At 64.8% G+C, this 55,548-nt stretch carries 55 protein-coding genes, 1 tRNA gene and 1 pseudogene (2 of these 57 running past the window's edge); 33 read left to right on the top strand and 24 right to left on the bottom strand.

Annotation, left to right across the window (positions count from 1 at the left end; genetic code table 11):
• The 8 genes from pheT to IE116_RS04735 form a co-directional block, all read left to right on the top strand.
• Window positions 1-359 carry the 3' end of a phenylalanine--tRNA ligase subunit beta gene (gene pheT / locus IE116_RS04770; RefSeq protein WP_189610242.1) on the top strand. It extends 2,053 nt beyond the left edge of the window, so only the last 359 of its 2,412 coding nucleotides appear in the window; the start codon falls outside the window, past its left edge; the stop codon is at window positions 357-359.
• A gap of 43 nt (window positions 360-402) precedes the next feature.
• Entirely contained in the window at window positions 403-774 is a 372-nt protein-coding gene (locus IE116_RS04765) for an integration host factor subunit alpha (protein WP_268249230.1), read from the top strand.
• An 8-nt stretch (window positions 775-782) separates the two neighbouring features.
• Window positions 783-1,172 (top strand): MerR family transcriptional regulator, encoded by a 390-nt coding sequence (locus tag IE116_RS04760; RefSeq protein ID WP_189610240.1) that lies wholly within the window; start codon window positions 783-785, stop codon window positions 1,170-1,172.
• A gap of 30 nt (window positions 1,173-1,202) precedes the next feature.
• Window positions 1,203-1,279: transfer RNA gene (locus IE116_RS04755), tRNA-Pro, on the top strand.
• A gap of 281 nt (window positions 1,280-1,560) precedes the next feature.
• On the top strand, window positions 1,561-1,758 hold the full coding sequence (locus IE116_RS04750) for a hypothetical protein (protein WP_189610237.1): 198 nt from the start codon (window positions 1,561-1,563) through the stop codon (window positions 1,756-1,758).
• A 217-nt stretch (window positions 1,759-1,975) separates the two neighbouring features.
• The gene (locus IE116_RS04745; RefSeq protein WP_189610235.1) at window positions 1,976-2,224 is read left to right on the top strand and encodes an RcnB family protein; all 249 of its coding nucleotides are present in this window, start codon (window positions 1,976-1,978) and stop codon (window positions 2,222-2,224) included.
• 322 nt (window positions 2,225-2,546) lie between these two features.
• Window positions 2,547-2,810 (top strand): hypothetical protein, encoded by a 264-nt coding sequence (locus IE116_RS04740; RefSeq protein WP_189610233.1) that lies wholly within the window; start codon window positions 2,547-2,549, stop codon window positions 2,808-2,810.
• A 313-nt stretch (window positions 2,811-3,123) separates the two neighbouring features.
• On the top strand, window positions 3,124-3,531 hold the full coding sequence (locus tag IE116_RS04735; RefSeq protein WP_189610231.1) for an RcnB family protein: 408 nt from the start codon (window positions 3,124-3,126) through the stop codon (window positions 3,529-3,531).
• Between the two features lie 330 nt (window positions 3,532-3,861).
• On the opposite strand, the gene prpR is transcribed toward IE116_RS04735, so the two are convergent.
• Window positions 3,862-5,505: a propionate catabolism operon regulatory protein PrpR gene (gene prpR, locus IE116_RS04730; protein WP_189610230.1), complete on the bottom strand. Its 1,644-nt coding sequence runs from the start codon at window positions 5,503-5,505 to the stop codon at window positions 3,862-3,864.
• A 336-nt stretch (window positions 5,506-5,841) separates the two neighbouring features.
• Between prpR and prpB the strand changes: the two genes are divergently transcribed.
• The 4 genes from prpB (at window position 5,842) to IE116_RS04710 (ending at window position 12,312) form a co-directional block, all read left to right on the top strand.
• Window positions 5,842-6,744 carry a methylisocitrate lyase gene (gene prpB, locus IE116_RS04725; protein ID WP_189610228.1) on the top strand — a complete coding sequence of 301 codons (903 nt, stop codon included), beginning with the start codon at window positions 5,842-5,844 and terminating at the stop codon, window positions 6,742-6,744.
• A gap of 44 nt (window positions 6,745-6,788) precedes the next feature.
• Window positions 6,789-7,940 (top strand): bifunctional 2-methylcitrate synthase/citrate synthase, encoded by a 1,152-nt coding sequence (gene prpC, locus IE116_RS04720; protein WP_189610226.1) that lies wholly within the window; start codon window positions 6,789-6,791, stop codon window positions 7,938-7,940.
• 70 nt (window positions 7,941-8,010) lie between these two features.
• Window positions 8,011-9,462, top strand: a complete 1,452-nt coding sequence (locus IE116_RS04715) for a bifunctional 2-methylcitrate dehydratase/aconitate hydratase (RefSeq protein ID WP_189610224.1) — start codon at window positions 8,011-8,013, stop codon at window positions 9,460-9,462.
• Window positions 9,463-9,891: 429 nt separating this feature from the next.
• Window positions 9,892-12,312: a catalase gene (locus IE116_RS04710; RefSeq protein ID WP_229828001.1), complete on the top strand. Its 2,421-nt coding sequence runs from the start codon at window positions 9,892-9,894 to the stop codon at window positions 12,310-12,312.
• Window positions 12,313-12,464: 152 nt separating this feature from the next.
• Here the strand turns inward: IE116_RS04710 and IE116_RS04705 are convergent, their stop codons facing one another.
• Both IE116_RS04705 and IE116_RS04700 read right to left on the bottom strand, forming a co-directional pair.
• Window positions 12,465-12,911 (bottom strand): C40 family peptidase, encoded by a 447-nt coding sequence (locus tag IE116_RS04705; protein ID WP_373303034.1) that lies wholly within the window; start codon window positions 12,909-12,911, stop codon window positions 12,465-12,467.
• Window positions 12,912-13,220: 309 nt separating this feature from the next.
• Window positions 13,221-14,108: a LysR substrate-binding domain-containing protein gene (locus IE116_RS04700; RefSeq protein ID WP_189610220.1), complete on the bottom strand. Its 888-nt coding sequence runs from the start codon at window positions 14,106-14,108 to the stop codon at window positions 13,221-13,223.
• A 177-nt stretch (window positions 14,109-14,285) separates the two neighbouring features.
• Here IE116_RS04700 and IE116_RS04695 point away from each other — a divergent pair, with 177 nt between their 5' ends.
• The 5 genes and pseudogenes from IE116_RS04695 to IE116_RS04675 all read left to right on the top strand — a co-directional run.
• The gene (locus IE116_RS04695) at window positions 14,286-15,332 is read left to right on the top strand and encodes a Bug family tripartite tricarboxylate transporter substrate binding protein (protein WP_189610218.1); all 1,047 of its coding nucleotides are present in this window, start codon (window positions 14,286-14,288) and stop codon (window positions 15,330-15,332) included.
• Between the two features lie 89 nt (window positions 15,333-15,421).
• The gene (locus tag IE116_RS04690) at window positions 15,422-16,183 is read left to right on the top strand and encodes an SDR family NAD(P)-dependent oxidoreductase (protein ID WP_189610216.1); all 762 of its coding nucleotides are present in this window, start codon (window positions 15,422-15,424) and stop codon (window positions 16,181-16,183) included.
• Between the two features lie 119 nt (window positions 16,184-16,302).
• A complete protein-coding gene (locus IE116_RS04685) occupies window positions 16,303-17,967 on the top strand; it encodes a (2,3-dihydroxybenzoyl)adenylate synthase (RefSeq protein ID WP_189610214.1) in 1,665 nt (554 codons plus the stop codon).
• A gap of 22 nt (window positions 17,968-17,989) precedes the next feature.
• A complete protein-coding gene (locus IE116_RS04680) occupies window positions 17,990-18,832 on the top strand; it encodes an amidohydrolase family protein (protein WP_189610211.1) in 843 nt (280 codons plus the stop codon).
• Window positions 18,833-18,939: 107 nt separating this feature from the next.
• Window positions 18,940-19,338: pseudogene (locus IE116_RS04675) on the top strand (enoyl-CoA hydratase-related protein); the annotation flags it as partial.
• 25 nt (window positions 19,339-19,363) lie between these two features.
• Here the strand turns inward: IE116_RS04675 and IE116_RS04670 are convergent.
• Window positions 19,364-20,827 (bottom strand): amidohydrolase family protein, encoded by a 1,464-nt coding sequence (locus IE116_RS04670; RefSeq protein ID WP_189614443.1) that lies wholly within the window; start codon window positions 20,825-20,827, stop codon window positions 19,364-19,366.
• Between the two features lie 22 nt (window positions 20,828-20,849).
• On the bottom strand, window positions 20,850-21,869 hold the full coding sequence (locus IE116_RS04665) for an ABC transporter substrate-binding protein (RefSeq protein ID WP_189610208.1): 1,020 nt from the start codon (window positions 21,867-21,869) through the stop codon (window positions 20,850-20,852).
• Between IE116_RS04665 and IE116_RS04660 the strand changes: the two genes are divergently transcribed.
• A complete protein-coding gene (locus tag IE116_RS04660) occupies window positions 21,868-22,020 on the top strand; it encodes a hypothetical protein (protein WP_189610206.1) in 153 nt (50 codons plus the stop codon). The two genes, IE116_RS04665 and IE116_RS04660, sit on opposite strands and share 2 nt — an antisense overlap.
• 226 nt (window positions 22,021-22,246) lie before the next feature.
• Here IE116_RS04660 and IE116_RS04655 read toward each other — a convergent pair whose 3' ends face one another.
• Window positions 22,247-23,158: a hypothetical protein gene (locus IE116_RS04655; RefSeq protein ID WP_189610204.1), complete on the bottom strand. Its 912-nt coding sequence runs from the start codon at window positions 23,156-23,158 to the stop codon at window positions 22,247-22,249.
• 507 nt (window positions 23,159-23,665) lie between these two features.
• On the opposite strand from IE116_RS04655, the gene IE116_RS04650 reads away from it, so the two are divergent.
• Window positions 23,666-24,610: a LysR substrate-binding domain-containing protein gene (locus tag IE116_RS04650; RefSeq protein WP_189610202.1), complete on the top strand. Its 945-nt coding sequence runs from the start codon at window positions 23,666-23,668 to the stop codon at window positions 24,608-24,610.
• A 36-nt stretch (window positions 24,611-24,646) separates the two neighbouring features.
• Here the strand turns inward: IE116_RS04650 and IE116_RS04645 are convergent, their stop codons facing one another.
• Entirely contained in the window at window positions 24,647-25,333 is a 687-nt protein-coding gene (locus IE116_RS04645) for an SDR family oxidoreductase (RefSeq protein ID WP_189610200.1), read from the bottom strand.
• A gap of 215 nt (window positions 25,334-25,548) precedes the next feature.
• Between IE116_RS04645 and IE116_RS04640 the strand changes: the two genes are divergently transcribed.
• Entirely contained in the window at window positions 25,549-26,151 is a 603-nt protein-coding gene (locus tag IE116_RS04640) for a PadR family transcriptional regulator (protein WP_189610198.1), read from the top strand.
• Window positions 26,148-27,032: a siderophore-interacting protein gene (locus IE116_RS04635; protein ID WP_189610196.1), complete on the top strand. Its 885-nt coding sequence runs from the start codon at window positions 26,148-26,150 to the stop codon at window positions 27,030-27,032. The genes IE116_RS04640 and IE116_RS04635 overlap by 4 nt, the downstream gene beginning before the upstream one ends.
• Window positions 27,033-27,051: 19 nt before the next feature.
• Here IE116_RS04635 and IE116_RS04630 read toward each other — a convergent pair whose 3' ends face one another.
• Entirely contained in the window at window positions 27,052-27,387 is a 336-nt protein-coding gene (locus IE116_RS04630) for a thioredoxin family protein (protein ID WP_189610194.1), read from the bottom strand.
• A 108-nt stretch (window positions 27,388-27,495) separates the two neighbouring features.
• On the opposite strand from IE116_RS04630, the gene IE116_RS04625 reads away from it, so the two are divergent.
• Entirely contained in the window at window positions 27,496-28,167 is a 672-nt protein-coding gene (locus IE116_RS04625) for a DNA-3-methyladenine glycosylase I (RefSeq protein WP_189610193.1), read from the top strand.
• Here the strand turns inward: IE116_RS04625 and IE116_RS04620 are convergent.
• Both IE116_RS04620 and IE116_RS04615 read right to left on the bottom strand, forming a co-directional pair.
• Window positions 28,124-28,441 (bottom strand): chaperone modulator CbpM, encoded by a 318-nt coding sequence (locus IE116_RS04620; RefSeq protein WP_189610191.1) that lies wholly within the window; start codon window positions 28,439-28,441, stop codon window positions 28,124-28,126. The genes IE116_RS04625 and IE116_RS04620 overlap by 44 nt on opposite strands.
• A 33-nt stretch (window positions 28,442-28,474) precedes the next feature.
• A complete protein-coding gene (locus IE116_RS04615; RefSeq protein WP_189610189.1) occupies window positions 28,475-29,407 on the bottom strand; it encodes a DnaJ C-terminal domain-containing protein in 933 nt (310 codons plus the stop codon).
• A 257-nt stretch (window positions 29,408-29,664) separates the two neighbouring features.
• On the opposite strand from IE116_RS04615, the gene IE116_RS04610 reads away from it, so the two are divergent.
• Window positions 29,665-30,867 (top strand): AI-2E family transporter, encoded by a 1,203-nt coding sequence (locus tag IE116_RS04610; protein ID WP_189610187.1) that lies wholly within the window; start codon window positions 29,665-29,667, stop codon window positions 30,865-30,867.
• Between the two features lie 19 nt (window positions 30,868-30,886).
• On the opposite strand, the gene IE116_RS04605 is transcribed toward IE116_RS04610, so the two are convergent.
• The 5 genes from IE116_RS04605 to IE116_RS04590 form a co-directional block, all read right to left on the bottom strand.
• A complete protein-coding gene (locus tag IE116_RS04605) occupies window positions 30,887-31,765 on the bottom strand; it encodes a pirin family protein (RefSeq protein ID WP_189610185.1) in 879 nt (292 codons plus the stop codon).
• Window positions 31,766-31,845: 80 nt separating this feature from the next.
• Window positions 31,846-32,847, bottom strand: a complete 1,002-nt coding sequence (locus IE116_RS04600; protein WP_189610183.1) for a methyl-accepting chemotaxis protein — start codon at window positions 32,845-32,847, stop codon at window positions 31,846-31,848.
• Between the two features lie 206 nt (window positions 32,848-33,053).
• Window positions 33,054-33,185 (bottom strand): hypothetical protein, encoded by a 132-nt coding sequence (locus IE116_RS26045; RefSeq protein ID WP_268249228.1) that lies wholly within the window; start codon window positions 33,183-33,185, stop codon window positions 33,054-33,056.
• The gene (locus tag IE116_RS04595; protein WP_189610181.1) at window positions 33,182-34,012 is read right to left on the bottom strand and encodes an aldo/keto reductase; all 831 of its coding nucleotides are present in this window, start codon (window positions 34,010-34,012) and stop codon (window positions 33,182-33,184) included. The genes IE116_RS26045 and IE116_RS04595 overlap by 4 nt, the downstream gene beginning before the upstream one ends.
• Before the next feature lie 135 nt (window positions 34,013-34,147).
• A complete protein-coding gene (locus tag IE116_RS04590) occupies window positions 34,148-36,322 on the bottom strand; it encodes an Ig-like domain-containing domain (RefSeq protein ID WP_189610179.1) in 2,175 nt (724 codons plus the stop codon).
• 425 nt (window positions 36,323-36,747) lie between these two features.
• Here IE116_RS04590 and IE116_RS04585 point away from each other — a divergent pair, with 425 nt between their 5' ends.
• Window positions 36,748-38,556 (top strand): tannase/feruloyl esterase family alpha/beta hydrolase, encoded by a 1,809-nt coding sequence (locus IE116_RS04585; RefSeq protein ID WP_189610177.1) that lies wholly within the window; start codon window positions 36,748-36,750, stop codon window positions 38,554-38,556.
• A 14-nt stretch (window positions 38,557-38,570) separates the two neighbouring features.
• On the opposite strand, the gene IE116_RS04580 is transcribed toward IE116_RS04585, so the two are convergent.
• From IE116_RS04580 to IE116_RS04570, 3 genes are all read right to left on the bottom strand, one after another.
• Entirely contained in the window at window positions 38,571-40,739 is a 2,169-nt protein-coding gene (locus IE116_RS04580) for a TonB-dependent receptor (protein ID WP_189610175.1), read from the bottom strand.
• Between the two features lie 127 nt (window positions 40,740-40,866).
• Window positions 40,867-41,280 carry a hypothetical protein gene (locus IE116_RS04575; protein WP_189610166.1) on the bottom strand — a complete coding sequence of 138 codons (414 nt, stop codon included), beginning with the start codon at window positions 41,278-41,280 and terminating at the stop codon, window positions 40,867-40,869.
• A 202-nt stretch (window positions 41,281-41,482) separates the two neighbouring features.
• The gene (locus IE116_RS04570) at window positions 41,483-42,370 is read right to left on the bottom strand and encodes a transcriptional regulator GcvA (protein ID WP_189610164.1); all 888 of its coding nucleotides are present in this window, start codon (window positions 42,368-42,370) and stop codon (window positions 41,483-41,485) included.
• 102 nt (window positions 42,371-42,472) lie between these two features.
• Between IE116_RS04570 and IE116_RS04565 the strand changes: the two genes are divergently transcribed.
• Both IE116_RS04565 and IE116_RS04560 read left to right on the top strand, forming a co-directional pair.
• Window positions 42,473-43,054: a chromate transporter gene (locus IE116_RS04565; protein ID WP_189610162.1), complete on the top strand. Its 582-nt coding sequence runs from the start codon at window positions 42,473-42,475 to the stop codon at window positions 43,052-43,054.
• A complete protein-coding gene (locus tag IE116_RS04560) occupies window positions 43,051-43,581 on the top strand; it encodes a chromate transporter (protein ID WP_189610160.1) in 531 nt (176 codons plus the stop codon). The genes IE116_RS04565 and IE116_RS04560 overlap by 4 nt, the downstream gene beginning before the upstream one ends.
• 60 nt (window positions 43,582-43,641) lie before the next feature.
• Here the strand turns inward: IE116_RS04560 and IE116_RS04555 are convergent, their stop codons facing one another.
• The 5 genes from IE116_RS04555 to IE116_RS04535 form a co-directional block, all read right to left on the bottom strand.
• Window positions 43,642-44,946: a PQQ-dependent sugar dehydrogenase gene (locus IE116_RS04555; RefSeq protein ID WP_189610158.1), complete on the bottom strand. Its 1,305-nt coding sequence runs from the start codon at window positions 44,944-44,946 to the stop codon at window positions 43,642-43,644.
• Between the two features lie 213 nt (window positions 44,947-45,159).
• Window positions 45,160-45,942, bottom strand: a complete 783-nt coding sequence (locus tag IE116_RS04550) for an amino acid ABC transporter ATP-binding protein (RefSeq protein WP_189610156.1) — start codon at window positions 45,940-45,942, stop codon at window positions 45,160-45,162.
• Window positions 45,929-46,582, bottom strand: a complete 654-nt coding sequence (locus IE116_RS04545) for an amino acid ABC transporter permease (RefSeq protein WP_189610154.1) — start codon at window positions 46,580-46,582, stop codon at window positions 45,929-45,931. Before IE116_RS04545 ends, IE116_RS04550 begins: the two co-directional genes overlap by 14 nt.
• A gap of 9 nt (window positions 46,583-46,591) precedes the next feature.
• Window positions 46,592-47,254, bottom strand: a complete 663-nt coding sequence (locus tag IE116_RS04540) for an amino acid ABC transporter permease (protein ID WP_189610153.1) — start codon at window positions 47,252-47,254, stop codon at window positions 46,592-46,594.
• Window positions 47,255-47,341: 87 nt separating this feature from the next.
• Entirely contained in the window at window positions 47,342-48,127 is a 786-nt protein-coding gene (locus IE116_RS04535) for a transporter substrate-binding domain-containing protein (RefSeq protein WP_189610152.1), read from the bottom strand.
• 182 nt (window positions 48,128-48,309) lie between these two features.
• Here IE116_RS04535 and IE116_RS04530 point away from each other — a divergent pair, with 182 nt between their 5' ends.
• The 6 genes from IE116_RS04530 (at window position 48,310) to rlmD (ending at window position 54,200) form a co-directional block, all read left to right on the top strand.
• Window positions 48,310-48,936: a class I SAM-dependent methyltransferase gene (locus tag IE116_RS04530; protein WP_189610150.1), complete on the top strand. Its 627-nt coding sequence runs from the start codon at window positions 48,310-48,312 to the stop codon at window positions 48,934-48,936.
• Window positions 48,937-49,188: 252 nt separating this feature from the next.
• Window positions 49,189-49,968, top strand: coding sequence for a 5'/3'-nucleotidase SurE (gene surE, locus IE116_RS04525; RefSeq protein WP_189610148.1), 780 nt, complete (start codon window positions 49,189-49,191; stop codon window positions 49,966-49,968).
• Window positions 49,947-50,966 (top strand): protein-L-isoaspartate(D-aspartate) O-methyltransferase, encoded by a 1,020-nt coding sequence (locus IE116_RS04520; RefSeq protein WP_444544098.1) that lies wholly within the window; start codon window positions 49,947-49,949, stop codon window positions 50,964-50,966. The genes surE and IE116_RS04520 overlap by 22 nt, the downstream gene beginning before the upstream one ends.
• Before the next feature lie 19 nt (window positions 50,967-50,985).
• Complete coding sequence (locus IE116_RS04515; protein WP_229828000.1) at window positions 50,986-51,981, top strand: peptidoglycan DD-metalloendopeptidase family protein; 996 nt, start codon at window positions 50,986-50,988, stop codon at window positions 51,979-51,981.
• A gap of 3 nt (window positions 51,982-51,984) precedes the next feature.
• Entirely contained in the window at window positions 51,985-52,773 is a 789-nt protein-coding gene (locus IE116_RS04510) for a 3'-5' exonuclease (RefSeq protein ID WP_189610146.1), read from the top strand.
• Between the two features lie 41 nt (window positions 52,774-52,814).
• On the top strand, window positions 52,815-54,200 hold the full coding sequence (gene rlmD / locus IE116_RS04505; protein WP_189610144.1) for a 23S rRNA (uracil(1939)-C(5))-methyltransferase RlmD: 1,386 nt from the start codon (window positions 52,815-52,817) through the stop codon (window positions 54,198-54,200).
• A gap of 90 nt (window positions 54,201-54,290) precedes the next feature.
• On the opposite strand, the gene IE116_RS04500 is transcribed toward rlmD, so the two are convergent.
• On the bottom strand, window positions 54,291-54,992 hold the full coding sequence (locus IE116_RS04500) for a Bax inhibitor-1/YccA family protein (RefSeq protein WP_189610136.1): 702 nt from the start codon (window positions 54,990-54,992) through the stop codon (window positions 54,291-54,293).
• Between the two features lie 240 nt (window positions 54,993-55,232).
• Here IE116_RS04500 and ndk point away from each other — a divergent pair, with 240 nt between their 5' ends.
• A protein-coding gene (ndk, locus tag IE116_RS04495) for a nucleoside-diphosphate kinase (RefSeq protein ID WP_189614440.1) crosses the window boundary here: on the top strand, window positions 55,233-55,548 show its 5' portion. Its footprint extends 110 nt past the window's final position; 316 of the gene's 426 nt are visible here — the first part of the coding sequence; it begins with the start codon at window positions 55,233-55,235; the stop codon falls past the right edge of the window.

The raw sequence follows: 55,548 nt of genomic DNA, 5'->3' as shown, positions 1-55,548 counted from the left end.
TCGAACTGGATGCCGATGCCGTGGCGGCGCGTCCGCTGCCGGAACTGGTCGAGATCTCGCGCCAGCCGGTGGTCACGCGAGACCTGGCGCTGTGGGTGGACGAGTCGGTTCTGGCGCAGGAACTGCTCGACACGATCGCCGCAACCTGCGCTGCAGAGCCGGAATTGGCGGTCGTGAAAGATGCACGCATTTTCGATGTTTGGCGAGATAAGTCCTTGTCAACAAAGGAAAAAAGCCTTGCCTTCCGATTCCGGCTGCAGGATACTTCCGTGACCCTGGATGACGCGCGCGTCGAAGGATGTCTCACACGTATTCGCGACGCATTGGGTGCCGCGCATGGTGCGAGACTTCGGGTGTAACCTGAGTTCCGAATCTTTACCTATGCATTCTCTTGCTTCCGATGTGTTTGATCCCAACGAAGACTTCGACGCGCCTGCGGGCGCTGTCGCTGTCGCCGACGATTCCCGCACACTGACCAAAGCCGAACTCGCCGACCTGTTGTTCGAGCGGGTCGGCCTCAACAAACGTGAAGCCAAAGACATGGTGGAAACGTTCTTTGAGGAAATTCGCGACGCCCTCGAGCGTGGCGACATGGTCAAGCTGTCGGGCTTCGGCAACTTCCAGGTTCGGAACAAACCGCAGCGCCCCGGACGCAATCCCAAAACGGGCGAAGCCATTCCTATCGCGGCACGCCGCGTCGTCACGTTCCACGCCAGCCAGAAGCTGAAAAGCATGGTTGAGCAAGTCGCTCTGCGCGAGCAGAGCCAGTCCTGAGAGGTACTATGGCGCGCATTGAAACGCCGGTCGTTCTCCCTCCCATCCCCGCCAAGCGATACTTCACCATCGGTGAAGTCAGCGACCTCTGCGGCGTCAAGCCGCACGTGCTGCGCTACTGGGAGCAGGAGTTCACGCAACTCAAACCCATCAAACGTCGCGGCAACCGCCGCTACTACCAGCACCATGAAGTGCTGCTGATCCGCCGCATTCGCGAGCTGCTGTATGAAGAAGGCTTTACGATCAGCGGCGCCCGCAATCGCCTTGATGACTCCCGCGCCAATGAGCGTGAAGACGAGCCCGTCGAGGTCACGTACGCGATCACTGAAGGTGATCTGCTTGCGATCCGCGCCGAACTGGCCGATATTTCACAAATGCTGGGCAGCGCGTTGAAGTAATCAGAAATCCTGCTATAATCTTTTTCTGTTCGGAGCGTAGCGCAGCCTGGTAGCGCACTTGCATGGGGTGCAAGGGGTCGCGAGTTCGAATCCCGCCGTTCCGACCATTTAATTTGCAGTATGTAGTAATGAAAGCCCGCTGGTTTATTCCGGCGGGCTTTTTGTTTTGTGTTTGTCTGGATTCATTATGGCAACGCGCCTGCGTTTTGATTCTGGATCGCAGCGCTTGGCGGTTCAATGTAAACGGGCGATTGACCATAAACGGGCGATTGACCATAAATGGGCGATTCAACATACCCGATTCAAATTAAACACAGCGCACGCTGGCTTGATTACGAATGCAGCAATCTCTTGGTATTCTCACGCCTGGAGGAAGGGGGTCATCATCATGGAAAACCGGCAACTCAACGCGCTGCGCACCTGGGCAAGTTCGTCGCATCAATACTTTGAGGCCTTCAGCAAGGCACGCGAAGCGGGCTTTGACGCGGCGTCGTGCATGGCCTATCGCGACGCAGCCAGACAGGTGGAGTCGGCCAAGCAGGAACTGGACGCCATTGTGGCCTTGCTGGAGCAGCACGCGTCTTGATTCGGCGGGCGCGCGACCGAGCGCATTGGCCCGCGCGGTCAGTGAATATTGGTCCGCTCGTGGGCTCACTTTCACAACAAGCGAGTCGCCTGCCGTCAGTTTGGCGACAGCGATGTATGTGTTATCGCGCACCTGTTAGCGCGGCGTTTCAAGCTGACGGTTTTCGGCTCTGCGGTAATGAAACCACCACCAACCCCCCGCGCGCAGGGGTGGCGATATGCGTGGGAATGAAGTGCAGCGTCCCCAGGATCAGGGACCGCGGGGCAACCGTCCGCCGCCACCGCGCTGGAACAAGCGCGACCAGCTGCCGGTGGACTATCGCAGCAAGCAGTACGTGATCGACGACTGGAAGAGCTTCAAGCTATCGGCGCCGCCCCGTGAGCATCGCTGGGTAGGTGTGGGAGCAGACTTCTATCTGGTCAACGCATCGAACGGCCGTATCCAGGACATGATGGGCGGCCGCTGAACGACCGCGTCAGGGAACGCTCAGCAGCATACCGCCGGTGCAAGCCGGCGGTTTTTTATGCCGCTGCGGCGTCTTCTGGCGCGCAACGCGCAACAACACCCTGCAACACGTAACGAACTTGTCATGGTTCATCTTTGCCGATAAGAGACGGCTGCGGGTGCGAGGCCCTGCAAGCGCGCGCTTGCCGCCGTTGAATGGGCGCATGCAGACAAGCACATTGGTCATCGTTGGATACGAGCGGTGACTTGTGCCGGGCAAGGGCCGGCCGAATAATCATTGCTCGATTCAACGAATTCTATTTTTTTCGCACAAGGAGCACGAGATGAGCGCAGATGCAACGGCAGGAAAGGCCAAGGACGCAGTATCGGCAGGTGCAGATTCCGTCGAAGGTGCGATCAACGACGCAGCCAGCAAGGCTACGGAAGTGACCCGCAAGGCGAAAGAGACCGCATCGGAACTGATCGACGAACATCGTGATGCCGTGGCTGAAGCACTGCAGAGCGCAACGGAGACCATCCGCGCACGCCCGATCACGTCGGTCGCCGTGGTGGCGGCAGTTGCCTACCTGTGGGGCAAGCTGTCGTAATCGACAGGCTCAACGAAGTGCCCTGTTGGCGCATGGCTTAAGGTCGTCAGGCCAGCCAGCCCTCCGGGACTTCGTGAACAAGAAAGCCGCGCCGGCGCAAGCCGACCGCGGCTTTTTTGCGTCTCGCGTTTTCTGCTGAATTTCTCCACAGGTGTAATCCCAGGGTTTCATCCTGGCGATTTCGAGGCGTCCGGTTACATACGGTGCGCCGCGCCGCCATGGCTGGGGTGTAATCGGGGTGCTCGACCGTGGGACGTGAGGGGTGCAGCTAGCACTTCCGTGATCCGGCGGTCCTTTCCCTAGGAGGGGTCTCATGAAACACCGCATCATTAGCAGCTTGCTGGCCAGCACCTTGCTGGTGGCTTCGGTCGGCGTGTCGGCGCAAGGGCGCGGGAATGGTCCGGATCATCGCGGCGGTCCGCCGCAGGGCCACGGGCAGAAACATGACCGGGGCCCGCAAGGTCATCCGGGTGCGCGCGGCGGCCCCGACCGGGACTGGAACGGCAGGCATTCGGACTATCGCGGTCCCGCCCCACGTCACTGGAACCGGGGAGAGCGCCTGCCGTATGACTATCGGACGCGTCAGTACTACGTCAACGACTGGCGTGCGCACCGCCTGCCGCCGCCACAGCGCGGCCAGCAATGGGTGGCCGTTGGCGCCGATTACTTCCTGATCGGCCTGGCGACCGGTGTGATCGCCGCGACGATTTTCGGACGCTAACAAACGGATCAACGGCGGATCGGCGCATGCGGCCAACGGACTGCCGCATGCATCGGTAGCGGTCGACAAGACGTGCCAAGAGCGCGGCGTTGAAAGACGCCGCGCTTTTTTTCGTCCATGAAGACGGGCACCGACAGTCCGCGTGACTTCCTGGAGCGCGCGGCTGACACGCCGCGCTGCCATGCGGGAAACATTCGAAACGCTGGCGCGCGAGGCGGATGCCTTCATCACGTTGGGGGCGACGGGTGCTGCGCCAAAAGGCATTCAGAGGCATCGCCAACTACGTGCGGACGCGGTAAACGCCGCCGCCCTGGCATTTGCGCAACACCATCATGTCGCAGCACGCAGCCGCCGCCACAACGTGGTGCTGCTGATTCCCAGCACCCGGCAGGCCGCGGCGCGGTCGCCGTTGCAGTCGGCAAGCACCCGATGGATATGTGCGACCTGACTGTGGCGGGAGACCTGCGCAAGCGCGGCGCTGCCGACGCCGTTGCCGCAGGGGTAGGTTGCCGGGGGCGTGCTGGTTGCAAGCGCCACGGAAGCTGACCCGAAAATCTCTGGAATCGCCTGACGCAACGCTTCCTGGCCCGAGCCGTCTCGCGCAGCGGCAGGGCCATCGCCTGCACCCAGCACCGCGACGCGCTCCAGCACATTCTCCAGTTCCCGCACATTGCCCGGCCAGGAGTAGGTCATCAAGGCGGCGTGGACCCACTCCGGCAGCCGCTGCGCCGGCACGTTCAGCCGGCCCAGGATGCGCTCGTACAGGACATCCGCGATGACAGGAACGTCTTGCATCCGATCACGCAGCGGCGCCACATCGATCCGCAGTATGTTGAGCCGAAACAGCAGGTCCTCGCGGAACAGGCCCTCGGCCACCCTCGCCGGCAGATCCCGATGGGTCGCGGCCACGACACGGACGTTGACCGGCACCGGATCCAGCCCGCCTATCGGCAGGACCTGGCGTTCCTGCAGCACGCGCAGCAGCCGGACCTGCAGGGCAGGGGACATGTCGCCGATTTCATCCAGGAACAGGGTGCCGTTGTGGGCGGCTTCGATCAGGCCGACCTTGCCACCGCGGCTCGCGCCGCTGAAGGCGCCTTCCTGGTAGCCGAACAGCTCGCTTTCCAGCAGCGGTTCCGGAAACGCCGCGCAGTTGACGGCAACGAAGGGAAAAGCGTGCCGGGGACTGGCGTGATGCATCCCCTGAGCGATCACTTCCTTGCCGGTGCCGCTGTCGCCGCGGATCAACACGGTCGAATCGACCTGCGCATAGCGCCGGGCCAGCGTGCGCACGGCAGCGATGGACGGCGAGTCGCCCAGCAGATCGTCGAGCGTGTAGCGGGTCGCGGTGCCGCGCGGCCGGTTCCGTGACCGCAGGTTGCGGTCGACGCGCTGGATGGCTTGCGCAGCGTCGATCGCGTCGATCATGGCAGCGCGCACCGAGTTTCCCGAGTACAGAAAAACGCCGGTCATGCCGGCCTTGTCGGCCAGGTCAGTCACCAGGCCAGGGCCGACTACCACTTCCGTCCCCGCCGTCTTCAAGGACAGGACCAGCGTGGAGGCGTCATAGCCGGTCAGGTAGGTGTGCAGCGGAATGTCCAGGTCGAAGGCGCGGCAGAAGTCGGCCAGTTCGGCATAGACCGAGGCATGCGTGACCAGGGCAATACGCGGGGACACCCGGCGCGCGGTTGCGAGCGCGCTCAGGACATCGAACCCGGTGACCCTGACCAGAATGACCGGCACGGACACGTGCTGTCGCAGGTAGGCGCCATTGGCGCCGCCCGAAACTACTGCATCGACCCGCCGCTCGCGCGCCGCGGCTTCGACGGCGACAGCCGCCGCCTCAAAGCCTTTTTCGATGATGCGGATGTCTGCGCGGTCGGCAAAGCCCGGCACGATCTCGGCAAAGGCGCCGGAAAGGCGGCTGATGCCGGCAGCCCAGATGATGGGGCGGGGCGAGGTGATGGCGACCATGTGAGCTGGATGGCGTTGGACGGGGGGATGAGGGAAATGGCAAGGACGGCATGCGGGAATAGCAACCGCCCGTCGCGCGGCGGACGCCGACGGCGTCAGGACTGCAAGCCGGTAGAGCCCGCTGCCCTCCAATGATATCCCAGCAATGAAATCCGGATTTCAACTATGCAATGCAAATTTCCGGCGCGGCACGAGTGGCAACCCAGCAAGTCCTTTCATCCGCAGCATCAACCCCCGCACCGACGTCGCAACTTGCACACCGCCTTCGATTGGCACACCCTTTGCATGGAGATACCCGACCGCCGGCTTACCGGCCCCCATTTAACAAGGACGATCATGAGCCTGACTCCCTCCGCCGGCGCGCGTTTCCGCCAGGCCCTCAAAGACGAAGCCCCCCTGCAGGTGGTGGGCACCATCAACGCCAACCATGCCCTGCTGGCCACGCGCGCGGGCTTCAAGGCCATCTACCTGTCGGGTGGCGGCGTGGCCGCGGGATCGCTGGGGATGCCCGACCTGGGCATCAACACGCTGGATGACGTGCTGATCGACATCCGCCGCATTACCGACGTGTGCGACACGCCGCTGATGGTGGACATCGACACCGGCTTCGGACCCTCGGCATTCAATATTGGCCGCACGATCAAGTCCTTGATCAAGGCGGGCGCGGCGGCCTGCCACATTGAAGACCAGGCCGGTGCAAAGCGCTGCGGCCATCGACCCGGCAAGGAGATCGTATCCAGGCAGGAAATGGTGGACCGCGTGAAAGCCGCCGTGGACGCCAAGACCGATCCGGACTTTTTCCTGATCGCGCGCACCGACGCGATCGCGGTGGAAGGCATCGACGCCGCCATCGAACGGTCGCTGGCCTGCGTCGAGGCCGGGGCCGATGCCATCTTTGCGGAAGCGGCCTATGATCTCGACAGCTATCGCAAGTTCGTCGATGCGGTGAAGGTGCCCGTGCTGGCCAACATCACCGAGTTCGGGCAGACGCCGCTGTTCAGCGTGGACGAGCTGCGCAGCGCGGGCGTGGGCATGGTGCTGTATCCCTTGTCGGCCTTCCGCGCCATGAACAAGGCGGCCGAAAACGTCTTTACCGCAATCCGCCGCGACGGCCATCAAAAGGGCGTGCTCGACACCATGCAGACCCGCATGGAACTGTACGAAAGCATCGGCTACTTCGACTTCGAACGTAAGCTCGATGCGCTGTATGCGCAGAACAAGGACAAGGCGCCCCGCTGAGCGCCGCTCCCGCTGGACCCCCAACCGAACCAGGAGACCTGTCGATGAGTGCTGAAAAGATCCCTCTCAAACCGAAGAAGTCGGTGGCGCTGTCCGGCGTGGCCGCAGGCAACACGGCGCTGTGCTCCGTGGGGCAGACCGGCAACGACCTGCACTACCGGGGCTACGACATTCTGGATATTGCCGAGCAGTGCGAATTCGAAGAGATCGCCCATCTGCTGGTGCACGGCAAGCTGCCGACGCGTGCCGAGTTGACTGCCTACAAGGCGCGGCTCAAGGCTCTGCGCGGACTGCCGGCGCCATTGATGGCAGCACTGGAACAGATCCCGGCGGCCGCGCATCCGATGGACGTGATGCGTACCGGCGTGTCCGTGCTGGGCACCGTGCTGCCCGAAAAAGACGATCACAATATTCCGGGTGCGCGCGACATTGCCGACCGCCTGATGGCGTCGTTGGGCAGCATGCTGCTGTACTGGTATCACTACAGCCATAACGGCAAACGTATCGACGTCGAAACCGATGACGATTCGATTGGCGGGCATTTCCTGCACCTGCTGCATGGCGAAGCGCCCAGCGAGGCCTGGGTGCATGCGATGCATGTTTCCCTGAACCTGTATGCCGAACACGAATTCAATGCGTCGACCTTTGCGGCGCGCGTGGTGGCCGGCACGGGGTCGGACATGCACTCGGCGATCTGCGGGGGCATCGGCGCGCTGCGCGGACCCAAGCACGGGGGCGCCAACGAAGTCGCCTTCGAGGTGCAGAAGCGATACGCCAATCCGGACGAGGCCGAAGCCGATATCCGCCGCCGGGTCGACGCCAAGGAAGTCGTGATCGGCTTTGGCCATCCGGTCTACACGGTGAGCGATCCCCGCAACCAGGTCATCAAGGAAGTGGCGCGCAACCTGTCGAACGCCAGCGGTTCGACCCGCATGTTCGATATTGCCGAACGGCTGGAAACGGTCATGTGGGACGTCAAGAAGATGTTCCCGAACCTGGACTGGTTCAGCGCCGTCAGCTACCACATGATGGGCGTGCCGACCGCCATGTTCACGCCCCTGTTCGTGATTGCGCGGACCGCAGGGTGGAGCGCCCATGTGATCGAACAGCGCATCGACAACAAGATCATCCGGCCCAGCGCGAACTACACCGGTCCCGAGAACCTGGCGTTCGTGCCCATCGACGCGCGGACCTGACGCGCGCTGTAAAAGCTGCCGCGTCCTGCCCACGACCTTTCATTCGATCTCTTTCCATTCATCGAGCACCATGAGCCAACACATCTCCAACGTTCGCCCCGAACCCGATCAGGTCCTGACCGACATCGTCGACTATGTCCTGAACTACCGCATCGACAGCGAGCAGGCCTACGACACGGCGCGCAACTGCCTGATTGACACGCTGGGCTGCGGACTGGAAGCGCTGGAATACCCGGCCTGCACCAAATTGCTCGGACCCGTCGTGCCAGGCACGATGGTTCCAAACGGCGCGAAGGTGCCCGGCACGCAGTTCCAGCTCGATCCCATCCAGGCCGCGTTCAACATCGGCACGATGATCCGCTGGCTCGACTTCAACGATACCTGGCTGGCGGCGGAATGGGGCCATCCGTCGGACAACCTGGGCGGCATCCTGGCCACCGCCGACTGGCTCTCGCGCAACGCCATTGCCGACGGCAAGGCGCCGCTGACCATGAAGGACGTGCTGACCGCGATGATCAAGGCCCACGAGATCCAGGGCTGCATCGCACTGGAGAACTCGTTCAACAAGGTCGGCCTGGATCACGTGGTGCTGGTCAAGGTCGCGTCCACCGCGGTGGTGGCGCAGATGCTCGGCCTGACGCGCGACGAAATCATCAATGCGGTGTCGCTGGCATGGGTGGACGGCCAATCGCTGCGCACCTACCGCCACTCGCCCAATACCGGCTCGCGCAAGAGCTGGGCGGCGGGCGATGCCACCAGCCGCGCGGTACGCCTGGCCCTGATCGCCAAGACTGGCGAGATGGGTTACCCCTCGGTGCTGACCGCGCCCACCTGGGGTTTCTATGACGTGCTGTTCAAGGGCAAGCCGTTTGCCTTCCAGCGCGCGTACGGCAGCTATGTGATGGAAAACGTGCTGTTCAAGATTTCCTTTCCGGCCGAATTCCATTCTCAAACGGCAGTCGAGGCGGCCGTGACCCTGCATGGTCAGCTGATGGCGACAGGCCGCACCGCGGCCGACATCCGCAAGGTCACGATCCGCACGCATGAAGCGTGCATCCGCATCATCGACAAGACCGGTCCGTTGAACAACCCTGCGGATCGCGACCATTGCATCCAGTACATGGTGGCCGTGCCCCTGCTGTTCGGCAGTCTGACCGCCGAACACTATGAAGACAAGGTCGCGGCGGATCCGCGGATCGATGAGCTGCGCAGCAAGATCGTGTGCGTGGAAGACCCGCGCTTTACCGCCGACTATCACGATCCCGAAAAGCGTTCGATCGCCAATGCGTTGACCGTGGAGTTCCACGACGGCACGTCGCTGGCCGAAATCGAAGTCGAGTACCCGATCGGCCATGGTCGCCGCCGTCACGACGGCATCCCGCTGCTGGTCGAGAAGTTCAAGACCAATCTGGCGCGCCGATTTCCGCCCAAGCAGCAGCACGCGATTCTGGACGTCTCGCTGGATCAGGCCAGGCTTGAAGCGATGCCTGTGCATGAGTATGTGAATTTGTACGTGATCTGAGGATCCTGCGCGACAGTGGCGCGCGTGGCCATGCCGCGCGACGCCGCGGCAAACGGCGATGTGGTGCCTTCCAGCAAGGCCGCATCGCCGTTTTGCCTTGCTCATCCGTGGTATCGGTTGCGCATAGATCCTTACATGCTGTAGCGCGGTTATGGCAGAGCAGGAGCGTAGGATGAGCTGCATCACAGGCGCGTCGCTTGTGACCCTCGCCAAAGCCGCTGTGCTTTGAGAACTGGACGCCCAATGACTGGGTGTGTCGACATCTGTCGCGGCAACGACCGCAGACAGGGATGGTCGATGCCGTCCAGTGCGGCAAATTCCGGTTTCGCCGCAAACCGCCCCTGGGGCGTACACGTGCCGATGCGAGGTCCTTCCGCAAGGAGGGCACCACGGGTTCGTTTGCGCACCACTGACCCGTGAGGAACACCCGTGGCCACTACCAAAAAACCTGTAGCACCCGCTCCCAAGTCCGATCCAAACAAAGCCGCTGCCAAGGCATCGGCCCGCACGACATCGACGGGTCCGTCGCACGGATCGACCGCGCCTGGCGACCTGCCGGCCGAGCACATGCAGCTCGTGAACGAGCTGTCGGCATCGATGCGCTACAACGTCAACAAAGCCGCGGAACATGGCCGTGACAACGCCGTGTCGCCGCCGCAGGGCATGACCAGCGAACCGGCATCGCCGATCGTTACCGGCAGCACCCTGAGCGAGACCAATGCGTCCGCGAAGGTTGGCAGCGGCGTGCCACCGATTGGCACCAATGCCACGATCCAGTCGCTGGACCGCGTTCGCGCCGATGCCACCGGCCAGGTGCTTACGACCAACCAGGGCGTGCAGATCGGTGACAACCAGAATTCGCTGAAGGCCGGTCTGCGCGGCCCGACGCTCATGGAAGATTTCATCCTCCGTGAAAAGATCACCCACTTTGACCATGAACGCATTCCTGAACGCATCGTGCACGCACGCGGTTCGGCTGCGCACGGCTACTTCGAAGCGTACAAGCCGCTGACCGAATACACGCGCGCCGCCCCGTTCAAGGAAGCCGGCAAGATCACGCCTGTGTTCGTGCGCTTTTCGACCGTGGCGGGCGAACGTGGGTCGACCGACACCGCCCGCGACGTGCGCGGCTTTGCGGTCAAGTTCTATACCGACGAAGGCAACTGGGACCTGGTGGGCAACAACATCCCGGTCTTCTTCATTCAAGACGCAATGAAGTTCCCGGACCTGGTGCATGCGGTCAAGCCCGAACCCAACAATGCGATCCCCCAGGCTGCGTCGGCACACGACACGTTCTGGGACTTTGCCTCGCTGATGCCCGAATCGACCCACATGCTGATGTGGGCCATGTCGGACCGCGCGCTGCCACGCAGCTACCGGATGATGCAGGGCTTTGGCGTGCACTCGTTCCGCCTGGTGAACGAAGCCGGTCAATCGGTCTTCTGCAAATTTCACTGGAAGCCGCTGCTCGGCACCCATTCGCTGGTGTGGGACGAAGCCGTCAAGATTTCGGGCGCCGATCCTGACTTCCACCGCCGCGACCTGTGGGAAGCGATCGAAGCCGGTGAATACCCCGAATGGGAACTGGGCCTGCAGATCTTTACCGAAGAACAGGCCGAGTCGTTCAGCTTCGACATCCTGGACTCGACCAAGCTGATTCCGGAAGAGCTGGTGCCGGTGATGCCGGTCGGCCGCATGGTGCTGAACCGCAACCCCGACAACTTCTTTGCTGAAACCGAGCAGGTCGCCTTCTGTACCGCTCACGTGGTGCCGGGCATCGACTTCAGTAACGACCCGCTGCTGGCCGGCCGGAACCACTCGTATGTCGACACGCAGATTTCCCGTCTGGGTGGCGCCAACTTCCACGAGATCCCGATCAACACGCCGATCGCACCGGTGGCCAACAACCAGCGTGACGGTCATCATCGCCAGACGATCAACCGTGGCCGCGTGGCTTACGAGCCGAACTCGCTGGGCGGGGGTTGCCCCTTCCAGGCCGGCATGAAGGGCTTCGTGTCCTTCCCCGAGCCTATCCATGAAGACAAGGTGCGCGGCAAGCCCGAGAAGTTTGCCGATCACTATACGCAGGCCACGCTGTTCTTCAACAGCCAGACCGCGGCCGAAAAGCAGCACATCATTGGCGGCTTCCGTTTCGAGCTGAGCAAGCTCACCGTGCCGGCCATTCGTGAACGGATGCTGTCGTCCTTGATGAACGTGTCGATGGAACTGGCGACCGAAGTGGCCGATGGTCTGGGCATGGAACTGCCCGAAGCGATGCCCAAGGCGCTGGAAATCGACGTCACGCCAGAAATCACGGTGTCGCCAGCGCTGTCGCTGACCGCGTTGCCGGGTGAAGGCGGCGTGCGCACGCGCAAGATTGCGATCCTGGTCGCCAATGGCGTGGAAGCCACCTCGGTCCAGGCCCTGCAAAGCGCCCTGGTCGACGCGGGCGCCGTGCCGCTGCTCGTGGCGCCGCGTCTGGGCAAGGTCACCGCGGCAGATGGCACCATCCTGGAAGCGCAGGCTTCGATGGAAAACACCCCGCCCGTGCTGTTCGACGCCATGGTCCTGCCGGATGGTGAAGACGCCGTCGCGCTGCTGGCCCGTATCGGCTACACCGACGAGTTCATCAAGAACCAGTACCGTCACTGCAAGACGATCCTGGTCCTGGGCGCGAGTGCCAAGCTGACGGAAAAGATGGGCATCAACCCGACGTTGCCGACTGGCGAGACCGATCCTGGTCTGCTGTTTGCCGATGCCTCGGGTATTGAGGCCGCGGCGCAGCAGTTCATTGACGCCGTGTCGCAGCACCGCCATCCGGCGCGCGACATGGATCCGCCGCTGATCTGAGCGGGCAGGTGAGGTAAGGGAGTGGTCCTTGCCCTGGTCTGACTGACCGGGGCGGGGCAGAAAAAAGAAAGGCCGGAACGTAGCGATACGTTCCGGCCTTTTTCATGCGCTGGCGGTGGCGCGAATCCGAATGCGAATGCGAAAGCCCCGAATCAGGGCAGGGTGCCCGAGATCAGGCGGCGGGCGCCGGTAAAGCGGCGCTTCCAGTAGGAATTGTGCATGTCGTCGACGCGGACTTCGGACCCGCGCGAAGGGGCATGCAGGAACTGGTTGCCGCCCAGGTAGATGCCAACATGTGAACCGGGATCACGGCGGGTGTTGAAGAACACCAGGTCGCCAGGCTTCATCTGGCTGCTGGCAACGGCCGTGCCGGTCTTGCGCTGCTGCTTGGCGATGCGGGGCAGGTCCATGCCCAGCGTCTGCTGGAAAACGAAACGGACGAGGCCGCTGCAGTCAAAGCCATCTTCAGGATTGTCGCCGCCCCACACGTACGGGGTGCCGATCCACGATTCGGCGGTCTGGACGACGCGCTCGCGGATCGAAAGGCGGGGCTCGGGATCTGCCTGGCGCTCGGTCACTGCATACGCAGGAGCGGCCATCAGGGCGGTCAGCAGGGCAATTGTTGCAGGAAGGCGAAACCGGACGGCGCGGAACAGGGCGCCGGAAAAAACGCGAACAACCATTGTGGAGGGTACCGTCAGAAGGGACAAAAACTCGCGGCTTACGAGGCGGTGACCAGACATGGCGCTGCAATCAGCGACAAGCCCGAGCGAATTCTAACAAAGTACCCGTGAAAAAATGTTACGGATCGCCGAAGTTACAGTTTTTTGGCGGGGGATGCCTGCGAATTGCTAGGAATTTGACGCAGAGGGTTTAAGAAGAACCCTTACAAATAGGCGGGATCGGGCTCATCCAGAATGTCGACGAAGCAGGTCGCAGAACCCCTCCGCAGCAGGGGTGAGCGGTAGATCCGGCCGCCTGATACACCCAATCGCGGGCGCTGGCAATACCTCTTGGATCTGGATTACCTGCAGCATTTCCTGTGCTAACGGAAAGTCGTTCCATTGCACGGGCAGGATGGCCAACAAGTCGCCATAGGCCACGGCCACCATGACCGACATGGCGGAATCCGCCTGCAGCATCACCCGCGGTGCGCCCATGCCGTAGCGGCTAAACAGCGCTTCCAGGTCTTCGGTGGCGTTGTAGTCGACGGATGTGGTTGCCCAGTCGGCCCCGGCCAGGTCGCGGATCGACGTCGCCGTCGACAGCGGGTGCCCTTTGCGGCCGACAATGGTGCGGGTGTTGTCGAACCACCGTTCTTCCAGCAAGCCCGGCGCCGGTGCGACACGTGGAGATGCGCCAACGTAGAAGTCGATGCTGCCATCGCGCAGGCCGGCCTCCATGGCGGGGTACAGGCCTTCGATGACCTTGAGCGTGACATTCGGGAATTGCCGCCGGAAGGCGGGCAGGGCCTGGGGCAACATGCCGACGTGCGGCATGATCGACAGGCCCACGACCACCGTGCCCTGCATGTCGCCACTGGTCTGTTCGATTTCTTCACGCGCCCGCCGCAATTCGTTCACCACCGCCTTGGCGCGTTGGTAGAACAACTGGCCTCGCGGTGTCAGGACCATGCCGCGGGCGTCGCGCTCGAACAAGGTGGTGCCCAGTTCATGTTCCAGTGCACGCACGCTGCGCGTGAGCGCGGGCTGGGCCAGGCCCAGGTAGCGCGCGGCCGCCCGCAGGCTGCCTTTGTCGGCGATCGCGACCATGTCGCGCAACTGGTTGAGCTTCATGATCGGACCATCCTGTGACGTGTGCTGGCAGCGCAGAGGGGGCGCACCGACCGTGTGCCGGGGGGATGCCAAAAGCGTATCGCTCTGACGATTTTGCCATCTATTTGCGATCGGGACCGCGTGACATAGTCCGCTCCAGACCGCGATCACGCGGCGCAGATCACCAGGAGACACGCCATGCCCCGCCTTGCCGGACTGTCCCGCTTTTGTTCCACGCTGCCTTGCCTGCCACGATCGACAGGCATGGCGAGCCTCTTGGCCGCGACGGCCATCGCTTTGAGCCCGACAGCGGTCGGGGCCCAGTCGGCCATGCCCGCGCCAGCGGCGCAGGCATGGCCAGCCAAGCCGGTGCGGCTGATCGTCCCCTTCCCGGTGGGCGCCGCCCCGGATGTGATCGCGCGGCTGGTGGGCGACAAACTGTCGATGGCCTGGGGCCAGGCTGTCGTGGTCGAAAACCGCGCGGGCGCCGGCGGCATTCCGGGCATGTCCACGCTGGTGCGTTCGCCTGCCGATGGCTACACGCTCGGCTTCGTCCCGGCCGCGGTGGCGACCCTGACGCCGCTGCTGTATCGGCAGCCGCAGTTCAGCATGGGCGACGTCGCGCCGGTCGCCATGGTCGGCACCAGCCCGATGATGGTCGTGGTGCCGTCGACGTCCAGCGTCCATACCTTGGGCGATCTGGTGGCGGCAGGCAAGGCGCAGCCCGGCAAGGTCAACTTTGCCGCCGCGCAGACGCATTCGGTGCCCCATCTGACCGGGGAGGTGCTGAGCCGGGCAACCGGCATGGGCCTGTTCGTCGTGCCGTATAGCGGATCGCCCGCGGCCATCACGGCGCTGCTCGGCGGGGATGCGGCCGTCACCATCGACGGGTTGCCCGCCCTGATGCAACACGTCAAGGCAGGCAAGTTCCGTCCGCTGGCGGTGACCTCGAGAGAGCGCCTGCCCGGCTTCGAGACCATCCCCACCGTGGCCGAAACCGTGCCCAACTTCGAGTCGATCGGCTGGTTCGGCATCTTTGCGCCGGCCGGGGTGCCCGCCGCGATCGTGGAACAGGTCAACCGCGACGTGAACCGGGTCGTGCAGTCGCCCGACATGGTCGCGCGGTTCGCCGAACTGGGCGTGTATCCGCAGGCCGGGTCCCCTGCGGACCTGGCGGCGTACCTGCGGGACCAGCAGGCGGTGTGGCGCAAGGTCGTGGCCGACCTGGGGCTTTCCGCGCAATAGCGCCTTTATCCACTTCCATTGCTTCGATCGCTTATGCGGTGCACGCGCCGTGGGCGTTCATTCGTCTTCACTCAGCAGAAAGGGCAGTCATGACAGACAGGAAAAAAGCGCTCGTCACGGGCGGCGCAACCGGAATCGGACGCAGCGCCGTCCTGGCGCTGGCACGCGCCGGCTACGACGTCGCGATCAACTATGCGTCGAGCGAGGCCGCTGCGCGCGCCACCGCCGAGGAGGCACGCGGCCTGGGCGCCGACACCATGCTGGTGCAATGCGACGTCAGCAACGAGGCCGCCGTGCGTGCCATGGTGGCGCAGGTAGGCGAACGGTTCGGCCATCTGGATGCGCTGATCAACAACGCCGGGACCACCGCCACCTGGAAGGTCAAGGATCTGGAAAGCCTGGACCTGGACGAATGGGACCGGACCTTCGCCGTCAATGTGCGCGGCTTGTTCCAGGTCACCCGGGCAGCGGTGCCGCTGCTGCGGCGGGGAACGGCGCCTGCCATCGTCAACACGGCGAGCATCGTCGGGCTGCGGCCCGGTCCGCAACCCTTGCCCTACGCCGCCAGCAAGGCGGCCGTGGTGAACCTGACCAAGACGCTGGCCTGGAACCTTGGACCCGACATTCGCGTGAACGCCGTGGCGCCCGGCTGGATGGAGGGCGACTGGATGGAACGCATGCTGGGTGACAAGTACGACGACCTGATGGGCAAGCGCGCCCGCGCCACGCCCCTGCGCCGCTGCGTGACGGCCGACGACGTCGCCGAGACGATGCTGAGCCTGCTGGAAGGGAACCGTTTCGTGACCGGGGAAATCGTCGTGATCGATGGCGGGTTCACCGCATCGACGTGACAGGTCCTGGCCGATCACAGCCGTTTGGACCGCACCGCCGAACGGGCCCGCCCATCGCCGATACCTGAACTTGCCCTGGGCGCAGTTTTCGCCTGATCACTTTCCACGGAGGCATTGCCATGCTGCCAGGATTCGTTCCCTTTGCCGACGCCGACGCCGCGCGCTACCGCGCCAAGGGCTATTGGCGCGACAAGTCGCTTGCCGAAGAATTTGCCACCGTCTTCGCCACCTTTGCAGACCGCATTGCACTGGTGGACGGTGATCGTCAGTACACCTACGCAGCGCTGGACCGCGCGTCGACCAATCTGGCGCTGAACCTGCTGGACCTGGGTCTGCAACCGCAGGACCGGGTCGTGCCAACGCTGCCCAATGTGGCCGAGTTCGTGATCCTCTACTTTGCATTGCAAAAGATCGGCGCGATACCGATCGCCGCGCTGGTCACGCATCGGTATGCCGAGATCAGCCAGTTCGTGCAGTTGTCCGGTGCAACGACGTGCGTGTATCCCGAAACGCAAGGCAGCTTTGCGTTTGCGCCCGTCATTGCGCGCGTGCAGGCCGAGCAGCCCACGCTGCGCTTTCGGATCGTGCTGGGCGCCGCCCGGGAAGGGGAAGTGGCCTTGCAGGAGCTGATCACGCGGCCCGCCACGCGACCGGCGGCCATGCTCGGTGCGCTGCATATCGACCCGGCCGATCCTTGCATCTTTCAACTATCGGGTGGCACGACCGGCATCCCCAAGTTGATCCCGCGCACGGGCAACGATTACGCCTACAACTCGCGCGCGGCGTCGGTGGTGGCGCAGGTGGAACGCGATTCGGTATTGCTGCTGGTGCTGCCCATTGCCCACAATCTGCCGCTGGCCTGCCCGGGCATCCAGGGCTTTCTGTTTGCGGGCGGCAAGGTGGTCGTGCACGGCAATACGAAGCCCGAAGAGATGTTCGCGCTGATCCAGCAGCACAAGGTCACGCACCTGAAGGTGGTGCCGGCACTGCTGATCCGGCTGATCAACGATCCTGCGATCGGGCGCTACGACCTGACGTCCTTGCGGCAGATCCAGAGCGGCGGGCAGCGCATGCAGCCCGAGGTGCGCCTGCGCACGCGCGAGCTGATCCCGAGCGCGTTCGTGCAGGAGAACTTTGGCATGTCCGAAGGCGTGCTGATGTTCGTGCGCTTTGACGATCCCGACGACGTGAAGCTGGAAACCTGCGGCCGCCCGGTCTGCGAGGACGACGAGATCCTGCTGCTGGATGATGAAGGACGCGAAGTGCCCCAGGGCGAAGTGGGCGAGCTGACTTGCCGCGGACCCTACACGCTGCGCGGCTACTACGGCGTGCCCGAGTACAACGCGCGGCAGTTCACGCCCGATGGCTTCTACCGGTCGGGCGACCTGATGCGGCAGCATCCTTCCGGCAATTACGTGGTGGAAGGCCGCAAGAAAGACCTGATCAACCGGGGCGGCGAAAAGATCAGCGCCGAAGAAATCGAGAACCTGATCCTGATGCATCCGTCGGTGCAGAACGTGGCGTGCGTGCCCATGCCTGATCCGGATCTGGGGGAACGCATGTGTGCGTTCGTGATCCTGAAGCGGGGCCGCGAACTGACCCTGAAGACCCTGGTGGACTTTCTGCTCACCAAGGAAATCGCCAAGTTCAAGCTGCCCGAACGGCTCGAGATCGTTGCCGACTTTCCCGTGTCCACCTTTGGCAAGGTGTCGAAAAAGGCGCTGGGCGAGCAGATCGCCGCGACGCTGGCGCAACCCGCCGCTACCTCCCAAGCCGCTTCCTGAATCCCTGACATCGAGACCCGCCATGAGAATCATCGACCTGCATTGCTATCCCGGCACCCCGACCTGGATCGACGCCCAGGGCCCTTACGTGGAGGCCTTGGCCACCTACTGGAAACGGCACTGGGTCGGCAAGACCGAAGAAGCCGTGATCGAAGAGTTCACCACCGCCGGGGTGGAAGCCTGCCTGGTCGCGCTGGATCTGGAGACCACCGTCGCCACGCCGCCATGCACCAACGACTACGTGCATGGCATGTGGAAGCGGCATCCGAAGCGGGTGATCCAGTGCTGGGGCACGCTGGATCCGTTCAAGGGCGAACTGGCGATCCGCGAAGCGCGGCACGCGATGCGCGAGCTGGGCTTTATCGGCTTTCACTTTCATCCGATCATGCAGCACTTTGCGGTCAACGACCGGCGCTTTTATCCGCTGTTCGAAGAACTGGCCCACCTGGGCGCCGCCGTGATGGTCGATGTGGGCACGACCGGCATGGGCGCCGGCATGCCGGGCGGCATGGGCGCGCGCATCCGCCATGCCCATCCGGAGGCGATCGACGAACTCGCAGCGGATTTTCCAACGTTGAAGATCGTGATGGCGCACCCCGGGTGGCCCTGGGTGGACGAGACGACGGCCGTGGCGCTGCACAAGGGCAATGTGTACTGGGAGATGTCGGGCTGGGCGCCCAAGCATTTTCCGGGCAACCTGAAGGTCGATATCCGCGGCCGTCTGCAGGACAAGATCATGTTTGGCAGCGACTACCCCAGCCTGCCGTACGAACGCATCCTGCGGGAATGGCAGGAGCTTGGGTACAAACAGGAGGTCATGGAAAAGATCTTCCATGGCAATGCAGAGCGCGTGCTGGGGCTGTAAGGCAAAGGCGGGCAAAGCATGGACCAGGACAAGGACGCGGGGGCCGCCAGCGGGCCGGGCCACAAGGCCGATGACGCGGACGTGCTGCGCCTTGCGCGCCCCGCGCCCGGGGTGGCGCTGCTTCGCCACTGCTGGGCTTGATGCCCGGCGGTGGCGCCACGCAGCGGCTGACCCGCGCCGTGGGCAAGTTCCGCAGCATGCGCCTGTTGTTGACGGGATCCACCATTCACGCGGACGAGGCGTATGCCATGGGCCTGGTCAGCGACCTGGTGGCCGACACGGAAGTCGAGGCCACCGCACTGGCATTGGCAGGCCGCATTGCGGACCTGCCGATCCATGCCGTGCGCGCGATCAAGGAGGCCGTGCTGCATGGCATGCAGGTGGGCCTGGACGCCGGACTGGCGCATGAACGCAAGGCCTTCCAGTTGCTGTTCGCAACGGACGACAAGACCGAAGGCATCCGGGCGCGCCTGGAAAAACGCCCGCCGAACTTCAGCGGGCGTTGAGGCTGCGGCACGCCGCGACGTGCCTTCACAGCGGCGTGGCGTGCTCCCGCATCCACGCCACGGCTTCCCGTGCCTCATGCCGCAGGGCATCGACATCCAGCCCCGCCAGCACACCGTCCTCGACGATCTGCTTGCCGCCCACCAGCAGCGCCTTGACGTGCCCGCCGCCGGACGCGACCGGGGCAATGCCCAGGTCATGCAGCCCGAAGTGGCGCGGCGCATCGACCGCGTGCAGCGCCAGGTCGGCAACGCGGCCCACCTCGATGCGGCCCAGGTCGGTCAGGCCCAGGACGTCGGCGCCGCCGGCAGTGGCCCACCGCACCACGTCTTCCACCGTGGTGCGGTTGCGGCCGGCTTCGCCTTCACCGCCGTGCTTGCGCGCGCGGGTCGATTCCCCTTCCTTGGCCCGCTGCATCAACCATGCGGTGTGCACTTCGGAATACATGTCGGCCGCTTCGTTGGATGCGGCGCCGTCGACGCCAATTGAAACCTTCGCGCCAGCTGCTTCCAGCGCTTCGACCGGTGCAATGCCGCTGCCCAGGCGCGCATTGCATTGCGCACAGTGGGCGACGCCGGTGCCGGTGGCGCCGAGCAGGGCGATTTCTTCGGCGTCGAGCTTGACCAGGTGGGCGAACGATACGTCGCTGCCCACCCAGCCGTTGTCGGCGCAGTACTGCACCGCGGACCGGCCTGCGATCCGGTGCGCGTCGTCCTGGTAGGACACCGTCTCGGACAGGTGGGTATGCATGCGCAGCCCCAGCCCGCGGGCGAACGCGGCGCTTTCCCGCAACTGCCCCGCATCGACTCCGTGCAGCGGATTGGTCGGCGCAAGCACCACCTTGCGCCGCGCATCGGGCGCGGGGTCGTGGTACCTGGCCGCCAACCGTTCCACGTCGGCCAGGTAGTTTTCGAACCGTTCCGGCCGCAAGGACGCGGGCAGGCTGTCTTCGACCTGCCGCACACGCGTCTGGCCGCCGCGGCACAGCACGAAGCGCAGGCCCAGCCGGTCAGCTTCTTCAAACAGGATCTCTGATGTGTCGAAGCCCAGACCCGGGGCATACAGATAGTTGTGATCCGCAACCGTTGCGCACCCCGACAGCGCCAGCTCGACGAGGCCGATCCGCGCCGCCGTCCGAAAGCGCGATTCGTCAAAAGCCGGGCGATAGCGGAACGGGATGGCCGTCAGCCAGGGCATCAGCGTGACATTGATGCCCAGCGGATCGCCCTTGAGCAGCGACTGGAACAGATGGTGATGGGTGTTGATCCAGGCCGGGTAGACCACGCAGTTGCTTGCGTCCAGCACGCGTTCGCCCGGTTCGGGCGCCAGCGTGCCAATGGCGGCGATACGGCCGTCGCGCACGCGGATATCGCGCGCGTCACTGCGCGCGGCCACACCCGGCAGGCCAGTCAGAATGGCCTGCGCGCCGCGGATCAGGAGGCTGTCGCCTTCTGGGTCAGACACTCGGCCGTCACCGGAAGGCAACGACATGCCAAAGGAAGCTGCCATGGCGTCACACCTTGGCCATGCGGTCGGCCAGCGGTGGCAAGAAGCGCAGGTCGTACAGGCTGTCGACCGTGGGGCGGGTCTTGAGCCCGAAGGTGTCCGACACCATCGTGATCTGTTCCGCGACCAGCTCCTTGCGCACGTCGCCCATGCCGTGCGTGCGGGTATCGGGCGCAGCCAGGTACCTGGCAGTGATCAGCCAGCTCTCCAGTTGCACCTTCTCGTCGATCAGTGGATCGCGCTGCTTGACGATGGCCATGGCGGCCGCGGGATTGGCAAGGGCGTCCTGCAGGCCGCGATTGCTGGCGCGCAGAAAGGCCGCCAATGCCTTGGGGTTCTCGTTGATCAGCTTGGTGCTGGCCAGCACGGCGTTGCCATACAGATTCACGCCCGCATCGGCAAACGACAGCACACTGAGGGTCTCGGGCTTCATGCGCTGGAACAGCGTCACGGCGGAATCGTGGAAGTAAGTGGCGCCATCCACATCGCCGCGCACGATCACGTTGTCCCGCAGGCTGAAATCGGTGGTGACCCATTCGAGCGCGTCGTCGGTCAGGCCGGTCTTGCGCGCCACCATGGGCCAGGCGCGTTTGGTCGACTCGACCGCCGCAGCGGCGATACGTTTGCCTTGCAGGCTCTTGAAGTCGGTGATGCCGCGGTCCTTGCGGCCGATGATCGCGAACGGCGCGCGGTTGTAGTACTGATAGACGGCCCGCAAGGCCGGGGCGCCGGTCGCGGCGCCGTGGTATTCGATCAGCGAGTTAATGTCGCCCAGGCCGATGTCATATGCGCCGGTCACCACGCGCGTAATGGATGCGACCGAGCCGCTGCCGGCATCGATGATGACGTCCAGGCCTTCTTCCTTGTAGTAGCCCTTGGCCAGCGCGACCAGGAAGGGCGCGGTCTGTCCGGTCACGCGGTAGTCCAGCGTGAAACGCAGGCGGGTCAGGGGCTGGGCACAGACGACAGGCGCAGCCAGTACGGCGGCGGCGGCAGCGCCCAGTTTGAGCAGTTGACGGCGATGCATGGTGAAGCTCCTTCGGATGGCGGTCGATGCCGTGGACTCGGCTTGCGACTTGAAGTGGGAAATCGCCCGCGGCCGGCACGTCATGACGATGCACCGGCGGCGGGCACTTCAAGAGCAATTTCCGGCCACGCTGGCGACCCGTGCACCGTGACGGTGCTGAAGGAACGGAAGGTGGTGAACGCTTCTACTCTTGCGCCATATCAAGCACGTAGCGTGCCAATCGGGCGGGGCGATCACTTCGGGACGTCGAGGGTAGCTTCGACTTGGACTTGGGGTCGATGCCCCGCATGCCCACGGACCGGTCGGCGTGATGGCGCCAGGGGGTAGAAGGTATTCGACGCCGACGGAAGAGGGCGATTGCGCGCGGACCTGCCGGCTTATTCCAGGCGGCCCTGTTCGTTCAGGCGCTGCCAGGCCGCGACCCATTCCAGCGCATGCGCGGTGCCGGCTTCCGGGGTGTCGAAGTCAGTGGTGGGCGGGATCATGCAGGACTGCAGGTTGCCGCCCCACTTGGCTTCGAGTTCGATATGCGGCTCGTACCGGTTCTGGCGGTTGCGGCGGATGTGGACCCGCACGCTCCAGTCGCGCGCGCCCGCATCGAGGGGCGACACCGGCGTCGTGCGAATCAGCACGCTCTGAATGACCGCCAGCATGACCAGGAGCGGCAGCAGCAACTCGAAGATCTCTTCAAAGCTCTGGAGCAGGGTGCTGACCGTAGCGGGCACCGATGCCATGAGCCCGGTCGACACCAGCGTGACCGGCGTGCGGTCGAAAGCCTTTGCGAGCACGATGATGACCAGGAAGGTCATCAGGGTCAGCGCCGGGGCGCGGCGCGATACCAAGGCGTTCCACCAGGGCCGCGCGCCGCGGCGGATCAACCACAGAATGGACAGTACCACCGGCAGCAGGGTCACCACCGCCATCACGATCTGCTCAATCGATCCGTGGCGGTTGTAGAAGCGCGCCTTGAGGATGCTGATGCCGAACATGGCCTTGTGCAAGTCCGCTTCGCGCGCGGCCAGAGACAGCAGCACGATGCACAAGGCGACCTTGTCGGTCTTGCTCAGGCCAGGCATGCGCGTCATTACCACACAGGCCACCGACGCCAGATACAGGAAGATGGTGCCGTTTTCAACCGGACCGCCTTCGTCCAGAAATACGGCTGGCATGACCGCAGGCGTCAGCAGGCCGACGATGAGCGCAAGCAGCGCAAAGATGGCAGCGAGCACCAGACTGGCGTTCCCACTGGACAGACCGCTGACCGCGGGCGACAGGGGAATCGAAGGCACCTGCAAGGGTGCTGGTGTGCGTTCTGGCCGAGAGGACAGGTCGCTTGAAGCAGCGGGATCTGGCATGCCGGGACGTTCCTTAAGTGAGCGCCAGACTGAGGCCGCCGGGCATACGAACCAGTGACAGGGAAGGGTCGCGGAGCCCGTTGCAGGGCCAGCGGTCCCCTGCACAAATGTGTCGGGAAGAAGTCATCATACATACGTACATGAACGTATGTCGGAAAAGTCCATGCATCCGTGGGGGATTTGCCACTGGCGCGCCAGGCATGCCGTATCCATGATCACTGCTCCAAGCAAGGAATCCGGCGCTGTTGCAGTGGCCTGCGCAATGCGGATGGGGCGCAGGCCGGGTATGTGCAGGTGCGGGCTGGTAGAATCGCCGACTCGCTTTTCACCCGTGCTGTTTGCGCTTCTTTACCGATGTGTACCGCCACGCATTCTTGCGGGCGTCTTGCCACCGTGAAGACTGCTTTGCACCACGCCGGCTTCACGGCAAGGACTGCTCTCATGCGTTTTGACCTGATCGATCTCGGTCTGTTCCGCCATATCGTCGAGGCGGGCAGCATCACCCACGGCGCCGCGCGCGCCAATCTTGCGCTGGCTGCGGCAAGCAAACGCATGCGCAATCTCGAGGTCTCGCTCAACATCCAGCTGTTCGAACGCGCACGGCAGGGCATTACCCTGACCCCCGCCGGCCGCACGCTGCTGGCGCATGCCAAGACCATGCTGGAACAGGAAGACCGCTTGCGCGGCGATCTGCATGCGTATTCGGGCGAACTGGCCGGCCAGGTGCGCCTGTTGGCCAACAACCATGCGCTGACGGCTTTCCTGCCTTCGGCGCTGACCGCCTTTCAAAAGCAACATCCGGACCTGCATGTCGAGGTCAACGAGCGGATGCCCGACGAAGTGGTGGAGCAGGTGGGCGATGGCACGGCCGACCTCGGCTTGCTGCCCGCGTCGACCGACACGGGCGGGCTGGAGACCTATCCCTTCCGGTCGGACCGTCTGGTGCTGGTGGTGCCGACCGGCCACGTGCTGGCGCGCCGCAAGGGGATGGGCTTTGGTGACGCTCTGGACCAGCCCTTCGTCGGCCTGGATGCACGCAGCCCGTTCCAGCAATTCCTGTCGGATAAAGCCCTGGCGCAGGGCAAGGCCGTCAACCTGAAGATTCAGGTGCGCAGCCACGATGCCATCTGCCGCCTGGTTGGGGGTGGCGTCGGGGTGGGCGTGGTGCCCGAAGCGGTTGCGGCGTCGTGGGTCAAGGTCGGCCAGTTGAAGGCCATCGTGCTGGCTGACGCCTGGGCGCTGCGCGAACTGGTGATCTGCCTGCGCCGCCTGGCCAACCTGACGCCCGAAGCGCGCCTGCTGGCCGAATACCTGGGCGGCGGGTCTGCGGCCGACAAGCCCGCCGACGCCGCGCTCGAGCCGGGTCAGCAGGGTCTGCTGATCTAGGCCAGCCCGGCCCGCTTGAAGCACATTGCCCTTTGGCTACCAAGGCATCGGCTCGCCCTGATAATCCACAAAGGCGCACACCTTCTTGCCGGCGTGCGCATCCAGCGTGCGGATCAGGCCTGCCGCGCTCTGTTCGACCGTCTCAGTCGCATCCGGCCCGCCCATATCGGTCTTGACCCATCCCGGGTGCAACGCCAGCAAGCTGAAGGGCAGCAAGTCCAGCGTCGAGGCCCAACTGAGCATCAAGCTGTTCAACGCCGCCTTGCTGGCGCCATAGAGCGGCATGCCGCCTGCCCGGTTCAGGGTCAGGCTGGCCATCTGCGAACTCATGAACCCGATCACACCGCCGTCAACCACGCTGCCGCATAACTGCTGCGCAAGGCGCACTGGCGCGATTGCGTTCGTCATGAAAAGCGTGCCGGCTTCATCCATCGTGGCCGCCGCCACGCTTTGATGCAGCGGCGTCTTTACGCCCGCGTTGAACACCATGCGGTCGAAGCGAAGGTCACCACAACCCGCGCGCAGCACACTGGCGGCGTCGGGCTCATTCAGGTCGCAGGTGATCAGGGTAAGTGCGTCGCCATGCTTTCCTGCCAGCGCCTGCAGGCCGTCGGAAGCGGCCGGATTGCGCGCCACCGCCACCACACGGTGCCCCTGCGCCAGCAGCGCCGTCACCAGACCCAGACCAATGCCGCGCGATGCGCCTGCGATCAATACATTCATGCGAGCTCTCCTGAAGTAGGAGACGACGGTAGCGCCGCGCCCGGACTGCACGCAAGTCACCGAACGTGTCCGTCCACCACGCACCATTCTGTTGTCTAAAAACATATCTAAAAACATGTGTCGTAAAACATGTTTTTAGATATACTGCTTGCATTGATGCAGCGACGAGCGTGAAGCGCCACCCTGGCGCACCTGCGCTGCGAACAAGGATCTCCATGCACGGACCACATCGAGGCGGCGGCCGGGGCGGGCGTCGTTTCTCCGCCGGGTTCGACGACGCGCAAAGCGGCCGCCCGGCATTTCGCACCGGCCGCAAACTGGCGTCCGAAGACCTTCAACTGGTGCTGCTGGCCTTGCTCGCCGACAAGCCCAGCCACGGCTATGAACTGATCAAGACCCTGTCGGAAAAGTCGTCGGGCTTCTATGGACCAAGCTCGGGGATGGTCTATCCGGCCCTGGCCTATCTGGAAGACATCGGCCACGCCACCGTGACGATGGAAGGCGCCAAGAAGCGCTATGTGGTCACGCCGGAAGGCGAGGCCTGGCTGTCTACGCAGCGGCATGTGGCTGACGACATCCTGGCGCAGCTGGCCAGCGTTGGCGCCAAGATGGCGCAGGTGCGCCGCGTGTTCGCAGGCGAAGAAGACGCCGACGCCGTGGCGCCCGGCACGCCGGAATCACTGATGCTGGCGCGGCTTGGACTGAAGCATGCCCTGCACGACCTGGGCGTCTGTTCGCCGGAAGGCAACCGCCGCATTGCAGAGATCCTGCAGCGCGCGACGGACGACCTGCGTCAACTCAAAAAGGATCTGACATGAGTTCACTGATTTCCAATACTGCCGCCACTGCGTCCTTGCAACGCGGCGTGCGCCGTGTGCGTCACGAACTGAAGATGCGCCTGCTGCAGGTTCGCCGTGTGGAACACGTCACACCGCGCCTGCTGCGCGTCACCCTGGCTGGCGATGACCTGGAAGGCTTTACCAGCGCGGCGTTCGACGACCACGTCAAGGTCTTTTTTCCGGCCCCGGGGCAGGATCGGCCCGAGCTGCCGCAGCTTGGACCCAATGGGCCTGCCGGCCCCGGTGGCCCGGATGCCACCGACACGCCGCCCACCGCGCGCCGCGATTACACGCCACGCCGCTATGATCCGGCAAGCCGCGAACTGGATATCGAATTCGCCTTGCACGGCCACGGCCCGGCTGCGGAATGGGCAGCCCAGGCGCGTGCCGGGCAGTACCTTGGCGTGGGTGGCCCGCGGGGGTCGATGGTGATGGAAGGCGACTTCGACGGCTACCTGATGGTGGGCGACGAGACGGCCCTGCCGGCTATCGCGCGCCGGTTGGAAGAACTGCCGGCCGGCGCCCGGGTTTGCGTCGTGGCCCAAGTGGCCGATGCAAAAGAAGAACAGACGTTCCGGACCCTGGCGGACCTGACCGTGCGCTGGGTGCATCGGGGCGCGTCGGATGACGCCGTGACGTCGAACCGGGCAGCGCCGTCGGGCGATGCGGTCGTGGCCGCCTTGCGCGACCTGCGCCTGCCGGACGGCGACATCTACGCCTGGGTGGCGGCCGAATCGAGCGTCGCCAAGGCAGTCCGGGCCTATCTGGTGGGCGAGCGCGGCTTGAACAAGGCGTGGGTCAAGGCAGCCGGCTACTGGCGCCGTGGGGCCGAGGCGACCCACGACAAACACGAAGACTGAACGCGACCGGTGCCAGGCTTCAGGGCAGCTCTGCCGGCACGCTGTCCTGCGCCAGGTGCAGCTGGCGGCGGATGTCCCATTCGGCCAGCGTGGCCTGCACCGACCCGTAGAACACGGCGTTCTTGACCAGGTACATCGAGGGCAGGTGGAACACTTCATACCGTTCGACCAGCCCGCGGTTGTCCCCCGCGTCGATCCAGCAGACCCGCTCCACGGGCAGATTCATCTTGGGCAGGTTTTCTCGTGCCAGACGGCAATTGGCGCAGGTGCGGCTATGAAAGACCACAAGCGAAACGCCCGTGGCGTCGAGCAGGAAGCGGTCGGCGGTACTGTCGTTGAGGTCGATTTCTTGCATGGCGAGCCGATAGGCGTGGGGAAGGGCATAAAAGACGAACCTGGCGCCGGTTGCAACCGGCCGGCCCAAGGCGCACTACGATAGCGGATTGCGTAACCCGGGAACACCATGCCGCCGACTTGTGAAGACGGCCTCACGCGCTGCGCGTGGGTAACCGCCGATCCGGACTACCGTCATTATCACGACACCGAGTGGGGCATGCCCCTGGGTGCCGACACGGCGCTGTTCGAGCGCATCAGTCTGGAAGGCTTCCAGTCGGGCTTGAGCTGGCTCACCATCCTTCGCAAACGCGAGGCCTTTCGTGCGGCGTTTGCTGGGTTCGACATCGATCGACTGGCGCGTTTTGACAACACCGATGTTGGCCGATTGTTGCAAGACGCAAGCATCGTGCGGCACCGCGGCAAGATCGAGGCCGTGTTGAATAATGCGCAGCGGGCCATCGCGCTGCGGGAAGAGGCCGGATCCCTGGCCGCGTTCCTGTGGCGTTATGCACCGCCCGAGGCGCTGCTGACCACGCCGGTCCGCGCCACGTGTCCCGAGTCGATCGCGCTATCCCAAGCGCTGAAGGCCCGGGGGTGGAAATTTGTCGGGCCGACGACGCTCTATGCCTTGATGCAGGCCACCGGCATGGTGAACGACCATGCCGCCGACTGCGCCTACCGGCATGCGGTGCACGCCGCGCGGGCGGCCTTTACGCGGCCTGCCGCGCCGGGCGCACCCACCCGGCCTGCCGCGCCTAGCGATACCCTGACCGACGCAATTCCGCCTTCAAGGCCATGATCTCGTCCATCAGGTCCAGCGCCAGCGCGACGCCGGGCGGATTGAGTTCCAGGTCCTGCTCCAGCCGACAGGCGAGCCGCGTGCGTCGCAGCGAGACGCCAGTGAAGCGCCATTCGGGCGGCCGGTCGCCCAGCGGCTCGAGCATGCCTTCCGACACCCAGGTCATGACGCGCTCGCGCGGCGCGCCGCTGGCCTGACACAATTCCAGCAGGGTCAACTGCACTTCGTCTTCGACGACCCGACCATCGAGGGTCGGCGATTCGCTTGGTTTCATCACACTCTCCTGGTGTGCCCCGCGCGCGTGCGGTCAGAAGCCCGCGCGTGGATTGAAGTGGAAGGCTTTCTGCATGGCCGCATAGGCGTCACGCGCTTCGGGCGTGTCGGCGGGCGGCAAGGCGATGGCAATCACCACATACAGATCGCCCGGCGGATTGCTGGGCAGCCCTTTGCCCTTGAGCCGCAGCTTGCGGCCCGCCGAGGTGTTCGGCGGAATCGTCAGCTGCACCGACCCGTCGGGTGTCGGGACGTCGACCGTGGCGCCCAGCGCCGCTTCCCATGGCGCAAGCGGCACGTCCACATACACATCGCGTTCATCGACCCGGAACAGGCGATGCGGCCGGAAGGCGATTTCAAGATAAAGATCGCCTGGCTGGCCCTGGCCGATGCCCGGGCTGCCCTGGCCGGACAGGCGAAGGTGCTGGCCTTCGCGCACGCCTTTGGGGATGTTGACGCTGAGCGTGCGTTCCTGTGTCGTGACGCGGCCCGACGGGTCCGTCATGGGCATGCGCAGGGTGACGTTGCGCGAGGCGCCTCGATAGGCGTCTTCCAGGTCGATCATGACCTTGGCGTGATGGTCTTCGCCCTGCGCATGCATCGGGCGGCGCGTGCGGCCGCGTGCACCGCCGGCTTGCCCGCCGAACATGGATTCGAAGAAGTCGCTGAAGTCGCCGGCGTTGCCGCCGCGGCCGGTGAACTCGAAGCCGGCATCCCAGTTGGGTGGCGGCTGGAAGTCCTGGCCGCCTTGCCATTGCGTGCCCATGTTGTCGTAAGCCGCGCGCTTGTCGGGTTCTTTCAGCACCTGGTAGGCCTCGCCGATTTCCTTGAAGCGGGCTTCGGCGTCGCTTTCCTTGCTGACATCGGGATGGTATTTGCGCGCCAGTTTGCGATAGGCGCCCTTGATTTCGGCTTCGGTGGCGGTGCGTGGCACCCCGAGGATCTCGTAATAGTCTTTGTATTTCATGGCCCTTGGCGTCAAAGAATGGGGGAAGGGACAGAACGGATACGCAATACTTGGGATCACACGCCGGCAGATCAAGCGTGCAACACGTCCGGTTCATAATACAACTGGCAACATTGGCGCCCGGTAACGGGCTGTGCAGGCATGGCTTTCGCGTATCGTTGAGCGCAGGCGAACCAGCCGACTGCGCAGGGGTGTGCGCGGCTCGCCCTCACAACAACACGCAACGACCATCCGGGCTTCGGCCCACCCAGGTAGCCATGAATAATTCGAGTCTCCATTACAAGACTTTCCTGTTGATCCTGATCGTGGTGTCGATCGCGTTCGTCTGGATCCTTCAACCTTTCATAGGCGCGGTGTTCTGGGGCACGATCCTGGCGATCATCTTCGCGCCGCTCAACCGCAAGCTCGTCAACAAGTTCGGCAAGCGGCGCAACGCCGCCACGCTCGTCACCTTGCTCCTGGTGCTGCTGATCGTCATCCTGCCGCTGATGCTGATTACGGGGTCGCTCGTCCAGCAGGGTTCGCTGGTCTATGACCAGATCAAGAGCGGCAACCTGAACTTCGGCGCGTATTTCCAGCGTGCCTTCGATGCGCTGCCGCTGTGGGTGCACGACATCATGGTGCGGTTCGGCCTGTCCGACATCGCGAGCATCCAGACCAAACTGGCCGACGCCGCGGCGCAGGGCAGCCAGCTGATGGCCAGCAAGGCCGTCAGCATCGGGCAGGACACCTTCCAGTTGCTGGTCAGCTTCGCCATCATGCTCTACCTGATGTTTTTCCTGCTGCGCGATGGCCCGCAAACCGCGCGCCGCATCCGCCAGGCGATTCCTTTGAGCGATGGCCACAAGCAGCATCTGCTGCAGAAGTTCACGACCATTGCACGCGCCACCGTCAAGGGCAATATTGCGGTCGCCTTGGTGCAGGGTGCGCTGGGCGGCATCATTTTCTGGATTCTGGGCGTGCAGGCGCCGCTGCTGTGGGCCGTGGTCATGGCCTTTTTGTCGCTGCTGCCTGCCGTAGGCGCGGGCCTGGTATGGGGCCCGGTTGCGATCTATTTCCTGTTGACCGGATCAATCTGGGAAGGCGTGGTTCTGATCGCGTTCGGTTTCCTGGTCATCGGCCTGGTCGACAACATCCTGCGTCCCTTGCTGGTGGGCAAGGACACGCGGATGCCTGACTATGTGGTGCTGATTTCCACCCTGGGCGGCATGGCGCTGTTCGGCCTGAGCGGGTTCGTGATCGGACCGGTGATCGCGGGCCTGTTCATGGCCGCATGGGATCTGTTCGCGACCGAAGACATGCCCGAGACGGTCGAGACCCGTATTTTGTCGGGCCCTGGCGACAGCGTGACCGTCAAGGCCGAAGCCACACCCACGGCGCCTACAGCGTCGACGGCCTCGGTGGCCCCGGCCAGCGAAACGCGGGTGAATACGCGGACGGCCGAGACGCGTCAGCGGTAATTCACCCAGCGCCTTGCGCCTAGAAGCCGCCGAACTTGCCCGCCTGGTAATCCGCGATCGCCTCGTTGATTTCCTGGCGGGTGGTCATGACGAACGGACCATGACTGACCACCGGTTCCTTGATCGGGTCGGCATGGCCAAAGACCAGGAAGGCATCGGCATCGGCCGCCACATCGATCGCATCGCCGTCATGCGCGAACGTGACCAGGTGCTGCGCAGCCACCGGCACGCCATTGACGTTCAGCGCCCCCCGAACCAGATAAAAGAACACTGACCGATCGGCGGGCGCGCCCAGCTGTACGCGTGCGCCGGCGGTCAGCGTCAGGGTGGTCATGGTGATGCCGGTCAGCGACTGGATGGGGGCGACTTGTCCGGCCCAGGCGCCTGCGATCAGGTCCAGCTGGGCCTTGCCATCGTCCAGTTCCAGGCTGGGAATGTCTTCGCGCTGCAGGCCCACGTACTTGGGCGGGCTCATCTTCAGGCGCGACGGCAGGTTGACCCACAACTGCAGCACCTCCAGCGGGCCGCCATCGCGTTTGAATTCCGCCGACGACACTTCTTCGTGCACCAGACCGCTGCCCGCGGTCATCCATTGCACGCCGCCCGCATCGATCACGCTTTCATGACCGCCCGTGTCGCGATGGGCAATATCGCCTTCCAGGATGAACGTGACCGTCTCGAAACCGCGGTGCGGGTGCGGGCCGAAAGGCAGGCCGTTATTGCGGGGCCGATAGACCTGCGGACCATGGTGATTCAGAAACAGAAAGGGGTCCACCTGATCCAGGCCGCGGCCCGGCAGGGGGCGGCGGGTGATCAGGTCGGCAATATCGTCGCGCTGCGCGGGGAACTGGCCCGTGACGCTGCGCAGGGAACCAGAAGACAGGGGCGTGGAAGTCATGGACGGTCGCTATGCGGAAAAGTGGCTGCCGCCGGCATGATGCCCGCGGTGCAATGACCGCCATTATCGCCCCTTGCGGCTCAGGCCCGGCTCACCATGTCGGTGGCGCGCTGGGTGGCGTCGCTGGTGCGCGTCGCCAGCTTGCGCACTTCGGCCGCCACCACGGCAAATCCGCGGCCCGCTTCGCCGGCGCGCGCCGCTTCGATGGCGGCGTTGAGCGCCAGCAGATTGGTCTGCTGCGCAATGCCCTTGATCGTGCCCACGATCTCTGTCACGGACGCCAGGGTCTCGGCCAGCTCGTCCTGCTGGCGCTGCTGCGACTCGCGCAGCGCCGCCTCGTCGATGGAGGCGTTGACGTTCACCAGCACCCCGACCACCCGGATCGGCGAGCCGTCGGGCGCACGTTTGGTCTGCGCACGCGCATTGAACCAGTGGTAGACGCCACTTTTGACCCGCAGGCGATAGCGCACATCGAAAGGCGTCTTGCCCGACCGGTCGTTCATGTGGGCAAGGAGGGCGTCCAGCACCTTTTGCTTGTCATCGGGGTGCAGCCGGGACGACCAGCTTTCGGTCACGTCCGGGAATTCTTCGGTCGTTTCGAAGCCGAGCTGCCGGCGGAAGGCCTGCGACCACCAGAACGGATTGCGGGGGTTGAGCGGGTCGTTGGGCTGCACGGTCAGATCCCACACGCCGTCATGCAACAGGTCGCGCGCGAGCTCGAAGCGGGCCAGGCGGTTGTCACGTTCCTGTTCGTGCGCGCTGCGCTCGACCAAGATTGCCGACGCTTCGGCCGCGTCGGAGGCCTCGGCCGCAGCCTGGGCCAGCTGCGCGTTGGCGGTGTCCGCCTCGTGCAGTTGCTGGCGCAGCGTCTGGATCTCTGCGGCCTGGGCTTCCTGCTGCGCGAGCAGGGAGGCAATCCGTTCGTTCTGCAGTCGGTGTGCGTCGGACAGCTTGGTCGCCAGGGCGCGGGCCTTGGGAGATGCGCCAAATTGCCATTCCGGCGTGTTGCCGGCAAGCCAGGCGTCGCCTGCGGCGTCGAGGCCGTTACGCAGGGCATTCGAAGAAAACAGTTTTTGGAGCATCGCGGTGGTCGTCCCTGTCGGCGAGTGGACCCCCACCCGCACCCATTCAGGGTTATCGGCCAATCCCCGCCGTAATTGAGCGCAGGATGCAAAAGTGGGCACTACGGATTGATGATCCGGTGCCCACGTCGCTTTACAAGCCCCGCCGGTTCGTGCAGGCGGGTGCGGTCGCGCTCAGACCGCTGCGGGGATCCCTGCGGTCATCCTTACTGCAACACCGCGCCGGAGTCCTTCACGGCGGTGGCCCATTGCCTGTTGTCCGCCACGATCTTCTGGCTGGACTCGGCCGGGGTGTTGCCCAGGGGCTCGACGCCGATCGCGGCCAGCTTCCAGCTCAATCCTCCACGTAGCTGTCCGGATCGAAACCGGTGCGCACGCCCCGGTCCATTTCCTGGATCGAGGCGATGTCTTGCTGGTCCAGCGCAAAGTCGAACACCGCAAAGTTCTCGGCCATGCGTGCCGGATGCTGCGTCTTGGGAATGGGCGCGAGGCCCAGCTGCAGATGCCAGCGCAGCACCACCTGCGCAGGTGTCTTCTTGTGCTTGTCAGCAATGAACACCAGCAACGGGTCGGCCAGGTTGCGGCCGCGGCCGATCGGGCTCCAGGACTGGGTCACGATGCGCCGGCCGGCGTTGTAGTCGCGCAGGTCGGGCTGCGAAAAGGCGGGATTCAGTTCGATCTGGTTGACGGCCGGGGCCTCGCCTGTCGCATCGATCAGCCGGTCGATATGCGCAGGCTGGAAGTTGGACACGCCGATTGAACGGACCTTGCCGGCGGCCCGCAGGTCGATCAACGCGCGCCAGGCATCCACATAGGTGTCCCGCGCGGGTTGCGGCCAATGGATCAGGAACAGGTCCAGGTAGTCGGTACCCAGGCGCGTCAGCGTCTCGTCCAGCGCTTTCAGTGCCGGGCCATAACCGTGGTCGGTGCCGCGCAGTTTGCTGGTCACGAAGATGTCGCCGCGCGCCACGCCGGATTGTTGGAGCCCGCGTCCCACGCCCGTTTCGTTGCCATAACGCGCCGCCGTGTCGATCAGCCGATACCCCGTCTGGATGGCACAGGCGACTGCCTGTTCCGCGGCCGCATCGTCCAGTGGCCACGTCCCGAAACCGAGCGCGGGAAGGGCGTGGCCATCGTTCAGCATCAATGTGGAAGCAGCAGTCATGACAAGGCGCCTTGCAGGAAAATGGTTGGTGCCAGGGTAGCAAATTCAGAAGCGCCGTCGGAAGCGCCTGCCGGGCGTGTTCCGCAGCGCATCCATTCACTTGTCCGCCGCACAACCCTTGCCAGACTGCTGGGTTCATTCTCCGGCGAACAGGCTGCCCGTGGCGGTCAAGGGATAGCCCAGGGCCGGCTTGTAGCTCAGCTTCCAGTTGCTCTTGTTCTTGACGCGCGCCGCAAAGGCCGCCAGGTCGGCGCGTTCCAGGGCGCCGGCGTACAGCGCGTTGGTCTGGTTGGTCGGCGACACCGAAAAGTCGATCGCCGTGCCGGCCGCCACCAGCTCGGCGGGAATGGTGCCTGCCGCGCCGCCCAGCGTGATTGACGCCAGGAACGGTCCGACGGCAGTGATCTCGCCGGCCGTGCCATCGCCCAGGCCGGTCACCGCTCCGCCTGTAAAGGCGTAGATGGTCTCTTCCTTGCCCAGGCCCGCGGGCGATCCGACTGTGAATCCCTTGTCGGCAATCGGGCTGGCCGGGGTGTCGGTCTGGATGGTCACGATGCTGCCGGCCGGCAGATTGCGATCGGCCGTCCACACGAACACGCCTTCGTTGGTGACGCCGGTAAATTCCCCCGTGCCGGTCTTGCGGTTGCGGTCCGTGAAGGTGATGCGCGTGCCGCCATTCACCGCCTTGAGCAGCGCAAAGGCAAAGGCGTCTGGCTGTTCGGCATTGGCGCCCACGAACAGCAGGTCGTTGACCGCCAAAGGCGTTGGCGTGCCTGCCGCCGTGAAGTTGAACGCGGTTGGACCGCTCAGGCCTGCATAGCCATTGCCCTGGTGATCCAGTACCGCAGTCGGGTCCACCGTCAGGAAGTAGCCGGCGTTGTTCTGCAAAGGGGCCGTCGGCGTCAGTGTCAAGGTATTGAAGCGGACCTGCACGCGTGCCGCGGCGCTGGCGGCGTTGAAGGTTTCGACCACCGCGCCATTGGCCGTGCGCAAGGTGATGTTGCCCGCGCCCAGTCGCACGCCTTCATCGAAATGCAGCACGATCTGCGTGTCGACATTGACGCCCACGCGGTCATCGGCTGGTGTGCTGGTGACCAGTGCCGGGCCGCGCGTGTCGCGCAGCGGGTTGCCGATCACCGTGCGAAAGCCCTGGAACCGTTGTTCCGCCGCGGGCAGGTCCTTCGCCACGCTGGTCGTGCCGGTGAACACCGTGTCGCCGTTGTCCAGCAGCAGTTGCACGGCTGTCCCCGCCGCCACCGGGCCGGGTACCTCGACAATGCTTTCGAAGCTGCCGCCCGTGGCCTTGCGCAGGGTTTCGAGGTCGTTGTCGAGTTCAACCGGTGCAAGGGTCGGGTCGCCATTCCAGGTGTACAGCGCGAAGTTGCGGGTGACCGCGGCGCTGCTGCCAGCAGCCGGGCCGGCAAGGATCAGGTAATTGCCGTCGGTGCCCTTGTCGATGGACCGGATGCCGCGTCCGCCCAGGTTCAGTTGCAGCGGCGCGCCGAAGGCGGCTTGCGTGGCCGTCCCGGCGATCAGGGCGGGCAGATTGTTGACGGGCACAATCAATGCCTTGTCGCGCAGGGCCGTGTTGGCCAACGGCGCGCGAAAACCCAGCCAGACAGCGGTATCGCCGCGGCTGCTGGTCATGCCTTCAATCGAAAACCCGTCCACCCGTTCCGGCGCGATACCGGCCGCGGCCGATGCAGTCAGGCCGAACGCGTTGGCGCCCAGGCCATGGGTGTTGGCCGCATCCCAGGCCGCCAACTGGCGTTCCAGATCGCCAAACTGGCCCACGTACTGGAAGGTCGTGGCCGCGCCCACGCCGGTGGTTTTGACGGCAAACACATGACCCCGGTCGGCCATCGCATCGCCGCCGTCCTTCTTGTTGCTGTGCGATCCGGCAAAGAACAGTGTGTCGCCCATCTTGACGCTCGCTTCCAGGTCCAGCTCCTTTGCGAACTTGGGCCCGTTCACCGCGTAGCTCCACTCCAGCAGCGCTTCGCCGCCCGCGCGCGGATATACGCGCAGCAGATTCGATTCGTCGTCGGCCACGATCATGAAGGTGGCGGACTGGGCGATAGCGGTCGACGCGTCGGCCGACCCGCCGGTGGTGGCAGCGCCCGGCGTGTAGGTGTCCGGCGCGACGGCGGGCGGTGGCGATACTGGCGCCTCGGTGACCGGAGGTGTCGTCACAGGAGGCGTGACGCCAGGAGTGCTGTTGTTGTCACCGCCGCCGCACGCGGTCAGGGCCGCAAGCAACACGGTGGACAACAGAAAAGTCGACAGGCGAGCGCGCGGCGTCAAGGGCATGGCAATCCGGTAGGGAAAAGGCAGGGCAAGGGGCAAGGGAAGGCAGGCGGGCGCCGGTGAACGTTCAGTCGAGCGTCGGGGCCGGCAGGCGCGCCAGCGTACGGCGGTGACATGACATGGTCGTGACACATGGCCCGCGTGAGCCGGGTCATCTGCTGGCGCTGCGGTCGGCCTGGCTGGCCAAGCGGCATGCAACGACACGCACTTTCTTGCATGTTGCTCAATGCCGCGTGACTCGGCAGGCGGCCGGCCGCATCGCCTTCCTGGTAGAAGTCCCTAGCTGCGACGACCTTTGAAACAGGCGCAGAATGCACTGCCGACATAATCATGCAACATCGTTCATGTCGCAGATTGGACGGCGCGTCCACGCGCGTCGACCCGTTGCCCGCACAGACGGGCACGTTCCCACCCGAGGAGACACCCCCATGACCCGTTTTTTCCTGCGCCAACGACACGCCGGATGGCTGCTGGCCGCTGCCGTGGCCGGCACCCTGGCCGGCTGCGGCAGCGACGACAATGACGACAGCGGCACGCCGACGCCTGCCGCGTTGGCGTGCAACGACACCATGAAGGCGGCCTTCAAGCCGGACGCCAACACCAGTGTCTTGCTGGTGCGCGCCTACAAGAAGGGCGACGCGCTGACGTTGGGCACCGCCAGCGCAACCACACCAACCGCCGCAGCCGATCTCTGTGTGGTCAAGCTGCTGGTCGGCCCAGGCAATCCCGGCCCGGCCGATGCGCCATCGACCTCGCCCGGCATCGGGATCGAGGTATGGCTGCCCGCGCCAACGGCCTGGAACAACCGGCTGCACGTGCTGGGCGGGGGCGGTTGGCAAGGCGGCGTGCATACCTCATTGACGGCGTTGGCCGGCACGTCGCGCAACGGCCTGGTCACGCCTGCCGAGGTGGCCGGTGTGGAAGGTGCGGTATCCGCCACGACCGATACGGGTCACGCCAACACGACCAATGGCGGATCGTTCGCGATGCTGCCTGACGGGTCCATCAACACGGCGTTGTGGAATGATTTCTCGCAGCGGTCGCTGCGCGAGATGACCGTCAAAACCAAGGCCTTGACCCTGGCGTACTACGGGCGCGCGCAGCGTTACGCCTATTTCGACGGCTTTTCGACGGGTGGCCGGCAGGGACACAAGTTGGCCCAGGTGTACCCGGAAGACTATGACGGGATTCTGGCCGGTGCGCCCGCGTTCAACTGGACGCGCTTCATTACCGCCGAACTCTATCCACAAGTGGTGCAGCAGCGCGATCTGGCGGGTGTGAACCTGACCAGTGCCCAGTTGGGCCTCGTGTCCAACGCCGCCATCAACGCATGCGATGTCGTCGGTGGACAGCATCTGGGCTATATCCCGGATCCGTCACTATGCACCTACGATCCGACCAAGGACACCGCCGTCCTGTGCGCAGCCAGTGGCGGCACGAACGCTACGGCAAGCTGCGTCAGCACGGTGCAAGCCACGGCCATCAACAAGATCTGGTATGGCCAGACCAATGATGGATCGGTGCCGATTCCTGCGGCGGACAATGGCTTTGCCGTATCGCCGACCGGCAATCAGCGCTGGTATGGCCTCACACGCGGCACGGACCTGAACGCACTGGCGGGCGCCAATCCCTTCCCGATCAGCACCGACGTCGTTGCATTGGAATCGCAGGACGCCACGATCGCCCAGCCTGTGTTCATCAACGCCAAGGCCAATGGTGCGAACCGCTGGCGGCAACTGACCTACGCGGACCTGGCCGCAGCAGGCGACAAGGGGCTGGCATTGCAGACGTCATTTGCCAACATCAATACCGACAATCCGGATCTGTCGCGCCTGCGCGACCGGGGCGCCAAGATGGTGATGTATCACGGCATGGCCGATGTGCTGATCCCGCCGCAAGGCTCGATCAACTACTACAACCGCGTGGCGACGCAGATGGGCGGCATCCCGGCGATCCAGAATTTCTATCGTTTCTATCTGGTGCCGGGCATGACACACGGGTTGGGGAATGGCACGGCCAACACGGCCGCAGTGGTGCCGCTGCCGACCGCGGGCCAGCTCTACCAGCTCGTGACCGATTGGGTAGAGAAGGGCGCGGCGCCGGGCCGGCTGGATATCGCCAGCACGGTCACGACGACGGCGCCGGTTGCCAGTTCGCGGCCACTGTGCGTATACCCGCTGAAGGCGACATACACCAGCGGATCGGTCACGGCGGCTGCGAGCTATACCTGCTCGTGATCAGGCCAGCCTGATCAGAAGGTCGTGCGCAGGCCGACCTTCACGCTGCGCCCCCCGAGCGGCGCGATATCGCGCAACACCGACGTTGCCGTGCGCGCCGTCTCGTTGGTCAGATTGTCGAGCCTGACATAGGCCAGCGAGCTCAGGCCCGAAAACTTGAAGCGATAGCTGAAGGACGCACCGAGCAGGGTGTAGCTGTCGGTAGCGGTGTCGGCCACCGGCACATGCGTCTGGCGCGCGACGTAGGACACGTCCGCACGGGCGCCCCAGGGTCCCGATCCATAGATCAGCGATGCGCCCAGGCGCCACGGGGCCAGGCGCGGGAGCGCTTCACCCGTGTCGCGGTTCTTGCCACGCACCACGTCGCCGCGCAGGGACACATCCAGGGTGTCGGCGCCCGTCAGCAGTTGCTGGCCGACGCGGGTCTTGCCCTCGGCTTCGATGCCGTACAGGACGGCGGGCACGCCGGCATAGCGGTATTCGGGCAGTCCGTCGGCGCCGACCACGGCGCCTTCTTCATCCCGCAGCACACCCGTGGTGCCCAGTGCCAGATAGTTCGCAAAGCGGCTGTAGTAGGCCGACACGTTCGCCGTGCTGGTGCCTTGACCAAAGCGCATGCCCAGATCCAGCGACGTGGCCTTTTCCTTCTTGGCGCCCGGATCGCCGATTTCATACGAGCCGGTGGCCAGGTGCGGGCCGTTGGCGAACAGTTCGTAGAAGGTCGGGGCGCGTTCGGTATAAGCGAGGTTGGACGTCAGGCTATACGCCGGGTTGAGCTTGTACACGAGCCCGGCCGAGGCGCTGCCCGTGTTGAAGCTGCGGCTGGCATCGGTAAAGCGTTCGTTGTCGCCCGACTTGGCCTTGATGCGCGTGTGGTCCATGCGGCCGCCCAGGCTCAGCTTCAGGTCTTCGCTTGTGGTCAGGGGCAGCTCTTCCAGGATGAACAGGCCGGCGTTGTCGGTCTCGGTAGAGGGCACGAAAGCTTCTTCGCCCAGGGCCGAAAACTTCTTCTGGCCAAATTCCGCGCCGATCACGCCCCGCATTTTGCCGATGGGCCGGTGCTGCGCTTCGAAGCGCGCATCCCAGCCCCGGTTCTTGAAGGTGGTGCCCACCTCGCCGTTCTCGATTTCCTTGTGCTCGTAGTCCGAGAAGTTGATCTTGCTGCGCACCGTTTCGAAAATGCCCCAACCCAGATTGCGGGCCTCGCCTTCCAGGGCCAGGTTGTCCTGCTTCATGTCGATGCGCACGTCTTCTTCGGCCACGGTGCCGTAGTTGCTGCGATAGCCCGTGTAGCTCGCGCCCAGGTAGCCGTCCGCCCAGGTGTAGGCGCCGCCCACTGATCCGCCTTGCTGGCGCGCGCTGCTGTTGGGCAGGCGGCCCTTGGCTTCGGTTTCGCCATCGGGCAGGGGGTTGGCGTTGCGCAGCCGTTCGCTGCGCGCAAAGCCGGGGATGTGCAGATTGCTGGTGTGGCGATCGAAGGCGTCGGCGTGCACCGCAAACTGCCCGTTGCCGGCTTCGACCATGGCGCTGCCGCCGCGCTCGGCATCGGCGCCGCCGGCGCGCGCGTCGACCGCGCCATGCACGCCATGGATCGGCTCTTTGGGGATGCGATTGGTAATGACGTTGACGACCCCGCCAATGGCGGTGCCACCGTACAGCAGCGCCGCCGGGCCGCGCACGACTTCGACGCGGTCGACGGCCAGCGGGTCAATGGGCAAGGCATGGTCATACGACAGCGCGGATGCATCCAGCGACGTGCCGCCGTTCTGCAGAATACGGATGCGATCGCCGTCCAGCCCGCGAATGACCGGGCGGCTGGCGTTCGGGCCGAAATAGCTGGATGACACGCCAGGCAGATCGTTCAGCGTTTCGCCAAGCGTACTGGCGCGGCGAATGGTCAGTTCATCGCCTTCGAGCGTCGATACCGGGCTGACCATGTCATTCAGATCGCTGCCCAGCGGATTGCCGGTGACGACGATGCCGCGCAGGGTGACCGCGGATGCGGCCGGCGTGGCAGGTGCGGCCGCGGCGGTCGAACCGGCGCCGGCAGGGGCGGCGGTCCGGGTCTGCGCCTGGGTAGCGTACGGCAGGCACAGCAGGGCCACTGCCGCAGCCAGCGGGGTCAGGCGGGCGACGGCATGGGGCGCGCGGCGGGCGCGACGAGAGATCAGGGAAACGTTCATAAGATGCTTGAAGGTGTGCCGGAACCTGCGCGCGTCTTGAAGACGCCATCGTCTTGCGATGGGACGGCCGCGCGCAGGGGTTCCCGGACAGAAATCGACGTCGGCGGCGACGCGCCACCGACACAGCTCAAACCAGGACGACGATCTCGCCGCGCGGTGGGGCGCGCGAACGGAAGGCGCGCAGGGGCGCCAGATCGACCGGCAGCGCGGCGAAGGATCGCGGTGCGAGCTGGGTGACGCGCAAGGGCGTCAGGGAAGGGGGAAGACAGGTGCCGCCCACGAACAGCGAATCGCCGTCGAACAGCACACAGGAATGGCCGAAGTGGGACGCCAGGGGGCCGTCTGGCAATGCAGGAGAGGCTGGGGTCGAGGCTGGAGTGAAGGCCTCCCGGCCGCCGATGGCATCGGGGTTGGCCGCGCCAGCCTGCCCCGCGCCCATCGCCAAGGCCGCTGCCAATCCAGGGATGGCGGCATCGCCATGCTGGATACGGTGCGCCAGGCCAGCCGTCTGCATGACCAGCACCAGCAGGGCAACTGCCATCCAGCCAAAAGCCGGTCTGCGGCCGTCCCGTGTCCGGCCGGCATGCCGCTGTCCCATGCCAGGTCGTACGCAGCGGGCAAGGGCTTGCCACATCGTATCGACTCCTTTCAGCAACATGGGATTTCAGGGCGGCGCCACGCGGCGCACGGTCGGCGGCCATTGTGCAACGGAGTTGCAAGCAATACAAGCGAGCCGTCTGCGTTCAGTCGCGCCGCGCTTCGTCTTCCAGCCACTTGCAGAAGTCCCGCACCAGCGGCTGCGTGGCATGCTGCCGAGGCACGATCCACCAATAGCTGCGCGCCGGCACATCGGGCTTGCGCAGCGCGACCACCAGCCGCCCGCTGTCGATTTCGTCAAGAATCAGGGGCAGGGGACCCAATGCCACCCCCAGTCCGTCAGCCGCTGCCTGCAGGGCCAGGTAATAGTGATCGAAAAACTGCCGTTTGCCGAAGGCCTGCGGCGACAGCCCGGCCGACACCAGCCATTTCTGCCAGGCATCGGGCCGGGTGTCGGAATGCAGCAGGGTGTGGTGGCGCAGGTCGGCGGGTTCACGGATCGGCGACTGCTCCATCAATGCCGGACTGCAGACCGGCACTTCCGTCTCCTGCATGAATTCACGGCTGTCGCAGTTGGCCCAGTGGCCAGGGCCACGGCGCACGGCCACGTCGAACACTTCGCTGGCATCGGTCAGCGCCGTGTTGGAAGTTGCCAGCTTCAGTTCGACGGCGGGGTACAGGCGCTGGAAGCGGCTGAGCCGGGGCAGCAGCCACCGCATGGCAAAGGTGGCCAGCGCATTGATCCGCAAGGTGCGCACGGTGCCAGACTCCGCCAGCCGGGCACTGGCGGCGGCCACACTGTCGAACGCGGCCTGCACGGTAACCAGGTAACGACGGCCGTCATCTGTGAGCTGGACGCGCTTGCCACGCCGATGGAATACCCGGACGCCCAACCAGTCTTCCAGCACCGCCACCTGTCGGCTCACGGCGCCATGCGTGACGTGCAGCTCCTCGGCCGCGAGCGTGAAGTGTTCGTGGCGCGCAGCGCATTCGAACACTCTAAGCGCCTGCAAGGGAGGAAGTTTGCGTTGCATGCTTGTGAGTGTAGATCACATAGCAGCGGTATAAAAATCGATTTGGTCCGCTTCCGCAAGCGTCTACCATCCACAACCTGATGACCCTGTGATGACGTTCCGATGCTTGCGCCGACCTTGCCCGCTGCTGCTCCCTCTCCATCCACCGAAGTGACCGTGACGCCCACCGTCATGGATCTGTTCCTGGGGTTCCTCGGTCTGGGCATGATCGGTTTTGGCGGGGTGCTGCCCCTGGCGCACCGGCTGGTGGTCGAAAAGAAGCACTGGCTGACCGACGCGGAGTTCACCGACCTGCTGGGCCTCTGTCAATTCCTGCCGGGCGGCAACATCCTGAACCTGGCCGTGGCCATTGGCATGAAGTTCCACGGACCCCGGGGCGCGATGGCATCGTTGTTCGCCATCATTGCCGCGCCCTCGGCGGTGGTCATCGCCCTGGGCTCGATCTATACGCGTTTCAACGGCCCGCATCTGCAGCACATGTTTGCGGGACTTGCCGCCGCCGCCGCGGGGCTGCTGATTTCCACCGCCCTCAAGATCGCGGTGCCGATTCGCAGCAAGCCGCTCGCCATCTTCATAGCCTGTCTGTTCTTTGTTGCGATCGCGGTATTCCGGCTGCCGCTGTTGCCGACCATGGCAGTGCTGATTCCCCTCAGCCTGGCCGTGACCTGGCGGGCCGCGCGATGACCCCCGTGCTCGTCTCGCTCGCGATCATCTTCACGCAGCTGTCCTTGCTGGCCTTTGGCGGCGGCAACACCATCCTGCCCGAGATGCAGCGCCAGGTGGTCGAGGTGCACCAGTGGATGTCGGCGCAGGAATTCAGCGCCATGTTTGCGCTGGCGCAAGCCGCGCCCGGCCCGAACATGATGGTGGTGACGCTGGTGGGCTGGCACGTGGCCGGCTGGCCCGGCGTGCTGGTCACCACGCTGGCCAAGTTTGGCCCGTCATCCATCGTGACGGGCCTGGCCCTGCACGCGTGGGAACGGTTCAAGGACAAGCCCTGGCGGGTCAAGGTCCAGGCCGCCCTGGTGCCCATGACGGTGGGCCTGGTGGCGGCCAGCGCGGCGCTGATCACCATGGCGACGGCGCATGAATGGATGCTGGCGGTGATCACGGCGGTGGTCGCCATCGCGGGCTTCAGGCTGCGCCTGCATCCCCTGTGGCTGCTGGCTGCCGGGGCGCTGGTGGGGCTGACAGGCATTGGTCAGGGGTAGGACGCCCGTCCCTTCCAGGGGAGCACGCACATCCCTTCAAGGGATAGGGCCGCGGAGCCCTTACTTCGTCGCGGTCACCCGCCAGATCACATTCCCGACATCGTCCGCCACCAGCAGCCCACCCTGCTTGTCCAGCGCCACCCCCACCGGACGGCCCTGGGCTTCTTCCTTGTCGCTCAGGAAGCCCGTCAGCACATCCACTGGCGCACCCGCGGGCTTGCCGCCCGAGAACGGCACAAAAATGACCTTGTAGCCACTGAACGGCTTGCGGTTCCAGGACCCGTGCTGGCCGATGAACATGCCTTCCTTGAAGGTGTCGGGCAAGGACGTGCCGGTCGACGTGGCCAATCCCAGCGACGCGGTGTGGGGCCCCAGCGCGTAGTCGGGCACCCTGGCCTTGGCCACCAGGTCGGGGCGGGGCGGCTGGACACGCTCGTCCACGTTCGCGCCAAAGTAGCTGTAGGGCCAGCCATAGAACGCGCCATCCTGCACCGACGTCAGGTAATCGGGGACCAGGTCGCTGCCGATTTCGTCGCGCTCGTTCACCGCGGTCCACAGCACATTCGTGCCAGGCGCCCAGGCCATGCCATTGGGATTGCGCAGGCCCGAGGCGAACAGACGTTTCTGGCCGCTGGCCACGTCGATCTCCCAGATGGCTGCGCGGCCTTCCTCGATGTCCATGCCGTTTTCGCCCACGTTGCTGTTCGATCCCACGGTGGCGTACAGCTTTCTGCCGTCCTTGGATGCGATCAGGTTCTTGGTCCAGTGGTGATTCAGGCCCCCTGGCAGATCCGTCACCTTGACGCCCGGCGCCGTGATCGAAGTCGCGCCTGCCTGATACGGAAAGCGCATCACGGCATCGGCATTGGCGACATAGAAGGTGTTGCCGACCAGGGCCATGCCGAAAGGCGAGAACAGGCCTTGCAAGAACACGCTGCGTTGATCGGCCACGCCGTCGCCGTCGGTATCGCGCAGCAGCGTAATGCGATTGGCGCTGGGCACTTTCGCGCCAGCCCGAGCCATCACCTTGCTCTGCACCCAGGCACGGATGCCGGATGGCTTCTTTTCGGGGCCGTTGGTCTCGGCCACCAGCACGTCGCCGTTTGGCAGCAAATACACCCAGCGCGGATGGTCCAGCTTGTCGGCAAAGGCGTTGACCGTCGTGCCGGCCGCAGGTTGGGGCCTGGCCCCGTCGGGCCAGCCCACTGCCTTGGCAATGTTCACCGTCGGCATCAGCGTCTTGTTCGGCGCCGGCAACTGCGGGTTGGCGCCATAGCCGTCCGACACCTGCAGCCGCGCCATATCGCCGCAGGCCGCCAGGCTGGCCAGCATCAGGGAGGTGACAAGAATCTTGGGTGCAAACATGAAGGCTTCCTCGAAAGATGCCGGGGCAGACGCCAGGCGGCCGGAACGGGCTAAGCCCAGTCTAGGCACTATCGGGGCAAGCAGGTCACGCGATTTTGCAAGAGATGTTGCTCGACACTGCCGGCAGCAGCGCAGCCAGGCGCCTGATCGCACCTGGCGCCGGCCTGGCCGCCGCGTGCCGCATGGCAGCCGGGGCCAGGCCAGGAGGGCGGATCAAGTATGCAGCGACGACAGGAACTGCTTGAGCTCGGGCGTCTGCGGATTGCCGAACAGGTCGGCGGGCGCACCCGATTCGTGCACCTTCCCCTGGTGCATGAACATGACGCGATCGCTCACCTTGCGGGCAAAGTTCATTTCGTGCGTGACCATGATCAGCGTCATGCCATCGGCGGCGAGTGACTCCACCACCTGCAGTACTTCGCCCACCAGTTCAGGGTCCAGCGCCGACGTGATTTCATCGCACAGCAGCACCGCCGGCTCCATCGCCAGGGCGCGCGCAATGGCCACCCGCTGCTGCTGTCCGCCCGACAACTGGTCGGGATAGGCATCGAACTTCTCGGCCAGGCCGACTCGCGCCAGCAACTTGCGGGCACGTTCTTCCCCCGGCGTCCTGGGCAGGCGTTTGACCAGTGACGGCGCCAGCATCACGTTCTGTCCGGCCGTCAGGTGCGGAAAAAGGTTGAAGTTCTGGAACACCATGCCGACCTGCTGACGCAGTTCACGCATGGCCTGCGTGTCGTTGTGCTTGAGCGGCTGCCCGTCCACGGCCAGGCTGCCTTCCTGGAACACTTCCAGCCCGTTGATGCAGCGAAGCAGGGTGCTTTTGCCTGAACCGCTCTTGCCGATGATGCAGACGACTTCGCGGCGGCCGATCTGCAGGTCGATGCCCTTCAGGACTTCGTTGCTGCCAAAGCGCTTGCGCAGTCCGCGAATGTCGACCAGGGCATAGGGCGCGTTGGGGGTGGCCGCCGGGGCCACGGGGTTAACGGTTGGCATGATTCAATTTCCTTTCCAGTCGGCGGCTCCAGGCCGAGATGGGATAGCAGAGGCAGAAGTACATCAGGCCGACGCAACTGAAGACCAGGAAGGGCTTGAAGGTGGCGTTTGCGATCATTGACCCGGCCTTGGTCAGTTCGATGAAACCGATCACCGATGCCAGCGCCGTGCCTTTCACGACCTGCACCATGAAGCCGACCGTGGGCGCGATGGCAATACGGCCGGCCTGCGGCAGGATGATGTGCAGCAGTTGTTCCTTCAGATTCATGGCCAGGCTGCTGGATGCCTCCCATTGGCCTTTGGGAATGGCGTTGACGCAGCCGCGCCAGATCTCGGTCAGATACGCCGAGGCATGCAAGGTCAGCGCCAGGGCGGCCGCCGTCCAGGCCGAGGTATCGACACCAAACAGCGCAATGCCGAAATAGGCCAGGAACAGTTGCATCAGCAGCGGCGTACCCTGAAAGATCTGCACAAACAGCGCGACGCCGCGCTGGGCGCCGGGCACCTTGGCCAGCCGCAGCACCAGCAACACCATGCCCAGGATGCCGCCGCCAATGAAGGCGATGACGGACAGGACCACGGTCCAGCGCACCGCCAGCAGCAGATTGCGCACAATGTCCCACAATGAAAATTCGACCACGGGGTGTCCTTAGCGGTTGAACAGAAAGCGCGGGCCGAACCAGTTCAGCAGCCGGCGCAGCACGATGGACAGCACAAGGTAGATCGCGGTCGCGATGATGAAGGCCTCGAACGCGCGGAAGTTGCGGCTCTGGATCAGGTTGGCGACCAAGGACAATTCTTCGGTCGAGATCTGTCCGCACACGGCCGATCCCAGCATCACGATGATGATCTGGCTGACCAGCGCCGGCCACACCCGCGACAGCGCAGGCGGCATCACCACCCGCGTGAAAATCTGCCAGCGATTCATGGCCAGGCTCTGCGCGGCTTCGATCTGGCCACGCGGCGTCGACTCGATGCCGGCACGCACGATTTCGGTCGAATACGCCCCCAGGTTCAGCGTCATGGCGATGATGCTGGCCATTTCTGCGGACAGCTTGAGTCCGAGCGCCGGCAGGCCGAAAAAGATGAAGAACAGCTGCACGATGAACGGCGTGTTACGGACCAGTTCCACATAGGCGCCGACCAGTGGCCGCAGCCACGCCGGGCCTTGCGACCGCGCCCACGCAGCGCTGACGCCGACCAGTCCGCCCAGCACGGTGGCGATCGCGGTGAGCTTGATCGTCATCAGGGTGCCGAGCAGCAACAGCCGCCAGTCCACGAGCACCGCGGCAAAATCAAAAGTTATGTTCATGGAAAAGCCCCGAAGCGGCTCGATGAAAAGATGGGGCCGGACGCCCGTGGCGTCCGGCAAGGTCGAGCGGGGGGAGGAGCGAGCGCCTTATTCCGGCAGGGTGCCAGCCGGGCGGCCCAGCCACTTTTGCGACATCTTGTCGATGGTGCCATCGGCCTTGGCGGCCAGAATGATCTCGTTCACCTTGGCGCGCAGCTTGTCTTCACCCTTGGCAATGCCGATGAAGTTGGGCGAGTCCTTGATCAACAGCTTGTATTCGGTGTTGGTCTGCGGATTCTTCTGCATGATGGTGCCCGCCACCGCGGCGCCGATCGCCACCAGTTGCGTCTGGCCGGCCACGTAGGCCGATGCCGTCACGTTGTTGTCTTCGAAGCGCTTGATGTCGACGCCCGCCGGCGCCAGCTTCGTCAGTTCCTGGTCTTCCATCGCGCCGCGCGTCACGGCAACGGTCTTGCCGACCAGGTCGGCCGGGGTCTTGACGGTAATGCTCTTGGGACCAAACACGGCCTGGAAGAAGGGCGAATAAGCCGCCGTGAAGTCGATCACCTTTTCGCGTTCGGCGTTCTTGCCCAGCGTCGAAATCACCAGGTCAGCTTTCTTGGTCTGCAGGTAGGGAATGCGGTTGGCGCTGGTGACCGGCACGAGGTCGAGCTTGACGCCCAGCTTCTGCGCGATCAGGGTAGCCATCTCGACATCCAGGCCGATGGGTTTCAGGTCCGGGCCGACATAACCGTAAGGGGGGTAGTCGGTCGGCACGGCAATGTGGATGACCTTCTTGCTCATTACATTGTCTAGGGCAGCTTGCGCGTGGGCCGGAGCGTGGACGAGCAGGGCGGCAGCGGAAAGGCTGGTCAGGAGCGAGAAAAACTTCATGGCGGAGATCGTCCAATAAATGAAACCAAACCTTTCCAAGCAAGCGCTGTGCCATGCTGAACGCTCCCTTTTCGCCTGGTTCTGGTGCGCCCAGGCGGATGCACGCTGCCGGATCTGCCCCACGACGGTGCGTCGCAGCGTGACCGTCTACCATTGCTTTAACTGACATACGGAGTCCGACCATGCCCCTGGCACCCGAAGAACTGGCCACCATCGCCGCACGGACGATCGCGCACTACAGCGGGTCGGCCGAGCCGTTCCGCGAAGGGACGCGGGATCACGACGTCTCGCAGAACATCCACGCCTTGCTCTCGGCCATCGAAGGCCAGCCGCCGTTCGACATCCTGGATGTCGGATGCGGACCCGGCCGTGACCTGCGCACATTCACCGCCCTGGGGCATCGCGCGGTCGGTCTGGATGGCACGCCGGAGTTCGTGACCATGGCGCGCACCGATTCGGGGTGCGAGGTCTGGCATCAGGACCTGCTGGCGCTCGACCTGCCGGCGGCGCGCTTCGACGGCATCTTCGCCAATGCCGTGTTGTTCCACGTGCCGAGCCAGGAGCTGCCGCGCGTGCTGACCGACCTGCGCAAGGCGCTCAGGCCACGCGGGGTGCTGTTTACCTCCAATCCCCGCGGCAACAATGAAGAAGGGTGGAATCGTGGACGGTATGGCGCCTACCATGACCTGGAACGCTGGCAGTCGCTGATGACCGCCGCCGGCTTTACCGAGATCGATCATTACTATCGTCCGGCCGGCCTGCCGCTTGAGCAGCAGCCCTGGCTGGCCAGTGTGTGGCGCGCATGCTGATGACATGTCGCGCCCATGCCCGCAAGTGTGGCGTTATCCACCGTTAGGACGATACCCTCATGTACAATCGTCCCTTCGTCGGCGGGCTCCCCGGCGTGTATCGAGAGCGGGCCGGTACATGAATCAAGCCCGCAGGGATTGCCCGGCGGGCTTTTTCGTTGATCGATGGCCTGCGTGGGCTGCCTTGCGCACGACGCTGGCCGCCTCCCATACCGCAATCCCGACCTCTTTGCCCCCGTGCTGGACGATGACATGCTGATCCTGGTTTCCAATGATGATGGGTATTTCGCCCCGGGCCTTGCCGCGCTGGTCGACGCGCTGCGTCCGCTGGCGGAACTGATCGTCGTCGCGCCCGAGACCAATCGCAGCGGCTCGTCCAATTCCCTTACGCTCGACCGCCCGTTGTCGGTGCGCAAGGCGGCCAGTGGCTTCATGTATGTGAATGGCACACCGTCCGATTGTGTGCACGTGGCCCTGACAGGACTGCTCGATCGCCGGCCGGACCTGATCGTGTCGGGCATCAACGACGGCCAGAACATGGGTGAAGACACGCTCTACTCAGGGACGGTTGCTGCCGCCACCGAAGGCTATCTGTTCGGCATTCCGTCGATCGCGTTCTCGCAGGTGCAGAAGGGCTGGACGCATCTGGACGCTGCGGCCGCCGTGGCCCGGCGAGTGGTCGACCAGTTCGTGGCCAATCCGCTGCCGTCGCCTGTGCTGCTGAACGTGAATATTCCCAACCGCCCCCTCACCGAGCTGTTGCCGCCGCGCGTCACGCGCCTGGGCAAGCGGCACCCGTCCGAGCCGGTCGTCAAGTCGGCCACGCCCTATGGCGAACCGGTCTACTGGATCGGGCCGGCCGGCAAGGCCGCCGACGCCACGCCCGGCACCGATTTCCATGCGTGTGTCGAGGGCGCGGTGTCGATCACGCCGCTGCGCTTTGACCTGACCCACGCCGAACAGATGCCTGCCGTGCGCGACTGGGCCGCTACCGATTGGGCCACGCCCGAATGGACCGGCGCAAACCGCTGAACCCGCCGGGATCGGCGCCGGCCCCTGCTGATCGCGATGCGTCGCGGTCCCCTGGCGGTCGTGCGTCCGATGGCCGCGGCAATGATGGCCGCGGCGCCGACCATCGTGGTCCCGAGACCCGCAAGCCGGGGGTTGCCGCGCCGGTCATGGTCACCCCCACCAACAGCAACACCCGGGTCACCACCGGCCGCCCGGCCCTGACACGCACGCCGCTGCCGGCGTCGATCAGCCGGCCCGATGCCGTCGCCCGGGCGTTCAACAGCAATACGCGCATCGGCAATCCGCGCACGGCCATGCCGGTCACGGTGCCCCAGCGTACCGCCCCGGTCACGACGCCGTCCCGGCAGGACGATAATCTGGGCCTGAACTCTGAACGCATGCGCAACGCCCTGGTGGCGCGGCTGCGCGTGCAGGGCATCGCCGACGAGCGGGTGCTGGCCGCGGTGCAGGCCATCGCGCGCCACCGCTTTGTCGACGAGGCGCTGGCCAGCCGTGCCTACGAAGACGCGGCGCTGCCAATCGGCCACGGCCAGACCATCTCGCAGCCCTGGATCGTGGCGCGTATGATCGCCGCGGCGCGCAATGGCAAGGAACTGGGCAAGGTGCTGGAGGTCGGTACAGGGTGCGGCTACCAGGCTGCGGTACTGGCCGGTGTCGCCAAAGAGGTCTATACGATCGAACGCATCCGGGCGCTGCATGAACTGGCGCGTACCCGGCTGCGTCCGCTCCGTTTGCCGCATGTGCGGCTGGTGTTCGGTGATGGCATGCTGGGAGTTCCCAGCGCCGCGCCGTTCGACGCCATCGTTGTCGCTGCGGCGGGTCTGTCGATCCCGGAAGCGTTGCTGGGTCAGCTCGCCATTGGCGCGCGGCTCATCGCGCCCGAGGGCGGGGCTCGGCAGCGATTGGTCATGATTGAGCGCACGGGTGCGCAGAGCTGGGTCAGAACCGAGCTTGAGCCCGTGCGCTTCGTGCCCCTGCAACCAGGGGTATTGATGTAATGCAAAGAGGAGATGCGGGATGCTGAATGGGCGCACGCCAGGTGTGACGATGCAAAAGGGCCGGATGGCAGGCAGGGACGACGCGTTCCCCCTGGCGCCCGTGCCCTGGGGGCAGGCGTTGCGGCGCGGCGCAATGGTGGCCCTCGGCGCGCTCGCCCTGACGGCCTGCACGACCACGCCCCGCACGGTGTCGGTCGTGGACCGTACCACGCCCGCACGCAACACGACCGCCACCACCGGCACGTCGGCGTCCACCTCGGGCACCTCGGCCGACGGCCGTCCCGTGTCCGACGCGGAAACCTATGTGGTCAAGCGTGGCGACACGCTCTATCAGATTGCGCTGGACCACGGCCAGGACTGGCGCGACATCGCCCAGTGGAGCGCACTGGAAGACGCCAATCAGTTGCGCGTCGGCCAGGTGCTGCGCGTGCGCCGGCCGGGCTCGGCTCCCCCCGCGGTTGCACAGACGGACACGGGCGTTGCCCAGACCGCGCCCATCACCGGCCCCGCGCCCATCGCACCGCGTCCGCTCGGCACCCCGGCGCCCACGACGCCCGGAACACCCCCGGCAGCCGTGGTCGTACCCACGCCGCCTACGGTGCCTGCCGCGCCGGCCACGGCCGCGAAGCCGTCCGAGGCGCCCGGCGAAAAGATCGACTGGGCCTGGCCCGCCGCCGGCAAGGTCATTGAAAACTTCAACGAGACCCGGAACAAGGGCCTGGACATTGCCGGCACGCCCGGCGATCCGGTCCTGGCCGCGGCCGACGGCAAGGTCGTCTACAGTGGCAGCGGACTGCGCGGCTACGGCAATCTGATCATCCTCAAGCACAACAACACCTACCTGTCGGCCTACGCGCACAACCGCGCCATGCTGGTCAAGGAAGGGCAGTCGGTGCGCCGAGGCCAGAAGATCGCCGAATTGGGCCAGACCGATGCCGAGTCGCCCCGCCTGCACTTCGAGATCCGCCGCCAGGGCAAGCCCGTGGATCCGTCCGGCTTCCTGCCGTCGCGCTGACCCATGACCCCGATCCTGGTATTCGATCTGGAAACCATCCCCGACGTCGAGGGCCTGCGCGCCCTTAACGGCTGGGGACCTGACGTCAATGACGAAGAGGTGGCCGAACGCGCCTTCGCGGCGCGGCGAGAAGCCGTCGGTCATGACTTCCTGCCGCTGCACCTGCAGAAGATTGCGGTGGTGGGCTGCGCCTTTCGCGACGATGAAGGCTTTCGCGTCAAGTGCATCGGCAAGGCCGACGACCCCGAAGCCAAGCTGATCGACGGCTTCTTCAAGACCATCGAACGCTACACGCCCCAACTGGTCAGCTGGAACGGCTCGGGGTTCGATCTGCCGGTGCTGCACTACCGCGCCCTGATCCAGAACGTCCAGGCGTCCCGCTATTGGGAAATGGGCGAAGACGACCGCGACTTCAAGTACAGCAACTACATCAGCCGCTACCATAACCGGCACATCGACCTGATGGATCTGCTGGCCAAGTACAACGGCCGCGCCAACGCGCCGCTGGACGAACTGGCCAAGCTCTGCGGCTTTCCGGGCAAGTTGGGCATGGACGGCAGCCAGGTCTGGCATTCGTGGCGCAATGGCGATGCCGACGAAGTGCGCGGCTACTGCGAAACCGACGTGGTGAACACCTGGCTCGTATACTGCCGCTTCCGCTTCATGCGCGGCGAACTGACCAAGGCGCAATACGACGCCGAAGTCGCTCTGGTCCGCAGCACGCTTGAAGGCATCGACGAGCCGCACTGGTATCAATACCTGGATGCGTGGCCCGCGCCACGCGGTGGCTGAAGCGGAACCTTCCTTTCTTTTTTGTGGCACCCGCTGAAGTCATGAGTCACGCTCTTCCCGACGCTTCCTGTTCCCCCGGCGTTGACGCGCCCGCTTCCGAAACCCTTCCTCGCGATCCCGACGCCGTCCTGACCATCGAGTCGCTCGACCTGGATGGCCGGGGCATTGCGCGCCGGGACGGCAAGGTCATCTTCATCGACGGTGCCTTGCCCGGCGAGCGCGTCACCGTCAAAACGCTGCAGAACAAATCGTCGTACGAGATCGCCAAGGTCACGCGGCTCGTCCGCGAATCGGCCATGCGCGTCGTGCCGCGCTGCCCGCACGTGGACGAGTGCGGCGGCTGTGCCGTCCAGCATCTGGACTCGCGCGCACAGGTTGCGGTCAAGCAGCGTGTGCTGGAAGACAACTTTGCGCACATCGGCAAGCTGTCGCCCCAGGAAGTGCTGGCGCCCATCCACGGCCCGACCTGGGGCTACCGCTTCCGTGCGCGCCTGTCGGTGCGTTACCTGCCCGAAAAGAACGGCATGCGGGTCGGATTCCGGTCGCGCAAGGGCAGCAACATTGCCGACATGCGCGAATGCCACACCTTGCCGCCCCACATCTCGGCCCTGTTGATGCCGCTGCGCTTCCTGCTGATCAACATGCGCGCCCGCAAGAAGATTCCGCAGATTGAACTGGCCGTGGGGGACCAGCAGACGGCGCTGGTGCTGCGCCACATGGTCCCGCTGATCGAGTCCGACATCCAGCTGCTGCGCAACTTCGCGGCAAAACATGACATCCATTGGTGGCTGCAGCCGGGCGGTCCGGAAACCGTCCACCCGCTGGTCCGCGACGATCTGGATGGCCTGGCCTATACGCTGCCGGAGTTCGGCTTGCGCATGCCCTTCAAGCCAACCGACTTTACCCAGGTCAACCACGCCATCAACCGCACCCTGGTGTCGCGTGCGTTGACCCTGCTGGCGCCCGAGCCGACCGACCGCGTGGCGGACCTGTTCTGCGGCCTGGGCAACTTTACGCTGGCGCTGGCCACCCGCTGCCGCGAGGCGGTAGGCGTGGAAGGAAGCGCGGCGTTGACCGAACGGGCGCTGGACGCGGCCCGGCGCCATGGCCTGGAAGGCAAGACGTCGTTTTCGACCCTGAACCTGTTCGAAGTCGACGCGAAGTGGCTGCGCAGCCTGGGCCGCTTCGACCGCATGCTGATCGACCCGCCCCGCGACGGCGCCCTGGCCGTGTCCCGCGCGCTGGCCGAACTGGGCGACGATCGTCCGCGTCGCATCGTGTACGTGTCATGCAACCCGGCCACGCTGGCGCGCGACGCCCAGGTGCTGGTGGAAGAGGGCGGTTATCGCCTCAGCAAGGCGGGCGTCATCAACATGTTCCCGCATACGGGGCATGTGGAGTCGATCGCGGTGTTCGATCTGGCGTAGGAAGCCACCCGCCATAAAAAAAGGGCCAATGCGCTGCGGCACTGGCCCTTTCAATTGCTCCGGGTCTCAAGCCGGAGCCCTACTCACCGATTACTCGCGGCTGCCGCCGAAAATGCCCAGCAGCGCAAGCAGGTTGGCAAAGACGTTGTAGACGTCCAGATAGATCGCCAGGGTGGCGGACACATAGTTCGTCTCGCCGCCATTCACGACCCGCTGAAGGTCAACCAACATGAACGCCGAGAAGATGACGATGGCCATGACCGACACGGTCAGCATCAACGCCGGCAACTGCAGGAAGATATTGGCCAGGCTGGCCAGGATCAGCACGACAGCGCCGACCATCAGCCACTTGGCCATGCCCGACAGGTCACGCTTGATGGTAGTGGACAGCACCGCCATCGTGCCAAACACCGCCGCCGTGCCGCCGAAGGCCGTCATGACGAGCGTGGACCCGTTGGTAAAGCCCATCACGAAGCCGATCATGCGCGACAGCATCAGCCCCATGAAGAACGTGAACAGCAGCAGCAGGGCGACGCCCACGCCACTTTCCTTGTTCTTCTCCACAGCGAACATCAGGCCGAATGCGCCGACCAGAAAGAGGATGGCGGTAATGCCAGGGCTGCGGCCCATGACAGCGGCCAATCCCGTTGCCATGCCGAGATAGGCGCCAAGGACCGTAGGCACCAGCGATGCCGCAAGCAGCCAATAGGTATTGCGCAGCACTCGGTTGCGCACGACCGCACCGGGCGCAGCCCCGGCACGATTGAGGGTAGTAGTACGAAACTCGTCCATGTTGAGCGACTCCTTGATGGTCTTTTGCTCGAAACAACCCAACCCCGCGAACGGGCTGATAGGTATGAGACACAGAGTATGCACCAGGGTTCCCCTGATCGGTGGCCGCTGCAGGGCGGGCACACAGAGTGACACATCGCCACGGCATGCTGTTTGCACTGACCATCGTATCGCCTTGTCGCCATGATACAATTTAAGGTTAGTTTCACCCCAAAGTATCTGTTTTTATTGGAGTTTTTGATGGCTATCGAGCGTACCCTTTCGATCATCAAGCCGGATGCCGTTGCTAAGAACGTCATTGGCCAGATCGTTTCCCGTTTTGAAACCGCCGGCCTGCGCGTTGTCGCAGCACGCCTGGTGCAACTGTCGCGCGCCGACGCCGAGCGTTTCTACGCCGTCCACGCCGCCCGTCCTTTCTTCAAGGACCTGGTCGATTTCATGATCTCCGGTCCGGTGTTCGTGCAAGCGCTGGAAGGCGAAGGCGCGATCCTGAAGAACCGCGACCTGATGGGCGCTACCGATCCCAAGAAGGCCGAGAAGGGCACGATCCGTGCTG

Source organism: Pigmentiphaga litoralis (assembly GCF_014651835.1).
Classification (GTDB): domain Bacteria; phylum Pseudomonadota; class Gammaproteobacteria; order Burkholderiales; family Burkholderiaceae_B; genus Pigmentiphaga; species Pigmentiphaga litoralis.
Note: the sequence above shows the minus strand (reverse complement) of the source record. Positions and strands in the feature narration are given on the sequence as shown.

Excerpts from the sequence above, each read along its gene's own strand:
- IE116_RS04705 (WP_373303034.1), bottom strand. The coding sequence starts at position 12,911 with ATGGCCGCTCCTGCGTATGCAGTGACCGAGCGCCAGGCAGATCCCGAG.
- IE116_RS04750 (WP_189610237.1), top strand. The coding sequence starts at position 1,561 with ATGGAAAACCGGCAACTCAACGCGCTGCGCACCTGGGCAAGTTCGTCG.
- surE (WP_189610148.1), top strand. The coding sequence starts at position 49,189 with ATGCTGATCCTGGTTTCCAATGATGATGGGTATTTCGCCCCGGGCCTT.
- IE116_RS04570 (WP_189610164.1), bottom strand. The coding sequence starts at position 42,370 with ATGCAACGCAAACTTCCTCCCTTGCAGGCGCTTAGAGTGTTCGAATGC.
- IE116_RS04645 (WP_189610200.1), bottom strand. The coding sequence starts at position 25,333 with ATGAATGTATTGATCGCAGGCGCATCGCGCGGCATTGGTCTGGGTCTG.
- prpB (WP_189610228.1), top strand. The coding sequence starts at position 5,842 with ATGAGCCTGACTCCCTCCGCCGGCGCGCGTTTCCGCCAGGCCCTCAAA.
- IE116_RS04535 (WP_189610152.1), bottom strand. The coding sequence starts at position 48,127 with ATGAAGTTTTTCTCGCTCCTGACCAGCCTTTCCGCTGCCGCCCTGCTC.
- IE116_RS04590 (WP_189610179.1), bottom strand. The coding sequence starts at position 36,322 with ATGCCCTTGACGCCGCGCGCTCGCCTGTCGACTTTTCTGTTGTCCACC.
- IE116_RS04620 (WP_189610191.1), bottom strand. The coding sequence starts at position 28,441 with ATGAAACCAAGCGAATCGCCGACCCTCGATGGTCGGGTCGTCGAAGAC.
- IE116_RS04520 (WP_444544098.1), top strand. The coding sequence starts at position 49,947 with ATGGACCGGCGCAAACCGCTGAACCCGCCGGGATCGGCGCCGGCCCCT.
- IE116_RS04715 (WP_189610224.1), top strand. The coding sequence starts at position 8,011 with ATGAGCCAACACATCTCCAACGTTCGCCCCGAACCCGATCAGGTCCTG.
- IE116_RS04690 (WP_189610216.1), top strand. The coding sequence starts at position 15,422 with ATGACAGACAGGAAAAAAGCGCTCGTCACGGGCGGCGCAACCGGAATC.
- IE116_RS04515 (WP_229828000.1), top strand. The coding sequence starts at position 50,986 with ATGCTGAATGGGCGCACGCCAGGTGTGACGATGCAAAAGGGCCGGATG.
- IE116_RS04630 (WP_189610194.1), bottom strand. The coding sequence starts at position 27,387 with ATGCAAGAAATCGACCTCAACGACAGTACCGCCGACCGCTTCCTGCTC.
- prpR (WP_189610230.1), bottom strand. The coding sequence starts at position 5,505 with ATGGTCGCCATCACCTCGCCCCGCCCCATCATCTGGGCTGCCGGCATC.
- IE116_RS04585 (WP_189610177.1), top strand. The coding sequence starts at position 36,748 with ATGACCCGTTTTTTCCTGCGCCAACGACACGCCGGATGGCTGCTGGCC.
- IE116_RS04530 (WP_189610150.1), top strand. The coding sequence starts at position 48,310 with ATGCCCCTGGCACCCGAAGAACTGGCCACCATCGCCGCACGGACGATC.
- IE116_RS04665 (WP_189610208.1), bottom strand. The coding sequence starts at position 21,869 with ATGCATCGCCGTCAACTGCTCAAACTGGGCGCTGCCGCCGCCGCCGTA.
- IE116_RS04540 (WP_189610153.1), bottom strand. The coding sequence starts at position 47,254 with ATGAACATAACTTTTGATTTTGCCGCGGTGCTCGTGGACTGGCGGCTG.
- IE116_RS04660 (WP_189610206.1), top strand. The coding sequence starts at position 21,868 with ATGGTGAAGCTCCTTCGGATGGCGGTCGATGCCGTGGACTCGGCTTGC.
- IE116_RS04610 (WP_189610187.1), top strand. The coding sequence starts at position 29,665 with ATGAATAATTCGAGTCTCCATTACAAGACTTTCCTGTTGATCCTGATC.
- IE116_RS04500 (WP_189610136.1), bottom strand. The coding sequence starts at position 54,992 with ATGGACGAGTTTCGTACTACTACCCTCAATCGTGCCGGGGCTGCGCCC.
- IE116_RS04595 (WP_189610181.1), bottom strand. The coding sequence starts at position 34,012 with ATGACTGCTGCTTCCACATTGATGCTGAACGATGGCCACGCCCTTCCC.
- IE116_RS04740 (WP_189610233.1), top strand. The coding sequence starts at position 2,547 with ATGAGCGCAGATGCAACGGCAGGAAAGGCCAAGGACGCAGTATCGGCA.
- IE116_RS04735 (WP_189610231.1), top strand. The coding sequence starts at position 3,124 with ATGAAACACCGCATCATTAGCAGCTTGCTGGCCAGCACCTTGCTGGTG.
- IE116_RS04680 (WP_189610211.1), top strand. The coding sequence starts at position 17,990 with ATGAGAATCATCGACCTGCATTGCTATCCCGGCACCCCGACCTGGATC.
- IE116_RS04615 (WP_189610189.1), bottom strand. The coding sequence starts at position 29,407 with ATGAAATACAAAGACTATTACGAGATCCTCGGGGTGCCACGCACCGCC.
- IE116_RS04555 (WP_189610158.1), bottom strand. The coding sequence starts at position 44,946 with ATGTTTGCACCCAAGATTCTTGTCACCTCCCTGATGCTGGCCAGCCTG.
- IE116_RS04575 (WP_189610166.1), bottom strand. The coding sequence starts at position 41,280 with ATGGCAGTTGCCCTGCTGGTGCTGGTCATGCAGACGGCTGGCCTGGCG.
- IE116_RS04640 (WP_189610198.1), top strand. The coding sequence starts at position 25,549 with ATGCACGGACCACATCGAGGCGGCGGCCGGGGCGGGCGTCGTTTCTCC.
- prpC (WP_189610226.1), top strand. The coding sequence starts at position 6,789 with ATGAGTGCTGAAAAGATCCCTCTCAAACCGAAGAAGTCGGTGGCGCTG.
- IE116_RS04580 (WP_189610175.1), bottom strand. The coding sequence starts at position 40,739 with ATGAACGTTTCCCTGATCTCTCGTCGCGCCCGCCGCGCGCCCCATGCC.
- IE116_RS04700 (WP_189610220.1), bottom strand. The coding sequence starts at position 14,108 with ATGAAGCTCAACCAGTTGCGCGACATGGTCGCGATCGCCGACAAAGGC.
- IE116_RS04635 (WP_189610196.1), top strand. The coding sequence starts at position 26,148 with ATGAGTTCACTGATTTCCAATACTGCCGCCACTGCGTCCTTGCAACGC.
- IE116_RS04625 (WP_189610193.1), top strand. The coding sequence starts at position 27,496 with ATGCCGCCGACTTGTGAAGACGGCCTCACGCGCTGCGCGTGGGTAACC.
- IE116_RS04565 (WP_189610162.1), top strand. The coding sequence starts at position 42,473 with ATGCTTGCGCCGACCTTGCCCGCTGCTGCTCCCTCTCCATCCACCGAA.
- IE116_RS04605 (WP_189610185.1), bottom strand. The coding sequence starts at position 31,765 with ATGACTTCCACGCCCCTGTCTTCTGGTTCCCTGCGCAGCGTCACGGGC.
- IE116_RS04550 (WP_189610156.1), bottom strand. The coding sequence starts at position 45,942 with ATGCCAACCGTTAACCCCGTGGCCCCGGCGGCCACCCCCAACGCGCCC.
- IE116_RS04695 (WP_189610218.1), top strand. The coding sequence starts at position 14,286 with ATGCCCCGCCTTGCCGGACTGTCCCGCTTTTGTTCCACGCTGCCTTGC.
- IE116_RS04600 (WP_189610183.1), bottom strand. The coding sequence starts at position 32,847 with ATGCTCCAAAAACTGTTTTCTTCGAATGCCCTGCGTAACGGCCTCGAC.
- IE116_RS04560 (WP_189610160.1), top strand. The coding sequence starts at position 43,051 with ATGACCCCCGTGCTCGTCTCGCTCGCGATCATCTTCACGCAGCTGTCC.
- IE116_RS04685 (WP_189610214.1), top strand. The coding sequence starts at position 16,303 with ATGCTGCCAGGATTCGTTCCCTTTGCCGACGCCGACGCCGCGCGCTAC.
- rlmD (WP_189610144.1), top strand. The coding sequence starts at position 52,815 with ATGAGTCACGCTCTTCCCGACGCTTCCTGTTCCCCCGGCGTTGACGCG.
- IE116_RS04745 (WP_189610235.1), top strand. The coding sequence starts at position 1,976 with ATGCGTGGGAATGAAGTGCAGCGTCCCCAGGATCAGGGACCGCGGGGC.
- IE116_RS04670 (WP_189614443.1), bottom strand. The coding sequence starts at position 20,827 with ATGTCGTTGCCTTCCGGTGACGGCCGAGTGTCTGACCCAGAAGGCGAC.
- IE116_RS04760 (WP_189610240.1), top strand. The coding sequence starts at position 783 with ATGGCGCGCATTGAAACGCCGGTCGTTCTCCCTCCCATCCCCGCCAAG.
- IE116_RS04650 (WP_189610202.1), top strand. The coding sequence starts at position 23,666 with ATGCGTTTTGACCTGATCGATCTCGGTCTGTTCCGCCATATCGTCGAG.
- IE116_RS04510 (WP_189610146.1), top strand. The coding sequence starts at position 51,985 with ATGACCCCGATCCTGGTATTCGATCTGGAAACCATCCCCGACGTCGAG.